We start from the raw sequence: 57671 nt of genomic DNA on the forward strand, positions 1-57671 counted from the left end.
CGGAGGCGGACCGGGCGTTTCACGGGGCGGTGCTCGGCCTCTCGGGCAACCAGCAGTTGGTGCAGGTGGCGGATGACTTGCACCGCCGGTCGCAGTGGCCCCTCGTGAGCGGCCCCGTCCATGCCCGCCGCGCGGATCTCGTCGCCGACGCGGCGGAGCACATGGCGCTCCTGGAGGCGTTGGTCGCCCAGGACCTGGGGGTCGTGCAGTCCTTGGTGCGGGAGCACTTCGCGGGGGCCGAGGGCTGAGGTTCGGCTGCGCCGAAGCCTTGCGCGCCGTCATCACCGGCTTCGCCGAGTTCGTCCTCCATCGCCGGACGGGCTCGAACATCCGGCCCGTCCGGCGATCGAGGACAGTGCCCCTGCCTCAAGCCGCCGGTGCCGGCGGCGACAACTGCTGCGCCAGCCACGACGGCACCCCGCCCATCAACCGGAACAGCCGCGCGGCCTCGGCCCGCAGGCGCCCCGCCTCAGGCTCCGGCTCGGCATCGGCCAGAGCCGCGAGCGCGGGCGCCGTACCCACCAGATACCCCAGCTCCTCCCGGATCCGCAGCGACTCCGCGAACCCGTGCCGCGCCTCCGCCAACTCGCCCTCCCTCAGGGCGAGTCCGGCCAAGTGGCGCCAGGTGAACGAGAGCAGCAGAGGATCCGAGTGCGCCGTCGCCCCCGCATGCGCCCGCCGGTAGGCGGCCCGCGCCGCCTGGGGTGAATCCGCGATGTGCTCGGCGATGAGACCCCGCCGGAAGTCGAGGAGCGGTCGCCCCGAAGCGTTCGGGGCAAGGAGCGCCGCGGCCCGTCCAAGCGCCGTACGCGCCTCGTCCGCCCGGTCCCGCACGGCGAGCACCGTGGACGCGTACGCCAGCTGACCGCGCTCGCACGCCGCGGCCCCGCGGTCGTCGTCCTCCACGGCCTGCGCCTCCGCCGTACGCAGTCCGTCCTCGGCCTCGGCCCAGCCCTCCCCCGTGAACAGGCACCGCTCCACCAGGAGTGAGGTTCGCTGGAGCGCTGCCGCGGGCCCCTCCCGTGAGGCGAGCAGTGCGGCCGCGTCGGTCCAACAGCCGCGCGAGCGCAGCCGCCATACCGCGGTCTGGAGTGGATCGTCCCCTGCAGTCGTTCCGGAACCAGACATGGCGGTATGCGCCACGTTGCCCTCCCCGAGCACGCCATTGAGCTGTTGAGTCGTGGGCGCATCTCAGCATGGATCGGCTCATGCGGCCAAGAGGCTGGGTGAAAGAATTCACAAAGGGCGGACCATGAAAGGGGTTTGACCGAGGCCGCTCGCGTCAGCTCATCCGCAGTGCCAGGAAGAAATCGAGCTTGTCCTCGAGCCGCGAAAGGTCACGACCCGTCAACTGCTCGATACGGCCCACCCGGTAGCGCAACGTGTTGACGTGCAGGTGGAGACGGGCCGCGCACCGCGTCCACGAACCGTCGCAGTCGAGGAACGCCTCAAGGGTCGGAATGAGCTCCGCCCGGTGGCGCCGGTCGTAGTCCCGCAGCGGGTCCAGGAGCCGGGCCGTGAACGCCCGGCGCACGTCGTCCGGGACGAAGGGCAGCAGCAGGACGTGCGAGGCCAGCTCCTGGTGGCCCGCCGCGCAGACCCGACCCGGACGCGCAGCCGCCACCCGGCGGGCGTGCCGCGCCTCCTCCAGGGCGCCGCGAAGACCCTCCGCCGAGTGCACGGACGCGCTGACGCCGAGCGTGAGGCGCCCGTCGCCGTCGAGGCCCGCCGAGAGCGGGTCGCGGACGGACTCCAGGAGCGAATCGGCGAGGAGGCCCGTTTCCGAGCCGTCGTGCTCCGAGGAGACCGCGGGCAGCGGCACGAGCGCGATGGCCTCGTCACCCGTATGGGCCACCGCGATGCGGTCGGACGGTTCGGGGCCCGCCGAGAGGGGATCGACGAGGATCTCCTCCAGGAGGGACTGGGCCACGGGGCCGCCCTCGATCTCGCCGCCGTCCCACTCGACGCGGGCCACCACGACCTGCCAGTGCGGTGCCGCGCCCAGGCCCGGAAGCAGCACGGGGGCCGCGACCCGCAGGCGCGCCGCGATCTCCGCCGGGGCCGCGCCCGTCTGGACCAGTTCGAGGACCTCCTGCGCCAGCCTGCGCCGCACCGTGCGGGCGGCATCGCGCCGGTCCCGCTCCACCGCGATCAGCTGGGTGACGCCCTGCAGCAGGTCGAGCCGCTCCTCGGGCCAGTCGCCCGCGTCCGCCTCGACCGCGAGGAGCCAGTCCGAGAGGACCGTCTCGCGCACGTCACGCAGGGCAGCCGTGCTCGCCGCCGTCGCGGCGGAAGCCGAACCGCGCCCGCTGCTCCGGATGGGGAACAGGGAGTACGCCGTGCCGTCCACCTGGACCCGGTGCGGGCCGCGGCGCCCTGTGCGGGCGGCGGCCAGGTGCTCGGCCGCCAGGCGCGCGCACACCGCCGTGGAGAGGGCGGGGCCCGCCGCGCTCGACCCCGCGATGGCGCGGCCCGCGGGGGACAGGACCCAGGCCCGCAGATCCAGGTCGGTGCCGAGCAGGTCGAGGACGACGTCGGGGCCGCCGCCCGTCGGGCCCGAGGTCATCAGGCGGCGGTGCCGGTCGACGACGGCAGCCAGATCACCGGCCCGCTCGCCGGAGACCTGGCGGACGACGTGCTCGGTGATCGTCGCGAAGGCGACCCGCTCGTTCACCGCGAACAGGGGCAGGCGGTGCCGCGCGCAGGCCTCGACGATGTCGTCGGGGATGTCGCCCAGCTCGGCCTCGCCCGCGGCGAGGGCCGCCACCCCGGCGCTCGCGAGGAGGCGTACGAAGGGTTCCGTGTCCGATGCGTCGCGGCGCCAGGCGAGGCCCGTCAGGACCAGCTCGCCGCCCGCGAGGTAGCGGCTGGGGTCGCGCAGGTCCGTGGTCATCACGCCACGCACGGTGCGGTCGAGCTCTTCCTCACCGCCGAGCAGCCGCAGGCCCAGCGCGTCGGTGTCAAGGAGTGCGCGCAGCCGCATGGTGGTCGCCGCCGATCTTGTCTCGAATGGGATGTACAGACAGTCCAGGTCTGTCGACTCTCCGTCGACCCGGGCCCCCGTGTCCTGGGGTGCCTCCGGTTTCCAGGGGGATTCCGCGAGGTTGCTGAGGCCCGTTCTTCATACGAATCTACAAGACGCGCGCCTTGGCCAGCCAACTCCTTCATGGTTTCGGTGACTGACCGCAGCGGACGGCGGGGCGGTGTACTTGCCCCACTCCGCGTTAACAGCACATGAACGAGCAGTCGAGGGACGAATGGCCCGAGTGGCCGGAACGAAGTCCCCCGAAGCGAACGACCCACGAAGAAGAAGAGAGCCTCATGGACTTCCTTCGCCCCGCCAGCTGGGAGGAGGCGCTCGCCGCTAAGGCCGAGCACCCCACCGCTGTGCCGATTGCGGGTGGCACCGATGTGATGGTCGAGATCAACTTCGACCACCGTCGTCCCGAGTACCTGCTCGACCTCAACCGCGTCGCCGAGCTGCGCGAGTGGTCGGTGGGCGAGGAGACGGTCCAGCTGGGCGCCTCGGTTCCGTACACCCAGATCATGGAGGAGCTGCGCACGGAGCTCCCCGGTCTGGCGCTCGCCTCGCACACGGTCGCATCCCCGCAGATCCGCAACCGCGGCGGCGTCGGCGGCAACCTCGGCACCGCGTCCCCGGCCGGAGACGCCCACCCGGCTCTCCTCGCCGCCGACTGCGAGGTCGAGGTGGAGTCCGTACGCGGCTCCCGCCTCATCCCGATCGACGACTTCTACACTGGTGTCAAGCGCAACGCGCTCGCCGCCGACGAGCTGATCAAGTCCGTCCACATCAAGAAGGCGGACGGCCCGCAGCAGTACTCGAAGGTCGGCACCCGCAACGCGATGGTCATCGCCGTGTGCGCCTTCGGCATCGCCCTGCACCCCGAGACCCGGACCGTACGGACCGGCATCGGTTCCGCCGCCCCGACCCCGATCCGGGCGAAGGCCGCCGAGGAGTTCCTCAACGCGGCGCTCGAAGAAGGCGGCTTCTGGGACAGCAAAAAGATCATCACCCCCTCGATCGCCAAGCAGTTCGCGGAGCTCGCCTCCGGTGCCGCCAACCCGATCGACGACGTCCGCGGCACGGCGAACTACCGCCGGCACGCCGTCGGCATCATGGCCCGCCGCACGCTCGGCTGGACCTGGGAGTCGTACCGCGGCAACGGCCGCAGCACTGAGGGAGTCGCATAATGCGCGTGAACTTCACGGTCAACGGCCGTCAGCAGGAAGCCGACGACGTCTGGGAGGGCGAGTCCCTTCTCTACGTCCTGCGTGAGCGCATGGGGCTCCCGGGCTCCAAGAACGCCTGTGAGCAGGGCGAGTGCGGTTCGTGCACCGTCCGTCTCGACGGCGTGCCGGTGTGCTCGTGCCTGGTCGCCGCCGGTCAGGTACAGGACCGAGAGGTCGTCACCGTCGAGGGCCTTGCGGACTACGCCAAGCACCGCGAGGACTCCCACCCGGGCGGCGCCTGCGGCTCCGTCTGCGGCGGTACCAGCCTCCAAGAGGCCCGCCAGTGGCAGGCCAAGGGAACGGACGGCCAGACCGGTGAGGGCGGCGAACTCTCCCCGATCCAGCAGGCGTTCATCGACGCCGGCGCCGTCCAGTGCGGTTTCTGCACCCCCGGTCTCCTCGTCGCGGCCGACGAGCTGCTCGAGCGCAACGCCTCGCCGTCGGACGCCGACATCCGTGAGGCGCTCTCCGGCAACCTCTGCCGCTGCACCGGTTACGAGAAGATCCTGGACGCGGTCCGCCTGGCGGCCGCCCGTCAGGAAGAGACGGTCTGATCATGGCTGGAACCAAGACCACCACGGGCGCGCCCACCGAAGTCACCCAGAAGCACAACAAGGGCGGCATCGGCGAGTCCACGCTCCGCCCGGACGGCACCCTGAAGGTCACCGGCGAGTTCGCCTACTCCTCGGACATGTGGCACGAGGACATGCTGTGGGGCCAGACGCTCCGCAGCACCGTGGCGCACGCCGAGATCGTGTCGATCGACACCGTCGAGGCGCTCAAGACGCCGGGCGTCTACGCCGTTTTGACGTACGACGACCTGCCGGCCGAGATGAAGAACTACGGCCTGGAGATCCAGGACACCCCGGTGCTCGCCCACGGCAAGGTCCGTCACCACGGTGAGCCGGTCGCCCTCGTGGCCGCCGACCACCCGGAGACCGCCCGCCGTGCCGCCGCGAAGATCGTCATCGAGTACAAGGAACTGCCCGTCATCACCGACGAGGCATCGGCGACCGCTCCGGACGCCGTCCTCGTCCACGAGGGCCGCAGCGACGAGTACATCGAGCACGTCCCGCACCCCAACATCGTGCACAACCAGCCGATCATCCGGGGCAACGCCGAAGAGGCGGCCAAGAAGGCCGACTTCATCGTCAAGGGCGAGTACACCTTCGGCATGCAGGACCAGGCCTTCCTCGGCCCGGAGTCCGGCCTCGCCGTACCGGCCGAGGACGGCGGCGTCGACCTGTACGTCGCCACGCAGTGGCTGCACTCCGACCTCGAACAGATCGCCCCGGTCCTCGGTCTTCCCGAGGACAAGGTGCGCATGACGCTCTCCGGCGTCGGCGGCGCGTTCGGCGGCCGTGAAGACATCTCGATGCAGATCCACGCCTGCCTCCTTGCGCTGCGCACCGGCAAGCCGGTCAAGATCGTCTACAACCGCTTCGAGTCCTTCTTCGGCCACGTGCACCGCCACCCGGCGAAGCTCTACTACGAGCACGGCGCCACCAAGGACGGCAAGCTCACGCACATGAAGTGCAAGATCGTCCTGGACGGCGGCGCCTACGCGTCGGCATCCCCGGCGGTCGTGGGCAACGCCTCGTCCCTGTCGGTCGGTCCGTACGTGATCGAGGACGTCGACATCGAGGCGATCGCCCTCTACTCCAACAACCCGCCCTGCGGCGCGATGCGCGGCTTCGGCGCCGTCCAGGCCTGCTTCGCCTACGAGGCCCAGATGGACAAGCTCGCCGACAAGGTGGGCATGGACCGGGTCGAGTTCCGCCAGCTCAACGCCATGTCGCAGGGCACGCTCCTGCCGACAGGACAGCCGGTCGACTCGCCGGCCCCGGTCGCCGAGATCCTGCGCCGCGTCAAGGCCCGCCCGCTGCCGCCCGAGCGCCAGTGGGAGTCCAGCGAGGGCGCCGACGTCCGCGCGCTGCCCGGCGGACTCTCCAACACCACGCACGGCGAAGGCGTCGTCCGCGGCGTCGGCTACGCGGTCGGCATCAAGAACGTCGGCTTCTCCGAGGGCTTCGACGACTACTCCACCGCCAAGGTGCGCATGGAGGTCATCAATGGCGAGCCGGTCGCGACCGTGCACACCGCGATGGCGGAGGTCGGCCAGGGCGGCATCACCGTCCACGCGCAGATCGCCCGCACCGAGCTCGGCGTCCAGCAGGTGACCATCAACCCCGCCGACACCCAGGTGGGCAGCGCCGGTTCGACGTCCGCGTCCCGTCAGACGTACGTCACCGGTGGCGCGGTCAAGAACTCCTGCGAGCTCGTCCGCGAGAAGGTCCTGGAGATCGGCCGCCGCAAGTTCGGCTCGTACCACCCCGCGTGGGCCACCGCCGAACTCCTCCTTGAGGGCGGCAAGGTCGTCACCGACGGCGGCGAGGCCCTCGCGGACCTGGCCGAGCTGCTCGAAGGCGAGAGCGTCGAGGTCGAGGCCGAGTGGCGGCACCGTCCGACCGTGGCCTTCGACAAGAAGACCGGTCAGGGCAACGGCCACGTCCAGTACTCGTTCGCCGCGCACCGCGCGGTCGTCGAGGTGGACACCGAGCTCGGCCTGGTCAAGGTCATCGAGCTCGCCACCGCCCAGGACGTCGGCAAGGCGCTGAACCCGCTCTCCGTGGTCGGCCAGATCCAGGGTGGTACCACCCAGGGCCTGGGCGTCGCGGTGATGGAGGAGATCATCGTCGACCCGAAGACCGCGAAGGTGCGCAACCCCTCCTTCACGGACTACCTCATCCCGACCATCCTCGACACGCCGACCATCCCTGTCGACGTGCTCGAACTGGCCGACCCGAACGCGCCCTACGGCCTTCGCGGCATGGGCGAGGCCCCGACCCTCTCGTCCACCCCGGCCGTCCTCGCGGCGATCCGGAACGCGACGGGTCTGGAGCTGAACAGGACGCCGGTACGACCCGAACACCTCACCGGCACCTGATCCCACGATCTCTCCGGGCGGTGCGTGCCTCCCAGGAACGTCACACTTCCGTCAGCCCGCGCCGCCCGGAGAACACCAGTACCGCACCGCTCGCGGTCTCGCAGCACCCACAGCAGTACCCAGCAGCACCCACGCTCTTCGGAGCCCCAGTTCGTCTCGGGCCGTCCCCCGGGTCGTGCGCCCAACGCAGCATCCCAAATCCCGCAGTCTCCACAGGCCCGACCCTTTATGAACAGCCTGTTGCGGGTGCCCCTTTGAACCTTGGGAGTTAGGCACCATGACCCAGCAGTCAACGGAGCCGAAGACCACGGCAGAGGACGCGGGCAACGGCTCGCGCGTCCCGGCCGGCAGGTCCTGGCTCGACCGGTATTTCCACATAACCCACAGAGGATCGACGGTCGGCAGGGAGGTGCGTGGCGGCATCACCACCTTCATGGCGATGGCCTACATCATCCTTCTGAACCCCGTGATCCTCTCGGTGCCCGATGCCACGGGACACCGGCTCGACGGTGATCAGCTGACCACCGCCACCGTCTTCGCGGCGGCCGCCACCACCATCGTCATGGGCATCCTCGGCAATGTGCCGCTGGCCCTCGCGGCGGGACTCGGTGTCTCCGCCGTCATGGCCTTCCAGGTCGCCCCGGAGATGACCTGGGGCAACGCGATGGCGATGTGCATCATCTATGGCGTCATCATCATCCTGCTGGTCCTGACCGGTCTGCGGACCCTGATCATGGACGCGATTCCCCTGGCGTTGAAGCACGCCATCACCATGGGCATCGGCATGTTCGTCACGCTGATCGGCCTGGTCCAGGCGGGCTTCGTCACCTCCATGCCGTCCAAGTACGGCGACATGGGCGCGAAGCCGATCCAGATGGGCATCGACGACAAGCTCATCGGCTGGCCCGTCCTCTGCTTCGCCGTCACCGTCCTGCTGATCTTCGTGCTCCAGGTCCGCAAGGTTCCGGGCGCGATCCTCATCGGCATCGTCGGCGGCACCGTGTTCGCCGCGATCGTCAACCAGGTCGCGGGCATGAGCGAGAAGGACTGGGGCCTGAACGCCCCGGAGCTGAACGGCTCCATCGCTTCCACCCCTGACTTCGGCCTCTTCGGCGAGGTGTCCTTCAGCGGGATCGGCGACATCGGCGGCATCACCGTGGGTGTCATCGTCTTCACCCTGGTCCTCGCGGGCTTCTTCGACGCCATGGGCACCATCATCGGCATCGGCCAGCAGGCCAACCTCGCCGACAAGGACGGCAAGATGCCGGGTCTGAACAAGGCCCTGGCGATCGACGGTGCGGGTGGCGTCGTCGGCGGTTTCGCCGGTGCCTCCGGCCAGACCGTCTTCGTCGAGTCCACCGCGGGCGTCGGCGACGGCGCGCGCACCGGCTTCGCGAGCGTGGTCACCGGCCTCGCCTTCGCGCTGTGCCTCTTCTTCACCCCGCTCGCGCAGCTCATCCCGACGCAGGTCGCCGCCGCCGCGCTCGTCGTCATCGGCGCGATGATGCTGAGCAACGCCCGGCACATCGACTGGACCGACCAGGCCACCGCCATTCCGGTGTTCCTGACCACCGTCCTGATGCCGTTCACGTACTCCATCACGGTGGGTATCGCGGCCGGTGTCATCGCCCACGTCCTGATCAAGGCCGCCCAGGGCAAGGTCCGTGAGATCGGCTGGCTGATGTGGGTGCTCGCGCTCGTGTTCCTGGCCTTCTTCGCGCTCCATCCGATCGAGAACTGGATGGGCGTCAAGTAGCCGCCCATCCTGTAACCACACACCCGTAAGGAGACGGACATGCTGGACATCGCCGAAGAGTTGAACCGGTGGGTCGAGCAGGGACGCGCCTTCGCCGTCGCCACCGTGGTGGCGGTCGGCGGCAGCGCGCCCCGGCAGCCCGGTGCGGCCCTGGCCGTCGACTCCGACGGCACGGCGATCGGCTCCGTCTCCGGCGGGTGTGTGGAAGGCGCCGTCTACGACCTGTGCCAGCAGGCGCTCGAAGACGGCGAGAGCGTCCTTGAACGCTTCGGATACAGCGACGAGGATGCCTTCGCCGTGGGTCTGACCTGCGGCGGGGTCATCGACATCCTCGTCACCCCGGTCCGCGCGGACTCCACCGCGCGGCCGGTTCTCGCGTCCGCGCTCGCCGCGGCCGCGTCGGGCGAGGCCGCGGCCGTCGCCCGCGTCACCGCCGGACCCGCGGAACTCGTGGGCCGTGCTCTTCTCGTACGTTCCGACGCCGAGGCCGCTCATGAGGGCGGGCTCGGCGGACATCCCGAGCTCGACCGCACCGTGGCGGGCGAGGCGCGCGCCATGCTGGACGCGGGCCGCACCGGCACGGTGGAGATCGGCGAGGACGGCTCGCGCTGCGGGCAGCCGCTCACGGTCCTCGTCGAGTCCAGCGTCCCGCCGCCCCGCATGATCGTGTTCGGCGCGATCGACTTCGCGTCGGCGCTCGTCAAGGTCGGCACGTTCCTCGGCTACCGCGTGACCGTCTGCGACGCCCGGCCCGTGTTCGCGACGGCGGCGCGCTTCCCCGACGCCGACGAGATCGTCGTCGAGTGGCCGCACAAGTATCTGGAGCGGACCGAGGTCGACGGGCGCACCGTGCTCTGCGTGCTCACCCACGACGCCAAGTTCGACGTGCCGCTGCTCGAACTGGCCCTGCGTCTGCCGGTCGCCTACGTGGGCGCGATGGGATCGCGCCGCACCCATCTGGAGCGCAACGAACGGCTCCGTGAAGTCGGAGTCAGCGAACTGGAGTTGACCCGCCTGCGCTCGCCCATCGGACTCGACCTGGGTGCGCGCACTCCGGAGGAGACGGCCCTTTCGATCGCCGCGGAGATCGTCGCGAACCGCCGGGGCGGCAGCGGCGTATCGCTGACCGGTGCGCACACGCCGATCCACCACGACGGCTCGCGGCGCCCCGCGGGTCGTATCGGGTCCGTGGCCTGAGACCCGTCCGCATCCCAGGGATCCGCCGCCCGAGGTCCACGGGCTCGCCCCTCATTCCTGCTACGTTGCGTCACAAATTGGCCACTTTATGACGCAATGGGAGCATGTGTGAAGGTCGCCTGCGTCGGCGGCGGTCCCGCCGCCCTGTATCTCTCCATCCTGCTCAAGCGGCAGGACCCGTCCCACGACATCACCGTCCATGAGCGGAACCCGGCCGGGTCGACGTACGGCTGGGGGGTCACCTACTGGGGCGGCCTGCTCGAGAAACTCCGCGCCGGCGACCCCGAGTCCGCGCGCGCCATCAGCGAGCACTCGGTGCGCTGGAGCGACGGCGTCGCGTACGTCGGCGACCGCACGACCGTCAACCACGGCGACGAGGGTCACGGCATCGGGCGCCACCGCCTGCTCGACATCCTCGCCACGCGGGCCCGCTCCCTGGGCGTACGCGTCGAGTTCGAGAGCGAGATCACGGACGCGGCCCAGCTGCCCGACGCCGATCTGGTCGTCGCGGGCGACGGTGTGAGGAGCGTGCTGCGCGAGCGCCACGCGGACCACTACGGCGCGGAGGTCGCGCTCGGCCGGAACAAGTACATCTGGCTCGGCACCACCAAGGTCTTCGACTCCTTCACCTTCGCCTTCGTGGAGACCGCGCACGGCTGGATCTGGTGCTACGGCTACCGCTTCAGCGACGAGCAGAGCACTTGCGTCATCGAGTGCTCTCCGGAGACCTGGACGGGCCTCGGCCTGCACGAGGCGAGCGAGGCCGACGGCCTCGCCCTCCTGGAGCGGCTCTTCGCGGGACCGCTTGACGGGCACCGCCTGATCGGCCGCGCGCAGTCCGACGGCAGCGCGCAGTGGCTCAACTTCCGGACGCTGACCAACCGGACCTGGCACCGCGGCAACGTCGTCCTGCTCGGCGACGCCGCGCACACCACGCACTACTCCATCGGCGCGGGCACGACGCTCGCCCTGGAGGACGCGATGGCACTGGCGGGCGCGCTGCGGGGGAGCCCGGAGCTCGGCACCGCCCTCGCGCGCTACGAGCGGGAGCGCAGGTCCGCCCTCCTGTCCGTCCAGAGCGCGGCCCGCTACAGCGCCCAGTGGTACGAGAACCTGCCGCGCTACATCGGCCTCGAACCGGCGCAGATGTTCGCGCTCCTCGGCCAGCGCCACTCGCCGCTGCTTCCGCACATCCCGCCGCAGCTGTACTACCGAATCGACCGCGCGGCCGAGCAGTTGGAGCCGCTGCGGAGGATGAAGCGGTGGCTGGGGCCGCGGGTCGCGCGGACGCTGCACGGGCGGGCGCAGGCTTCGCGGGACTGAGTCGCGGGACCGTCGCGGGACTGAGCCGCGGGACCGAGCCGCAGGTTCCGCGGGGCTCACTCGGGGCTCACGCGGGGGAGGGGGCGACCCCTAGGATGATCTTGATCTTGAACTTGACGTCCGTCCCCTCCCCCCATGGCAGGTGCCCCTCCATGTCGCAGTCATCTGTGCCGCAACAGGCCATAACGATCGACCCCGCAGGCCGCGACCTCCACGGGGAGGCGGACCGGCTGCGGCAGCACGGTTGCGCCGCCCTGGTCGAACTCCCCGACGGCATAAGGGCCTGGGCCCCGACGCAGTACGACGTACTGAAGCAACTCCTGGCCGACGAGCGGGTGTCGAAGGATCCGCACCAGCACTGGCCCGCCTGGATCGACGGCCGGTTCCGCGAGACCTGGGTCAACTCCTGGGTGGGCGTGACGAACATGTTCACCGCGTACGGCTCGAACCACCGCCGGCTGCGGAAACTGGTGTCGCCCGCGTTCACCAAACGGCGTACGGACGCGCTGCGTCCGCGCATCGAGGAGCTGACGGCGGGGCTGCTCGACGCGATGGAGAAATCCGCGGACGGGGCGGTGGACCTGCGGGCCGCCTACGCCCATCCGCTGCCGATGCAGGTCATCTGCGAGCTGTTCGGTCTTCCGGAGGACCGGCAGGCGGACACGGCCCGCCTCGTCGAGTCGATCATGGACACCACCTCAACTCCCGAGCAGGCCGCGGCCACTTGGCAGGAAGTGCATCTGCTGCTCGCCGGTCTGGTGGCCCACAAGCGGGCCGAGCCCGGGGACGACATGACGAGCGTCCTGATCGCGACCCGGGACGAGGAGGGCTCGGCGCTCACCGAGGCCGAGTTGATCGACACGCTGCTCCTGGTCATCGGGGCGGGGCACGAGACGACGGTCAACCTCATCGGCAACGCGGTGCACGCGCTCCTGAGCCACCCCGATCAGCTGGCGCGGGTGCGCGGCGGTGAGGTGCCGTGGAGCGATGTCATCGAGGAGACGCTGCGCTACGCGCCGTCGATCGCCAACCTGCCGCTGCGGTACGCCGTTTCGGACATCGAGCTGCCCGACGGGACCGTCATCGCGCGGGGCGACGCGATCCTCGCCGCGTACGGGGCCGCGGGCCGCGACCCGCTGCGGCACGGCGCCACCGCGGGGCAGTTCGACGTCGGCCGCGTCGACAAGGAGCACCTCGCCTTCGGTCACGGGGTGCACTACTGCGTGGGGGCGCCGCTGGCCCGCCTGGAGGCGGGGGTGGCACTGCCCGCGTTGTTCGAACGGTTCCCGGAGCTGCGCCTGGACGCCGATGCGGGGAGCGCGTCACCGGTGGGCTCGTTCATCGGGGACGGCTTCGCCTCGATTCCCGTGCTCCTGAGGTGAGTTGGCTGCGGCCCCGCCCTGCCGGACGGGCAGGTCGGGCCCCCTGACATCCGCGGTCATGGCCGTCGTCAGCCCCCGTCACGCGAAGGGGCGGGGCGGGGGAGAGGAGAGCAGCCCGTCCACCGCCCGCCCGAACATCCACCGGGCGGCAGCCACGAGCACCCCGTCGAAGACCCGCGGCAGCCACCGCACGCGCAGGTCCTCACGCCAGGCGACCGCCGAACCGGTCCCCGCCCGGGGTGACACCTCGATCTCCGCCCACCCGGTGACGAAGGACCCCCGCTTCTCGAGCCGGCACAGGCCCCCGCCGTCGGCGGCCGGGCGCCACGTCACGACCTCCATCACGTCGTCGAAGCCGACGGGACCGAGCGCGCTGCGGGCGACGAACACCGTCCCCTCGCCACTGGGCGGCGGCGTCCGGACGGTCACCCGCGTCAGCGGGACCACGTCGGCGTGCCGCTCCCACGCGGTGAGCCGGCGCCAGACCTCGCCGGCGGGCAGGGACGATTCCCGGTCGATACGGAAGAGAGCCACACGGCGATCCTGCCAGGCCCCGGAGGCGAAACGCGCCTGCTACGGGCGGTAGATCTTGCCGGGCTCGGCCTTGCCGGGCGCGAGCAGCTGGGGCACGGTCACGAAGACGTAGCCGCGCTTCTTCAGCTCGTCGATGATGCCGGGCACCGCGGGCACCGTCCCCTTGTAGATGTCGTGCAGCAGGATGATGCCGTCCCGCTGGGTCTGATCGATGACGCGCTTTTGGATCAGGGCGGAGTCGTTGGTCGTGTAGTCCTTGGCCGTCACGCTCCACAGGACCTCCGAGAGGCCCTCCTCGCGCGAGATCTCGTTCACGTCGGGGTTGGTGCGTCCCTGCGGCGGGCGCATCAGCGTCGGCTTGTGGCCGATCAGCTTCTCTATCGCCTCGTTGGGCTTGCGCAGCTCCTCGCGTGCCTCGTCCGGCGTGATGTCGGTGAGGATCTTGTGCGACCAGGTGTGGCTCGCGACCTCGTGCCCCTCGGCCGCCATGCGCTTCACGAGCTCGGGGTGCTTGGCTATGTGGTTCTTGCCGAGCAGGAAGAAGGTGGCGGGCACCTTCTCCTCCTTGAGGATGTCGAGCAGCCGCGGCGAGTTCTCGCTCGGCCCCGCGTCGAACGTCAGGGCCACGCACTTCGCCTTGCGGCAGTCGACCGTGCCGAGCTGCGCCTGGCTCTTGAGGCTCACGGCCGCCGCGTCCTTGCGGGCGGAACTGGGTGACGTGGTGTCCACCTTCGTGCATCCGGTCAGTGCGACGGCCATGACCACGGAGGTCATGACCGTCATCACAGAGGCGCGACGGAACCCTTGGGCGGATCGCTTCATCTTGCTTTTCACGGCGAGCATGTTGTTTTTCGCAGCAGGCATGCCCGCACTATACATAGCGTGTATACGCGGTGTGTATAGAGGGGTCGCCGCAGCGCGCCCGGGTCCGTGACCAGGAGTAGGTCTGTGTGCTCTAGCGGCCGCCTGCCAGACCGCTCATCCAGGCCTCGACCGCCGCGGCACCGCGCGGCAGCCCCGCAGAGAGGTTTTCGTTGCCGTCGGCCGTGACGAGGATGTCGTCCTCGATGCGGACCCCGATGCCCCGGTACTCCTCGGGCACGGTGAGGTCGTCCGGCTGGAAGTACAGGCCGGGTTCGACGGTGAGCACCATGCCTTCTTCGAGTATGCCGCCGACGTACTCCTCGGTGCGGGCCTGGGCGCAGTCGTGGACGTCGAGGCCGAGCATGTGGCCCGTGCCCGCCATGGTGAAGCGACGCTGCAGGGCGAGCTCGAAGACCCGCTCCGGGTCGCCTTCGAGGAGGCCCCACTCGACGAGCTTGTGCGCGAGGTACCGCTGCGCGGCGTCGTGGAAGTCGCGGTACGCGGCGCCCGGCTTCACCGAGGCGATGCCCGCCTCCTGTGCCTCGAACACCGCGTCGTAGATCTTGCGCTGCAGCGGGGTGAAGGTGCCGTCGATGGGGAGCGTGCGGGTCACGTCGGCGGTGTAGAGGGTGTGGGTCTCCACGCCCGCGTCCAGGAGGAGGAGTTCGCCGGGGCGCACGGGCCCGTCGTTCTGCTCCCAGTGCATGATCGTGGCGTGCTCGCCCGCCGCGCAGATCGAGCCGTAGCCGATGTGGTTGCCCTCCAGGCGGGCGCGGCGGAAGAAGGTGCCCTCGATCCAGCGCTCCGACGTGGCGACGGCGGTGGCCAACTCCCTTACGACATCGGTGAATCCACTGACCGTCGAGTCGACCGCCTTGCGCAGCTCGCCGATCTCCCAGTCGTCCTTGACCAGGCGCAGGCCCGAGAGCGCCTCCACCAGTTCGGCGTCGCGCTCCTCGTCGGTCGTCACGGCCGCTTCGAGCGCCGCGTCGTGGCCGCGCACGATGCGGGTCGGCACGTCGGGCGATGCGGCGAGCTCGGCGGGGGCGTCGCGGACGTCACGGCAGGGCAGGCCGAGGAGCAGCTCGGACTCGGCGAGGCTGCGCCTGCGGCCCATCCACAGCTCGGCCGTCATGCCGATCCAGAACTCGTTGCTGTCCCGGCTGTCGCGGGGGAGTTGGTAGAGGTGCGCGTCGTGGCCGCCGTCCTGCCCGGTGCGCGGTTCGAGGACCAGGGCGCAGTCCCTCGCCTGGTCGCCGGTCATGTGGACGTACGCGGAGTAGGGGCGGAAGGGGTAATGGCTGTCGTTCGAGCGGGTCTTGAGCTTCCCCGAGGGAATCACCAGGCGCTCGCCCGGGAACAGCGCGGACAGGGCGGCGCGGCGGCGTGCCGCGTGCGGGGCCTGCTCGGCCGGGCGCAGGTCGCGCTGCTCGGTGTCGGCCCAGCCGGTCCTCATCAGGGCGGACAGCTCGTCGGAGATCTCGGAGTAGAGGCCGTTCTTGCGCACGTTGGGCCTGCTGGGCTTCTCGGATGCCTGGGGCTTCTCGGACTTGGTCATGGGGTTCACCCTTCCCTCCCCGTTCCGGGGCTCGTGACGGAGTGCTCGGTCGCGGTTCCGTCAGCGTAGAGACCCTTGGCCCGTAAGGGAACATGTGACATAGTACTGGCGTGACAAAGCGGCTGACCTGCGATGTTGTGGTAGTCGGCGCCGGGATGGTGGGCGCCGCCTGTGCCCTGTACGCGGCGCGGGCCGGGCTGTCCGTCGTCCTGGTGGACCGCGGTCCCGTGGCCGGCGGCACGACCGGATCCGGCGAGGGGAACATCCTCGTCTCCGACAAGGAACCGGGCCCCGAGCTCGAACTGGCCCTGCTCTCCGCCCGGTTGTGGACGGAACTGACGGCCGATCAGGATGTGCGCACGAGCGTCGAGTTCGAGGCCAAGGGCGGCGTCGTCGTGGCGTCGTCCGGTGAAGGGCTCGCGGCGCTGGAGGAGTTCGCATCCGGGCAGCGCGAAGCCGGTGTCGACGCGCGGGCCGTCGGGGCGGACGAACTGTACGAGCTGGAGCCGCACCTCGCCCCCGGCACGGCGGGTGGCGTCCACTACCCGCAGGACTGTCAGGTGATGCCGTCCCTGGCCGCTGCCCAACTGGTGCGCATGGCGCGGTCGTTGGGTGCGGGACTGCGTACGGGCTGTACCGTCACGGCCGTGCTGCGGACCGCGGGCGGCGAGGTGCGCGGGGTCCGCACGGACCAGGGGGAGATCCACGCCCCGTACGTCGTGAACGCCGCGGGCACCTGGGGCGGCGATCTCGCCGCCCTCGCCGGAGCCGACCTGCCCGTGCTGCCGAGGCGCGGCTTCGTCCTCGTCACGGAACCGCTGCCGCGCATGGTCCGCCACAAGGTGTACGCCGCCGACTACGTGGCCGACGTGGCCAGCGGATCCGCCGCGCTCCAGAAGTCGCCGGTGGTCGAGGGCACGGCCGCGGGGCCGATCCTGATCGGCGCGAGCCGCGAACGGGTCGGCTTCGACCGCTCCTTCTCGCTGCCGGTCATGCGGGCCCTCGCGGCCGGGGCGACCCGGCTCTTCCCGTTCCTGGAGGGCGTCCGCGCGATGCGTGCGTACGTGGGCTTCCGCCCCTACATGCCGGACCACCTCCCCGCCGTCGGCCCTGACGCCCGGGTGCCGGGGCTCATCCACGCCTGCGGGCACGAGGGGGCGGGGATCGGTCTGGCCGCGGGGACGGGCCACTTGATCGCCCAGGTCCTGAGCGAAGCCACCCCGGACCTCGACCTCACCCCATTCCGCCCCGACCGTTTCGCCGACCGCACGCCCGAGGAGGCGTCATGAGCAAACGCACCCCCCTGAACCTGGTCCGCGCCCACCCGGGTCCGCCGCACACGGTCACGTTCGACGGCCGCGAGATCCCGGCCCTGCCGGGCCAGACGGTGGCCGCCGCGCTCTGGTCGTCGGGCATCACCGCCTGGCGGACCACGCGACGCGAGGGCGAGCCGAGGGGAGTCTTCTGCGGGATCGGGGTCTGCTTCGACTGCCTGGTGGAGGTCAACGGGCGGCCGAATCAACGGGCTTGCCTGATCCCGGCGGCACCCGGAGACGAGATCCGGACGCAGCACGGCAGCGGTCACGGCAGCGGTCACGGCGTCGATCACGGCGGGGAGGCGGGGGAGTGGCGATGAGTGCTTCTCCGGTGCTTGCGGTGATCGGCGCGGGCCCCGCGGGCCTCGCGGCGGCGCTCGCCGCGGCTCGGCGCGGTGTGCGGGTGACGGTGCTCGACTCGGCCGCGCAGGCGGGCGGCCAGTTCTACCGTCAGCCCGCCGGGGCGCTCGGGGCGCGACGCCCGAAGGCGCTGCATCATCAGTGGCGCACGTGGGAGCGGCTGCGGGACGGGCTCGCGGAAGAGGTCGCCGCGGGCCGCATCATGCACTTGACGGAGCATCATGTCTGGTTCGTGGAACGCCACTTCGAGGGCGGGCAGCCTCGGCGGCGGTCGGCATCGGGGTCCGGACACCGGAGCTCCGGTGCGTCGGGCGGTGATGCGGCGCGTGTGTCCGAGGGGCAGTGGTCTGACGCGGGGGCGGACGAGGGAGCCTGGGCGGCGGCTCCCACCCTGGCTTCGGCTGCCGGGTCTGCTGAGGCCGCTGGGGCCACTGAGTCCGCCGGGTCCGCCCCGTCGGGCGGTGCCGCTACGCGCCCGTCCGGTCGGGGGTCGCCCGGAGCGGGGACCGGTCGGGCCGCGGGCTCAGCCCCCGACTCGGCTTCGTCCACCGCACCCGATGGCGGCGGGCGCCGCTTCACCGTGCACGCGCTTCTCGGGCCCGGCCAAGAGCAGTCCGTGGCCGTGCACGCCGATGCCGTGCTGCTCGCGACCGGGGGGTACGAGAAGGTCCTGCCGTTCCCCGGCTGGACCCTGCCCGGTGTGGTCACCGCCGGGGGTGCGCAGGCCATGCTCAAGGGAGGTCTCGTGCTTCCGGGGCGCATCGCCGTCGTGGCCGGGACCGGGCCGCTGCTCATGCCCGTCGCCGCCGGGCTCGCGGCTGCCGGGGCCGAAGTGGCCGCCCTGGTCGAGTCCGCCGACCCGAAGGCTTTCGTGCGGCACGCGGCCACCCTCGCCGCCCATCCGGACAAGGTGGTCGAGGGGGCGCGGTATGCCGGTCAACTGCTGTGCCACCGCGTTCCGTTGCTCTCGCGCCACACCGTCGTCGAAGCGCACGGCAAGGACGCGCTCGAAGCGGTGACCATCGCCGCGCTCGACCCGGCGGGGCGCGTCAGGCCCGGCACCGAGCGGCACATCCCCTGCGACACCCTCGCCGTCGGGCACGGCATGCTGCCGCACACCGATCTCGCCGAGGGGCTCGGCTGCCGCGTCGAGGGCCTGAACGTCGCCGTCGACGCCGAGCAGCGCACCGACGTCCCCGGCGTCTGGGCCGCGGGCGAGACCACCGGCATCGGCGGAGCCGCACTCTCGCTCGCCGAGGGACACATCGCCGGACGCTCGGCCGCCGCCCGGCTCCGGGGCACCACGCCCGACCCGCGCGCTTGGGTCGCCGCCGCCAAGTCACGTACGAACATGCGGGAGTTCGGGGCCGCCATCGCCGCCGTGTACGTGCCGCCCGCGCACTGGGGCGAGCAGCTCCGCGACGACACCCTCGTCTGCCGCTGCGAGGAGGTCCCGGCGTCGGCGGTGCGCGAGGCCGTCGACGAGCTCGGGGCCACGGACGCGCGGTCCGTGAAACTCCTGACCCGGGCCGGCATGGGCTGGTGCCAGGGCCGGATGTGCTCGGCCGCCGTCGCCGGGCTCGCCGGATGCGAGGAGGGTTCCGCGCGGCGGCCCTTCGCCCGACCGGTCCCCCTCGGCGTGCTCGCAGGGACCGTTGACGATGACGCCCGAGCTGATGTCGATGCCGACGTGGACGCCGAGGGCCCCTCCTAGCCACACCTCCGTACCGCACGTGAACCGCACCGCACCGCAACGAAGGGACCCGCCCATGACCACCCCCGCCGACCGTCCCCGCCCCTGGCACGGCGTCCTCGTCGCCACCGCGCTCCCGCTGAACGACGATCTCTCCGTCAACCACGGCAAGTTCGCCGAGCACTGCACCTGGCTCGTCGAGCACGGCTGCGACGGCGTTGTGCCCAACGGATCACTCGGTGAGTACCAGGTGCTGACCCCGGAGGAGCGCGCCAAGGTCGTGGAGACCGCCGTCTCGGCCGTCGGCGGGGAGCGCGTCATGCCCGGCGTCGCCGCGTACGGCTCCGCCGAGGCCCGCCGCTGGGCCGAGCAGGCCAAGGACGCGGGCTGCGCCTCCGTGATGCTCCTTCCGCCGAACGCCTACCGCGCCGACGACCGCTCCGTCCTCGCGCACTACGAGGAAGTGGTCAAGGCGGGTGTTCCGGTCGTCGCGTACAACAACCCCATCGACACCAAGGTCGACCTGGTGCCCGAACTCCTCGCCAAGCTGCACGCCGAGGGGTACGTGCACGCGGTCAAGGAGTTCTCCGGAGACGTACGGCGTGCCTACCGCATCGCCGAACTCGCCCCGGACCTCGACCTGTTGATCGGCGCCGACGACGTCCTGCTCGAACTCGCCGTCGCGGGCGCCAAGGGCTGGATCGCGGGCTACCCGAACATGCTGCCCGCCGCGTGCGTCGCGCTCTACCGCGCCGCCGTGGCCGGCGACCTGGGTACGGCGGGCCAGCTCTACCGGCAGCTCCACCCGCTGCTCCGCTGGGACTCCAGGCCCGAGTTCGTCCAGGCCATCAAGCTGTCCATGGACATCGCCGGGCGCCATGGCGGCCCCTGCCGCCCGCCCCGAGTGCCGCTGCTGCCCGAGCAGGAGAAGGCGGTGCGCACCGCCACCGAACGAGCCATCGCCGCCGGGCTCGCCTGAACCTCCTCCTCCCCTCCCGCGTTGGACTCGTACGAAAGGCACCGCACATGCGCAGCAAACTCGTCCTGCACGCGGTCGACTCGCACACCGAAGGCATGCCGACGCGGGTGATCACCGGCGGCATCGGCACCGTCCCCGGCGCGACGATGAACGAGCGCAGGCTCCACTTCCGTGAGCACCGCGACGACATCAAGCAGCTCCTGATGAACGAACCGCGCGGCCACGCGGCGATGAGCGGCGCGATCCTGCAGCCGCCCACCCGGCCCGACTGCGACTACGGCGTGATCTACATCGAGGTCTCCGGCTATCTGCCGATGTGCGGGCACGGCACGATCGGCGTCGCCACCGTCCTCGTCGAGACCGGAATGGTCGAGGTCGTCGAGCCGGTGACCACCATTCGTCTCGACACCCCGGCGGGCCTCGTCGTCGCCGAGGTCGCCGTCGAGGGCGGTGCGGCGAAGTCCGTCACGCTGAAGAACGTGCCGTCCTTCGCCGTCGCCCTGGACCGCAAGATCACCCTGCCGGACGGCCGTTCGGTGACGTACGACCTGGCCTACGGCGGCAACTTCTACGCGATCCTGCCCCTGGAGGAGTTCGGCCTGCCCTTCGAGCGCGGGCGCAAGGACGAGATCCTCGCGGCGGGCCTCTCGCTCATGGAGGCGATCAACGCCGAGGGCGAGCCCGTGCACCCCGAGGACCCGTCCATCCACGGCTGCCACCACGTCCACCTCTACGCGCCCGGCGCCACCGCCCGCCACTCCCGGCACGCGATGGCCATCCACCCAGGCTGGTTCGACCGCTCGCCGTGCGGCACCGGGACGAGCGCGCGCATGGCCCAACTGCACGCGCGCGGCGCGCTGCCGCTGGACACCGAGTTCGTCAACGAGTCCTTCATCGGCACCCAGTTCAGCGGGCGTCTCCTAGGCACCACCGAGGTCGCGGGCACGCCCGCAGTGCTGCCCAGCTTCACCGGACGCGCCTGGGTGACCGGCACCGCGCAGTACCTCCTCGACCCGGACGACCCCTTCCCCGCGGGGTTCGTCCTCTAGGACCTGCTGGGATACTCATGGCACGTGACATTGCACCCAGGTGACATTGCACCCACGTGCCATCGCACCCACGTGACCTAGCACCCACGTGCCATCGCACCAAGGAGGAACCGCCCCCATGTCCGCCAAGGGCAACCGCGCTCCGTCCGCAGCCCCTGCCGCGCTGCCCAGCCTCGGCGGGACGCGCAGCAGCTACCGCGAGCGGGTCGCGGACGCGCTCCGCGCCGCGCTCATCGCGGGCGAGCTGCGGGCAGGCGAGGTCTACTCGGCGCCCACCCTCGCCGTGCGCTTCGGCGTCTCCGCCACCCCGGTGCGCGAGGCCATGCTCGACCTCGCCAAGGAAGGGCTCGTCGACACGGTCCCGAACAAGGGCTTCCGGGTCACCGCGGTCTCCGAGAAGCAGCTCGACGAGTACAAGCACATCCGCGCGCTGATCGAGATCCCGACCACGGCGGAGCTCGCCACGTCGGCGGACCCCGCCGCACTCGAAGCGCTGCGGCCCGCCGCGCAGGCGATCGTCACCGCGGCGGCGGACGGCGACCTCATCGCGTACGTGGAGGCCGACATCCGCTTCCACCTCGGTCTGCTCGCCCTCTGCGGCAACGACCACCTGGTCGAGGTGGTCGGCGACCTGCGCAAGCGCTCCCGTCTGTACGGGCTGCAGGCACTGGTCGACGCCGGTCGTCTGGAGGCGTCGGCCGAGGAGCACCTGGAGATCCTCGACGTGCTGCTCGCCCGTGACGAGGAGGCGGTGCGCGCGGTGATGACCCGCCACCTCGGTCACGTGCGCGGCCTGTGGGCGGCCGACTAGATCAGTGGTTGTTGCCCGGGATCAGGAACAGATGGATCGACTGGTCCTTCTCGCGGAACCGCTCGTTGTCCGCGCCCTTCTTCGCCCGGTCGGACACGATGACCACGTAGTCGGCCGAGACCCAGGACACGCCCTCGGGGTTGCCGTAGAGCGGGCGGCCCTTGCTGTCGGTGGGCAGGCGGTGGACCGTGCCCTCGTCGACCTCCCACTTCTTGGTGGAGATGCGGCCCACCCAGAGCGCGGACGACGCCTGCGAAAGGACGGCGATCCGGCCGTCGCGCACGGACACGCTGCTGTAGTCCTCGAAGGGAAGTGACTTGGGCAGCCGGATCGTGGCCGTGTTGATCCAGCGCTTGCCGCCGCGCCGGAAGACCTGGATGCGGCCGCCCCCCGGTGTCCTGCCTTTCTTGCCGCCCTCGCACCGGTTTCCCTCGCACAGCGCGAGGAGGTGGCCCGTGCCCGAGCGCTCGACCCACTCCAGGCCCTCCATGCCCTTGTTGGCGTCCGCCAGGTCGAACTCCAGCTGCGCCGATCCGACGGGGCGCAGCTTCCCGTCGTACTCCTGGACGCGGGCGCGGAAGCCCTTGGACTTGACCGGCTCGGCCTCGCTCAGCGTGTAGTAGTGGTCCCGCCGCTCGTCGTGGGCGAGATCCTCGTACCCCTCGTTCGCCTTCGCGCCGCCGGACTTCTTCCCCTTGGCGCGGGTCAGGACGCCGTTCTCCGGGGCCTTGGGCGACAGCTCGCTGCTGACCCGGATCAGGGAGGGCAGGTTGTCGCAGACGATCAGGAAGGCACCGTCACGGTAGATGACGCCGCTCGCCTCCAGGCGGGTGCCCGCGCCGTCGCCGATCAGGTCCTGGATCTTCGCTTCCTTGACCAGGCGGAGCTCACGCGCCGCCGACTTCTTCGTCGATGTCATGAGGGCAGTACCTCCATCGCGCCAGGGAACGTCGCCCCGCTGGCTCCGTTCGGGTAGGTCTTGCGCAGCTCGGCGAGCTGCTGGCGTGCGTGGTCGTAGCGCATGCGCGTGTAGTGGAAGATCCCGTACGTGAACTGCGAGCCCCGGCTCATCTCCCACTGCCGGTACGCGGCGCGGTACACCTCGTCGTTGGTGAACTGCCGTCCGGTGAAGGGCTGTCCGTGCGGGCTGGTGGACTCTCCGTACGCGGCGGACGAGATGAGCTGCCACAGGCCGTCGGTCCGCCCCGAGCCCTCCGCGCCCAGCAGCGCGGCGACCCGCTCCGGGCCGAACTCCGTGTCCAGGAGGAACTCGAGGTGATCGAGGTAGTACTGGCAGAAGTCGTGGTGCCGCAGCAGGTTGGTGAACAGCGGCAGGTGGGACACCTCGTGCGGCGCGTGGGTGATCCGGCAGTAGTTGCGGCTCATCGCGGGCCAGTCGAGCAGGTCCGTGTACTGCCACTGCGTCGAGAAGAAGTCGATGCCCGAGCTGTTGTCGTAGTCCCACGGGATGAACGTGAAGTACGGGCGCGCCATGAAGCCCGTCGGGTCGCCGAGCCGGCCCGAGTTGTAGAGGTAGTAGTTCGACGGTGTCGCGAAGTAGTTGTCCCAGCTTCCCAGGAGGACGTTGGCGCCCGCCCAGCGCAGGAAGGCCGGGACGTTCAGGACCTGCTCGACCGCGTCACGGAAGGCGTCGGTCGCGAACCGGCCCTCACCGCCCGTCAGTTGGACGCCGTTGACGGTCCTCACGAGTGTGGCGAGGTCGTCGTAGGTGTTGGCGGACGGGTTGTCCTCGTTCGTCTTCAGGCGGTACGTGCGGTCGTCCTCCAGGCTGCCCGCCGTGAAGTACTGCCGTCCGCCGTCGGCGCCGTCCGTGCCGGTGCGGTGCTCCAGGGTCGCGCAGCCGACGTCGCCGCAGTAGGCCTTGTAGAGGTTGCCCTCGGAGTTCTTGCCGAAGTGGTCCTTCAGGAACTTCTTGTCGACCTGCTCGATGACCGAGAAGAGGCCCATGTAGCGGTCGTTGATCGAGAACGTCGCGTACGTGTGCTGCGCCGCCGGGATGCCCGCGCGCTCCAGGAGCCGCCAGGCGACGGCCTCCCGCATCTGCGACGGGTCGTTGTACATCGCCTTGAGGTTGATCCGCTCCATGCCATAAAGCCGGTCCTCGCTCTCGCCGACCTCGAAGTCGACCTTCCAGGAGCGCTTGGGCGCGTGGGCCGTCATGTTGCCGCTGTTGACCATCGAGAACGACGGTGTCGCGAGCATCGTGTCGTTAGGCGTGCTGCTCCTGGCGAGGGTCAGCCGGGCGCCCTGCGGAGCCTGGATCACCTCGTCGGCCGTCAGGACGCCGGGCGGCCAGCCGGTGACCTTGACCTGATACATGTCCTGAGCGAAGAACTCCGCTTTGTTCTCCGCCGAGTTGAGGAAGTCGTCGACGATCCGCCCGATCGCGGTGAGCTGTCCGTCCGCGTCGAGAAGGACCAGGCTGCCGTCCGCCGACGTGGCACCCTGCTCGGCGAGCAGCAGGTCGTACAACGTGCTGAACTCGGCCTTCGTCCGCAACGCGGCATCGGCCGGGCCCGCTGTCGCGTTGGCCCGCTCGGCGAGCCGCCGCCCCGTGCCCGGAGCCAGCGCGGAGAGTGCGATGACCTGGTTCTTGAACGCGTCCCGGAACGTTCCCTTGCCGATGGTCCTGTCCACGAGGCCTCCCTGGCCTTCCTGGGGTGAACCTTTCTCTCTACGCCCGGTGCCGCGTGACCGCCAGACCGATATCCGGCCTGGCGGTCACGTGGTCCGTCAGACCCCGAGGATCCTGATCGAGGGGTGAATGGCCGTGTTCAGATACAGCTTTTCCTTCTTGTGCTCCTGCTCGAGCTCCATCACGAGCCGGTACCTGTGCACGCCCGGCTTGGCGGTGCTCAGGACTGTGCCGGCCCAGTAGTAGTAGACGGGCGTGAACTTGTCCCGCATGCGGTCGGGCATCCCGTAGATCTTCAGCTCGGTGAAGATCTTCCGCTCGGCCACGTCCTCCTCGTCACCCAGTTCGGTGTCGAGGAAGGTGATGTTGTTGATCTTCGGCATGGGGGGCCAGGTGCCGTCCCTGCGCTTCTCCATGTCGAGCGGGCGCACGATCCAGTTCAGGACCTGGCCCTGCTTGCAGACCGTCTCCAGGGACGACGTGCCCTGTCCCTTGCCGCCGATGCTGTTGTCCATCATGTAGATCGAGTCGCTCAGGGAACCCGTCTCCACCGCTCGCTCCATGTTGATGAGCGTCACGATGTTCAGCTGGACCGAGTTCAGCTGTCCGGGATTCTGCTTGTGGTGCACGCCGCTTGCCGACTTCTCCTGCACGCTGCTGCTCAACGCTCCTCCTTCGCGTACGCCGTCATGCCCGGACCTAGCCGATGAGGGACGACGACAGGGTGGTGGCGATCGGTTCGTCCCTCGTGCCCAGCTTGAACTTGATCTGGTACGTGACGTTGGGCGCGTCCTTCTTCACCGTGCCGATCCAGTAGGCGACGTCGGTGCCCGGATAGACCTTCCGCTCCGGTACGCAGATGGAGCTGTCGATCACGATGCCGTCGATGGCGACATACGCCTCGCACTCCAACGCGAGCGCGTTCCACAGGAGTTGGTCGCCCTTCCGGGCGCGCGTCTGCAGCTCCTCGGTGCCGAATCCGGTGGATCCCGCGGACTTGTTCGTGTCGTACATGTACAGGTGGCCCTGCATGTTGCCGGCTGCCAGGGCACCCACACAGTCCACTACGGCGGTGATGGAGATGGGCCGCTTCGCGGCGCCGGTCTCGCGCCGCCTGGGCGTGGTGGTCATCTGCTCCTCCTTCTGGCTGAAGTCCTTGCGGGATCAGTGGCTGCCGGGACGCGTTCCCGCGTCCGGGGGGATGGGCAGCAGGCCCATGCCCGCCTTGGTGAAGGCGTTGCGCCGGGGCTCCGAGGTGATCTTGAGCGTGGAGGGACAGATCAGGTTGACCGCCTCCCACCGCAGTTCGCCGTTGAGGCCCACCAGCTTGTGCAGTTGGATGCGCATCACGTACGAGTAGGTGCCCGGCCGCGAGGTGTCGACCGTCGCGGACCAGTACCAGCCGTCGGTGACCAGGTCCGGGGAGCCGTACTCCGCCGGGTACATGATCTTCGAGTCGACGGCCTCGCCGTAGATGTCGGTGATCACCGGGGCGGGGTAGGTGTACGCCGCCGTGTTGTCCTCGGTGACGACCTTGCCGGTCACGTCCAGGATCTTCTGCCCGGACATGCGGCCGCGCGTGCGCCGCGTGGTCTTGACGCGGGCACCGACGGTCTTGCGGATCTGGCTCAGCTGCTCGGCCTGGTCGACGCCTGCGACCGAGGACTTGGTCGCGAGGTCCTGGAGGTCTTCGAGCGCCTTCTCGTCGCTCCGCCGCGCCCGCTCGAACTCATAGCCGCGGGGGACGGTCGGCGGGATGGAACCCAGGCTGTACGGAAGCCAGTTGAGCACCTGCTCACTGGCCTGGGACCCGTCACTCCAGTAGGAGCCGTTGATCGCCGTCACGAGATCGCCGGTTCCCTGGTTCGTGGAACCCTGCAGCTTCATGTTGTCGAACAGGTAGGTGTTGCCTTCGAGTGACTCGGACTCCAGCGCACTGCCGACGTCCACGAGCACGATGATCGCCAATTGTTGGGGCATGATTCCGCCTTTGTCGCCGCTACTTGATTCCCGGCCCTTGCCGTCGAGCTCCGGCTGCTACTCGCACATCAACGCGGGGGTGTCGATGTGCATGACGCTGTTCTCGCCCTCGTACATCTGGAGTTCCAGGCGGTACTGGTAGGCGACCCCGGGCGTCAGCCAGTTGGGCACCACGCCCGTCCAGACGTCGAGGTCGAGCTTGTCGCCCTCGGAGTGGTTGCCGCCGCCCTGGGCGCCCTGCGCGTGGCCCTGGGACTGGCCTTGGGACTGGCCCTGGGACTGGCCGTGTGGCTGACCCTGGGGCTGTCCGTAGGGCTGGCCCGGCATCTGGCCTTGCGTTTGGCCCGGCGCCTGGCCTTGCGTCTGGCCCGGCGCCTGGCCTTGCGTCTGGCCCGAGGTCTGGCCGGACGTGTGGCCGTTCTGGTCCGCGGGCACGAACGAGATGTTCTTGATCTCGACCGGCGTCTGCAGGTCGACGGCCAGGGCGGACCACGAGACGACCTGGCCGGGCTTGACCACGGTGCACAGGTTCGGCGTCCCCTGGTGGGCACTGTTGTGACCGCCGTCGTCCATCATGCAGAGGTTGCCGTCGAGCAGCGTGCTGCCCGAGAGCGCTCCGATGACGTCGACGACAGCGATGATGTTGACTTGGTGCTTCATCCTCACTCCTCCTGTAGGCGCTCTGTCGGCGCTAGCCCCGGTCCCGCACCAGCGGGACCTTGCCGACGGCCGTCCGCTCGATCTCGGCCGAGAGCCGGGGCACGAACTTGAGCTGGAAGCTGTAGCCGGTCTTCTCGATCGACGCGGGGTTCGCTTCCCCGTGGTTGAACAGCGAGAGGGAACGCGGCAGGGCGTTCACGAACACCTGCTGGATGCCGTAGGGACCGAGGGTCGTGTCCGTCCGGTACGTCATGCCGAGCACGTCGTCCACCGAGACGAACAGGGTGATGGTCCGGCCCTCGCGGTGGTTCACGAACTGGACGTCGTGCGCCACCGCGTCCAGGTCCACCGCCTCGGCGGCCTTCAGCTCGTCGCGCAGCGCGGCGAAGGCGCGGGCGGCGGAGTACTGGCTGTCGTTGATGTGGAGCACGTCGCCGGTGCGGCCGGCGAACTCGAACCGCTGGGTCTTCAGGCCGGGGCCATCGGTCCGTGGCCGCCGGATCATCCGGTCGCCCAGCTTGAGCCGCAGCAGCGGTGCCTCGTGGGCGTGCAGGCGGGTGACGACGAGCTCGCCCTCCTCGCCCTCGGGAACCCACTGCCCGTTCTCGTCGACGATCTCGATGAGGTGCAGGCCGGGCACCGCCGACAGGTCGGGCGACGCGGGGTCGAGCTGCAGGCCGATGGTCTCCGCCTGGGTGGCGGCGAAGTAGCTGAGGATCGCCAGGTTCGGGTACAGCGCCTTGAGCTCCACGCGCTTGCGCTGCGAGAGCACCCCGCTGCCGTACAGGGCGACGCGGAAGCTCTCCCTCGACTCCTTGCGCATGCCCACGCCGAGCTCGCTGAGGATCCCGATGCCCGCGGAGATCCCCATCAGGGCCTTGGGGCCCTTGTACGAGAACATGTGCTCCAGGACGGGGGCCGTGACGGGGCCCGCGCCGACGTAGTTGACGCCGGGCACGTGCTGCAGCACGCCGCCCACCATCGTGCCGCTGCTCCACATCTGGTAGTCGGCCAGCGTGGTGAACAGCCACTTGGGGTCGGCGCCCGCGAGGTGGCTCGCGAGCTGATAGGCGCCCATGAAGCGGCCCGCGATCTCGTACGTGTCCTTCAACTCCCGCAGGGAGTACACGACTTCGAGAGGACGGCCGCCGCTGGTGCCGCCGCTCGCCACGATCTCGAACTCGCCGCGGGTGAGGGGCACCACCATGCCGGGCCGCGAATCCATGAAGAAGTCGCGCTGGATGTCCTTGTCCGACAGCGGGATCCGCTGCCACTCCTCGTACGTCTCGGGGGCCTGCACGGTCCCCGCGTTGCGCAGGCGGTCGCGCCACAGTGGATTGAGCATCGCCGTGTTCACCATTTGCTGGAGACGACGCAGTACGACGGCTTCCTGAACGTCGTGCGACACCTCGCTGTACGGCGCCTGGCAGACCCGTTCGCATTCACGTAACTTCTCGGCGAACGAAGGAAGTGCGGTTACGGCTTCAACTGATTCCGGCAGCAGCTCACCGTCCGGGATGAGCCAGTCGGCCAGTTCACGGGCGCCGCCAGGCGTCAGTGCGGTCGGCGGAACGTGCGTGGCCTGTGGAACATGAGATGTACTCAACATCCGTCCCCTCTAAGCTGTTTCTGTTGCCGCTTCGCTGCTGAGCAGGTCCTGACCTGTCCTGCGGATTTCGGAGATGAGCATCCGGAAGTGTTCGCCGGTGATCTGATGGTTCATCATGACCACGCGCAGTGCGGCCACACCGTCGACGTTCACTTTCGAGATGAAGAAATTTCCCCGGAGCTTCACGCTGTTACGGATGGCGATCTGGAGGCGATGGACATCCTCCTTCCTGATTCCGTCCGGGTGATATCGGAAGCACAGGATGTTCGCTTCCGGGCGGTGCAGTGCCTCGAAGTCGGGCTCGGCCCGCACGATGCCGTGGGCCTCCTCCGTCAATTGGCAGAGATACTCGATCTTCTCCGCGAACAGGGCAGGTCCGTACATGGCCCAGAGCGACCACAGGGTCATGATCATGGGCCGTTTCGTGCACTCGAAGTTCTTGCCCCCGCTGTCGTACGCGGTATATATGTCCGGCTCCTCGTCGAACACATAACTGGCCTTCTGCCGGAACGCGGTGAGACTCGCCTCCTTGTCCCGGTAGAAGAGCATCGTGCACGGCGCGGGCACGAACATCATTTTGTGCGCGTCCCAGGTCAGGGAATCCGCCTTGTCGATTCCGCGCAGCCTCTCGCGGAGCGTGTCCGACACCAGGAGACTCGCTCCGTGGGCGCCGTCGACGTGCAGCCAGAGGTCCCTTTCCCGTGCCAGGTCGGCCAGTTCGTCGATGGGGTCGAAGGCGCCCACCGATGTGCTGCCGGCCGAGGCGACGAGGCAGAACACCTTCAGGTTCTGCCGCTCGGCCGCCTCCAGGGCGGGCCGTGCGTCCGCCACGGAGATCTGCCCCCGGTCGTTCAGCGGAAGCCGTACGAGCTGTGCGTCGCCGATGCCCATCACGCCGGCTGCCCGCGCGACGCTGTAGTGCACGTCCGAGCCCACCGCGATGGCGGGCCGCGGCTGGCCCCGAAAGGAGGAGCCGCCCTCGGACCAGTAGCCCGGCAGCTTCTGGTTGCGGGCCGCCAGGAGCGCGGTGAGGTTCGCAAGGGACCCGCCTGATGTGGTCACCATGGTGAACCGCGCCGGATCCCAGCCGATGAACCGGTTCAGTTCATCGGCCATGATCCGTTCCACCGCGTTGGGCAGCTGGGCCGCCTCGTAGAACGAGGCCGGCTGGTTGACCACCGAGCTGACGAAGTCGATGACGCCGGCGAGCGGTACGACGCCCGAGAACTGGCGGCCCATGTACCCGGGCGAGTGCACCTGGATGCCGGTCCTGATGTACAGGTCGATGATCCCGGCCAGCTTCTCCTCGTCGAACGTCGCGACCCTCTCGCGCTCCGTCGTCATCAGGGCCTTCGCCGCCTCCGACAGCGTCGTGGGATCGATCAGTTCGAGACCCCTGATGGAGAGATCGGAAAGGTGCTTCTCCAGCTTCGCAAGAGCGGTTTCGGAAGTTTCCCGGAACAGTTGAGCATCGAACGCATCGAGCAGTAATCCGCTCCCGTCGGAAGCGGGATTGTGCGGTCGAGATTCCGTCACGGGGGTCTCCTTCGGAAAGTCCCTGTGTTGCCCGACATGTAGGTGTGGGGCGGACGCGGACTGCGCAGAGTCCAGCGTTTTGAGCATGCCGATGGGCAGAAGGACTTCGAATACCGATTCGATTCCGATGGGGCGGCCCGGCTGGTCAAGCCGGGCAGCACCATCTGCTCCGGCGGCACCCGGTCAGTGGCAGCCGCGCAGAGCCCCCTAGAAAGAACAGCCTTTGGTGTTACAGGGCGGCACGGACCCCCCGGTTCTCGCGCCACACCCACACGATCGGCTTTCCCCCCTCGTGCCCCTCGTGTTTCCCCCCACTTGGAGCAACCGTAGAGCCATCTGTTTCGAAGAGGTGGTTATTTCAATGGTCTGTCCAAAAAGAAGCGCGGGCCGCCTGACGGGCCGTCAATGGCTCCTTGCCTCATCTGTATTCACTGGTACCTCGGTCGGCGGACGGCGTCCTCGGCTTTAGGACAGCGACCGGTCGTTCCCGCTCCAGGTGATGTAAGGAGTCAAGGGGGTATTCATCGACGAAATCCGGTCATGGGTAAAAGCTGCTTGCCGTTGTCATGTGCCTGTCGAGACTGTGATGTTTTCGGCAGGGGGAGCGTCTCATTCTGGGCGGGTGAAATTCTGGCCATGGTCGGCAGTCGCGTTGATCGCCATTTCACTTGAATACGAAAAGAAAGAGGGTGGCGGCCCGTGGGGCCGCCACCGGATGTGGCATCAGTGGTGTGCAGTGCAGTGCAGTGCAGTGCAGTGCAGTGGCGCAGTGGTGTCAGTCGTCCACGGCGTCGAGCACGTCGCCCAGATCCACGAACTTGAAGTTGGTGGAGGGGCGTTCGGGGTCACCCGGTGCGTCGTGACCGTCCTGCACGACGAGCAGGCCGTGCGGATACCTGGCGCCGAGCGGCTTGTTGAGGACCGCGGCACCGTCGCATTCCTCGGACCCGTCGAGCGCGGATGAGGCCGCGGTGATGCGGAAGCCGCCCTCGTACTCGTTGTGGTCGGACAGCTCGCGGTCGTAGGCCGCGAAGGTGTTGTCACCCTGGCTGGAGGCCAGCAGTCGGCCGTCGCCGCTCCCGTCGCCTTCGTCCAGGAGCGTCAGGCCCTCGACGTCGGCCTTGAGGTGCTTGCCGCCGTAGCCGGGGTCGGTGCCCGCCTCGCACTCCTCGGTCGAAGGGTCGTACGTCCCTGGTACGCCGAACTCACGTACCTTGTCGACCAGTTGGGGCTTTCCGGTCAGGTCGGCGCGGAGCCGCCAGATGCCGACGTCCTCCTGTCCCGCGTAGAGCGTGCCGTTGGCCGGATCCACGACCATGCCCTCCACCTGCGGCAGTTCGCCCGGCTCGCCGCACGGCGACCACGAAGTGCCGTTCGGCAGCCGGAAGTCGGCGGGCAGGTCGAGTGTGCGGACCTTGCGGTAGCCGACCGTGCCGTCGCTCTTCGGGGTCAGTTCGAGGAGCGCGATGCTGGTCCGCTCCCGCCGGCTGACCAGGGCGTAGGACCGGCCCGTCGACGGGTTCGTCCAGGTCGCGAGTCCGTATGCGGTGCGCTGCTCGTTGATCTGCTCCTGCGAGGACGAGAAGACGGGCGCGGCGGACGGGTCGGTGACGTCGGTGAGCGGGCCGCCGGCGCGGTCGCGGTCGATGCGGTAGACCCGCAGCCGGTCGCTGCCGCGGTCGCTCGTCACGGCGAGGTCGGCGCGGCCCGACGGCAGGCGAAGGCCGTGCACCAGGTCGACGTTGTTGAAGCGGCCGGGTGCGTCGTCAGGTCCGGGCGCGGCGGGCGCGGGAACGGACTGCACCTCGCGCGCGGCGAGGTCGTACACGCGAAGACCGCCCTGCTTGGCGGTGGCGACGACCAGGCTGCGGTCCGGGTCGGCGTCGTTGCGCCAGATCGCCGGGTCGTCGGCGTCGGCGTCGCCGCCCGCTTCGTCGTCGTGCAGGGCGGGGGTCTCGGCGCGCGGCTCGACGGCGGGCAGGGGCGTGGCCGCGAGGGCGTCGGCGTTCAGGGGCACGGCGGCGGCGATCGCGGCGAGGACCGTGACGAGGGCGAGCCGACCGTAAGTGGACTGTTGTCTGAGGGAGTTGGCCATGAAGGAGATCCTCTCTGTCATGGGCATTCCATGACAGAGAGCACTCTGTGATCTTGCCGTGAAGCCTTTCCGGCAGATACGGCGTCGGGCGGAGGGCCATGGGGTGAACGGACGGTGCCGCCTTCGGCCGCCCGTTGATACCTTTCACTTGTCGAGTCACTCGTCGAGTGAAAGCAAACGATTTCACTCGCGGCGAGCAGCGAGAGAGGGGCACGCGGGTGCTGACGGAAGAGCGGCGTGAAGCGATCCTGCGCATGGTGGAGCGCCGGGGGACCATCAAGGTCAAGGAGGCGGCCGCCGAGATGGGTGTCTCCGCCGTCACCTTGCGCCAGGACGTGCGGGACCTGGCCGCCCGCGGGCTCGTCGTCCGTGTGCACGGTGGCGCGATGTCCCCGTCCGCGGCCCGGCAGGCCACGTCCTCAGGCCCCGCGGCGCCCAGGCCTGCGGTGCGTCAGGGACACGTACTGGGCCTCGTCGTGCCCCCGGGGAGCTACTACTACCCCGAGATCATCCGAGGTGTGCAGGACGCGGCGCGCACGCACGGCGTCCGCGTCGTGCTCACGGTCTCCGGCGAGACGCTGGCGGACAACAAGGAGCAGGTGCGGCGGCTCGTCGCGACGGGCGCCGACGGTCTGCTGCTGATGCCGCGCGCGGGCCTCGAACCCGCCGAGGAGGCCGAGGAGTGGCTGAGCGGCCTCGATGTGCCGGTCGTCCTCGTGGACCGGCGGGCCGGTGCGCAGGCCGGACGTCTTGAGCAGGTCGCGTCCGACCACGCCTTCGGCGCGGGCCTCGCGGTCCGGCATCTCGCGGCTCTGGGGCACGAGCGGATCGCGCTGGTGGCCAGGGTCGAGAGCCCGAACACGCCCCTGATCCGCGAGGGTTACGCCGCGGCGTGCGCCGCCCTGGGGCTGCCGACGGGCCCGGAGCACCACATCGGTTCCGCCGACGAGCCCGCCCCGTTCGAGGAGCAGTTGGCGGATCTCGTACGGGCCGTCGAGGCGGGCGAGGTCCGGGCGGCGCTGGTCCACAACGATCTGGACGCCGTCACCCTCGTCGGTCTCCTGCAGGCCCGCGGCCTCGGCGTTCCGGAGGATCTGGCCATCGTCACGTACGACGACGAGGTCGCCGAGTTGAGTGATGTCCCGCTCACGGCCGTGGCGCCGCCCAAGCGGGCGGTGGGGGAGTGGGCGGTCGACCTGATGATGCGCAGGCTCGCCGACGCGGGCCCGCCGCTCGCCGAGCTGCTGCTCCGCCCCGAGCTGCGGGTCCGGGCGTCCAGCGGGGCGCTCCTGGAGGCCGCCGGGCGCAAGTAGGGGGTGATCCGCCCGCATTGTTTGCTTTCGTTTGGCGTTGAATGAAAGCGAAAGCATTGACGAAGCCTTGGTGCTGGCTAATGATTTCGTTCGACATCCCAGCGAACGATCGGCGAACATCATGCTTCGCAGAACCACGGCCGCCCTGGCCGGCCCTGTCGTGGCCCTCGCCCTGCTTGCCACGGCGTGCGGAGGGGCAGACCAGGGGTCCGCCTCCGCGGCCAAGAAAACCGGAAAGGTCACCTTCTGGTCCTTCGTCAAGGGTTCCGACGAGGTGGCCGCGGCTTTCAACCGAAGCCACCCGGACATCAAGGTGACCTTCGAAACGGTCCCGTCGGGGCAGGAGTACTACTCCAAGCTCACCAACGCGGTGAAGGCCGGCACCGCCCCGGACGTCGCGGTCGTCGAGTACCCGAACCTGCCGGAGTTCGCGGCCCAGGGCAAGATCGAGGACCTGAGCGCAACGCTCGGACCCGTAGTGAAGGACCAATTCCCGCAAGCTGTACGCCAGTTGGTCGACCTCGGCGGCAGAACCTGGGCGGTCCCCCGTGACGCGGCGCCCCTGATGATGATGTACCGCAAGGACTTCTTCGCCCGGCACAAGATCGGCGTACCCAAGACATGGGACGCCTACCGCACCATGACCGAGCAGGTGAAGAAGGCCGACCCCGACGCCCGCGGCGGGGTCCTCTACACCGACAACCCCGGTCTCCTGAGCGCGCTCACCTGGCAGGCGGGCGGCAAGTGGTTCACCGCAGGGAAGGACTCCTGGAAGGTGACGGTCGACGACGGCCCGTCCAAGAAGGCCGCGGGCTACTGGGGCGACCTCGCCCGCAAGGACCTCGTCCGCTCGCTGAGTTCACTGGACCCGTTCTGGACGAGCGTCCAGAAGAACCAGACCGTCGCCTACGTCTGCGCCAGCTGGTGCGCCGGAGCGCACCAGGCCACCGTCCCCGACCAGAAGGGCAAATGGGCCGTGGCCCCCGTGCCCACCTGGGACGGCGAGCCGGCCTCGGGCATGTACGGAGGCTCGTCCTTCGTGATCCCGAAGGGGTCCGACAACAGCGGCGCCGCCGCCGAGTTCATCAAGTGGATCACCACGGACCCCGAGGGCATGAAGGCATGGGTGTCCTCCGGCACCAGCAGCATGTTCCCCGCCGACCCGAAGCTCGTGCCGGTCACCAAGAAGGCCTTCGGCACGGAGTACTTCGGCGGACAGGACGTCTATGCCATCGGCGCGGAGTCGTACCGGGCGATCCGGCGCGGCTGGACCTGGGGCCCCGCCATGGGCACCACCAACACCGCGATCGTGGACGAACTCCCCAAGGTCGCCGAGGGCAAGGCAGACCTGCCCGGGGTGCTCTCGGACGCCGAGAGGACCACCGTCAAGCACATGAGGCAGCGCGGCATGAAGGTCGCCGCCCCGTAAGGACCCGGCTCCTTGCCGCGCACCCCTGGGTGGGCCGCGCGCCCGCTGAATCCCGCGCCCGCTGAGCGGGCCGCGCGGCCCACTCGCCCCACGCGTCACCCAGAAAGGCCGTCATGGCATCCCCATCCACGCGCGGACAGAGCCGCGCCGCCACGCTGCTTCTGTCACCGTTCTTCGTCCTGTTCACGGTCGTCACGCTTGCCCCGCTGGCGTACGCGGCCTGGCTGAGCCTGTTCACCACTCGCACATCCGGCCTCGGGTTCGGCGGTACGGAGAACGTCTTCTCCGGCCTGGACAACTACGCGGAGGCGTTGACCGACCCGCAGTTCCTGGACGGCTTCCTCGTCATCGCCGCGTACTGCGCCCTCTACATTCCGGTGATGATCGGCGGGGCACTGGTACTCGCCCTGCTGCTCGACAGCGGCCTGGCCAAGGCCCGGTCCTTCTTCCAGGTGGCGCTGTTCCTGCCGCACGCGGTGCCGGGTCTCATCGCCGCGCTGATCTGGGTGTACCTCTACACGCCGGGCCTGAGCCCGGTGATCGACCTCCTGAAGTCCGGCGGCATCGACATCAGCTTCCTGTCGGCCGACGTCGCGGTGTTCTCCGCGGCCAACATCGCCGTGTGGGAGTGGATGGGCTACAACATGGTCATCTTCTACGCCGCCCTGCAGGCCGTGCCCCGCGAGACGCTGGACGCGGCGAAGGTCGACGGCGCGGGTGCCATCCGCACGGCGCTGGCCATCAAGGTCCCGATGATCCGCCCGTCGATCGCGCTGGCCGTCCTGTTCACCGTCATCGGATCGATCCAGCTCTTCACCGAGCCGAAGGTCATCTACAGCGCCTCCAGCGCGATCGGCAGCACCTGGACACCCAATATGTACGTCCAGACGGCCGCCTTCCAGAACAACGACTTCGGCCTCGCGGCAGCCGCTTCGCTGCTGATCGCCGTGTTCGCCGCCGTGCTGTCGTTCGTCGTCACCCGTATCTCACGCCGTGGGAGCAAGCCGTGACCAAGTCACCGTCCGTCCTGCTGTCCAAGGCAGGGGTCACCGCGATGCTGGGGCTCGCCACCCTCTACACCCTGCTGCCGCTCACCTGGCTGCTGCTGTCCTCCACCAAGAGCCGCGAGGACCTGTTCGGAACGAACGGCTTCTCCCTGGGCGACGAGATCCACCTCGCCGAGAACCTGGAGCAGCTGTTCGCCGCCGACGACGGCGTCTACCTGCGCTGGGTGCTCAACACCGTGGGGTACGCCGGTGTCGGCGCCCTGCTGGCATCGCTGTTCAGCGTCGCCGCCGGGTACGCCTTCGACAAGCTCGTGTTCCCCGGAAAGGAGCGGCTGTTCTCGCTGGTCCTGCTCGGCGTGATGGTGCCCGGCACGGCGATGGCGATCCCGCTCTACCTGCTCGCCGCCGAAGCCGGCGTGGTGAACACGTTCTGGAGCGTGTTCGTGCCCGGCCTCGTCTTCCCCTTCGGCGTGTATCTGGCCCGCGTCTTCAGCGCCGCCTACGTGCCGGACGAAGTCCTGGAAGCGGCCCGGATGGACGGGGCTGGGGAGTTCAGGTCCTTCTGCCGCGTCGCCCTCCCGATGATGGCACCCGGCTTCGTGACCATCTTCCTCTTCCAGTTCACGCAGATCTGGAACAGCTTCTTCCTGCCCCTGGTGATGCTCTCCGACCAGGACCTCTACCCGGTCAACCTCGGTCTTTACGTGTGGTATTCCTCCGCGCTCTCCCAAGGGCACCCCGAGGACTACCTGCTGGCCGTCGTCGGTTCGCTGGTGTCCGTCGTACCGCTGATCATCGTCTTCCTGATGCTCCAGCGGTTCTGGAAGTCCGGCATGACCGCCGGCGCCGTCAAGTAGGCCACGAGCGATCCACCACCGTGAGGAATCCCCGTATGCACCCGACCGTGGCCTCCCGGCCCCGCGCCCTGTTCGCCATGGGGCGCCGGCACCGGGACGCGATGTTCCCGTCTGCCGAGAGGCAGCGTCTGACGGCGTACGTCGACATCGATCCGGACCATGTGACCGAGAACTTCGACGACGAACCGGCCCTGAAAGACGTGGAAATCCTGATCACCTCCTGGGGCTGCCCGGTCCTCGACGAGGACCTACTGGCCCGCGCACCGGCCCTGAAGGCGATCGTGCACGCGGCAGGGAGCGTCAAGCACCATGTGACGCAGGCCTGTTGGGACCGCGGGATCGCGGTCTCCTCGGCCGCCGCGGCCAACGCCGTACCCGTCGCCGAGTACACCGTCGCCGCGATCCTCTTCGCCAACAAGCGGGTCCTGGAGATCGGCGGCATTTACCGCGAGCACCGTGACGTGTCCGACTGGTCGCAGCGTTTCCCGGGGTTCGGCAACTACCGCAGGACCGTGGGTGTGGTCGGTGCCTCGCTCATCGGCCGCAAGGTGCTCGAACTGCTGCGGCCCTACGAACTGGATCTGCTGCTCGCCGACCCGTACGTCGACGCGGAACAGGCGGCGGCACTCGGCGCCCGGCACGTCGGCCTCGACGAACTCGTCGCGGACTCGGACGTCGTCTCGCTGCACGCCCCCGCCCTGACGGAGACCCACCACATGCTGGACGCCCGCAGGCTGGCGTCGATGCGGGACGGCGCCACTCTCATCAACACGGCCCGCGGTTCCCTCGTCGACACCGCCGCGCTCACCGCCGAAGCCGCGAGCGGGCGCATCCACGCGGTCATCGACGTCACCGAGCCGGAGGTGCTGCCCGCGGCATCACCGCTCTACTCCCTGCCCAACGTCCTGCTCACCCCGCACATCGCGGGCTCGCTCGGCGGCGAGCTCCGGCGTATCACCAGCAGTGCCATCGACGAAGTCGTGCGCTACTGCTCACACAGACCGTTCGCCCACGCCGTCCACCGGGCGGCCTTGGCGACGTCGGCCTGACGGGCGGGGCGGCGGCCCCCACGCACCGCCCTCACCACAGGCCACCAGCGCTCTCCCGTGAGCTCCGCTCACCCACTTGTGCGCTGTCCCCCCCCACATGTCCCGCACTGACAAAGGAGTTCACGTGCGACAACACACATCGATGAGCAGGCGCAGACTGCTCCGGGCAGGCGGAGGCATCGGGCTCGCCGCGGCAGCGGCACCGCTGCTCAACGCGAAGGCCCAGGCCGCGCCGGAAGGATTCCGTACCAGGGTCACCGATCTCGGCCCCGGCATCGTCCAGTTCGCGCTGATGAGCGGGATCCAGGTCGGCGACACCGTCTACATCGGATCACGCAATCTCACTCCCACCCGGGTGATCGGGTTCCATCTGCCGACCCGCAAGGTGGTTTCGCAGACCGAACTCGGCTACGGGCACTCGATCCAGGCGCTCGCCGCCGACAAGGACGGCAAGTACCTGTACGCCGGCATCCTGACCAAGGGTGACGAGGGCAGGCCCAACCTCTTCCGGTGGGACCTGAGCACCCCGGACAAGCCCGCCGTGGGCGTCGGCCGGACCGAGGACCGTGACATCCGCGAGCTGGCCGTCGCCCCGGACGGCACTGTGTACGCCGTGGGCGGCATACCCGGCAAGGCCCCAGCGCTGTGGATGTACGACCCGGCCGACGGCAAGATGACCAACCTCGGCATCCCCGACCCGAAGGCCACTCTGGCCAGGGCCGTCGCGGCCACGGACAAGACTGTCTTCTTCGGAGCAGGCAGCATCCTGTCCGGCGGCGGCGAGGCCGCCAAGGCGTCGCTGTACGCGTACGACCGGGCGACGGGCAGGTTCAGTAACGTCACACCGTCGGAACTGGAGAAGGACCCCAGCCTGCGTGAGCTCGCTGTCGTCGGCGACCGCCTCATCGTCGGCACATCGGGTTCGACCCAACCCGCCAAGCTGGCCGTGCTGGACCTGGCCGACCTCTCCTCGTACGAGGTGAAGACCACCGAGGGCACGGTGGTCAAGAACCTGACCGCCAGGGGCGACGTGATCTACTTCGCCTCCGACGCCGGTCTGTACTCCTACTCGGCGGTGACCCAGGCGCTCGCCGCCGTCACGTTCGAGGGTCCCGACCTCGGTGAGATCTGGGGCCTCGACCACGCCGACGGCACACTGACCGTCGTCTCGGGTTACGGCTTCGTCGGCGAGATCGACACGGCCGCCGGTACGTCCGTCATCACGGAACTCGGCAAGGCGGGTGCACCCCTCAGCCCGCAGACCGCGATGGGCATCGCCGCCGACGACCAGTACGTCTTCGTCGGTGGCAACAACGTCATCGCACGCCATGAGGTGGGCACCGGCAAGGTGGTCAACCTCCGTGCGCCCGGCGAGGCGAAGGACGCCGAGCTGCTTTCCGGTGTGCTCTACACCGGCCAGTACAGCTCGCAGGGCATATGGGCGTACGACCCGTCGGACGACGAGCAGCCCCACCAGATCGCCTCGTTCCCGAGCGAGCAGAACCGGCCGCTCGACATCTGCCACGACCCGGTCAACCGGCTGATGCTCGTCGGTGCGGAGTCCGACACCGAGGGCGGTGGCTCGCTGTGGACCTACTCCCCGAGGACGGGCAAGAAGCGCGTCTTCATCAACCCGGTCGACGACGTCCAGCTGGTGCGCGCGGTCGCCACCCGGAAGGGCGTCGCGTACCTCGGCGGTGACAACCCCACCACGAAGGGGCCGCGCGGCACGGTCGTCGCCTTCGACCCGGTCGTTGGGAAGGAGCTGTGGCGCGTCGACCTCCCTGATTCCCTGACCACGGGAGTGGCCGCACTGGCGGTTCAGGGCGGCAACCTTTACGGACTCACCAGGAAGGGCGGCTTCTTCGTCATCGGCCTGCGGGCCCGCAAGGTGGTCTACACCGCCGACCACGGTGACATCTGTCCCGGATTCGCGGCCATGGTCACCAGCCGGGGAAGGGTCTACGGCGTCTCCGACACGACCCTCTTCCGCTTCGACCCGAAGACCTTCGCCGTCAGCGAGGTCGTACCCGAGATCAACGGTGCGTGGTACAGCGGTCCCCACGTCAACGCCGACAGCGACGGCAGGCTCTACACGTTGCGAGGCCACGACCTCGTCCGGATCGACGACAAGATCGACGACAAGAAGGCGGGCTGAGCATGGTGAACGAGCAGCGCAGGACGACGCACCGGTCGACGCGGAAGGCACGGACGAGGGTGCGGACCGCTGCCGCCGCGGGGCTTGCAGGGACGTTGACGATCGTTGGCCTGGCCACCGCCCAGGCGGGGCAGGAGGAGAAGCCCCGGCCCGCGAAGAGTGAGGCCAAGGGCGCGTCGTCCCTGCTGAACGTCGACTACAAGGACGGCAGCCTGAACTCCGGCATCCCCGAGCTGACGACGACGCACGCCAAGGCGAAGGACGCGTCGTACACCGTCAAGTCCGGGGACGACCACGCCATCGCGCACAAGGTGACACTCGGCGACTCCGACTACGTCTCCGACGGAGCCCCGCGCAGCGAGAGCGCCACGAACGATGTCCCCGCGGGGAAGATCCACGTGGGCGACGAGCACCGGTACGAGTTCAGCGTGCTCCTGAAGGACTGGAAGCTCTACGAACCGGGTGACTCGGACAGCGGCGACATCATCTTCCAGGGGAAGCACGCGGGCGGAAACCTGCCGTCCTTCTACCTCATGACGAAGCGGAACAGCATCGCCTTCCGGTCGCCGACCCTAGACCTGCAGTCCACCGTGGTCGATGACTTCCGTGCGCACGTCGGCAAGTGGATGACCTTCCGGGTCGACGTGAGCTGGACCGACGACAAGACCGGCTACTACAAGATCTCCACCCGGATGCCGGGCGAATCGGACTTCACCCCGCGCAAGACGTACGAGAACGTGCAGACCTTCCACCCCAAGAACGCGACCGACTTCGGCTACGTCAAGTGGGGCCTCTACCGCCCCGACGAGTCGATCGAGGAGGGCGACGTGCCGACGCGCGTCATCTATCACGACAACATTCGCATCGAGGATCTCTCGTGACGTAGCGCCCACTCGGGTCAGGGCCGCGGCTTCCCGCGCCCCCGCAACAGCCGCCGCTGCGGGGGCGCGGGAGCAGACCTCCCGCCTGCACTTCCGTTCCGCACCGTCATCACGTCATCCACACACCGCCCCGTGTTGAGTCCGTGCTGCCGGGAAAGGCGCATGGGGTCCTTCGTGATCCCAGACCGACGAATCGGAGTGCTCGACCCTTGGCAACCATCGACCCCACGACGCCCCAGGTCCTTGGCGTCGGCCGTCCGCCGACGCTTGCGGCCCCGGAGTTCCTGACCGACCACCTCGGCACCGTGATCGGCATTCCGCTGCGCATCGCGATCATCGTCATCGGGGCCATGATCTTCCGGGCGGTCGCCAAGAAGGCCATCACCCGTGTCGTGCAGCGCATCCTGGAGCCGGCCGATTCGGCTGAGTCGGCCGGATCAGCCGGATCGAGCGGATCGGCCGAGGGAGGGAACGAGCCGCGGCGCAGCAGCCGCGGCCCCGCCGTGCTGCACCGTGACCGCGCGCGGGCGAACGAACGGCGTCAGCAGCGTGCCCGCACCATCGGTTCGGTGCTCAGCAGCATCGTCACCATCGTGATCGCGGTCATCACCACGGCCATGATCCTCGATCAGGTCGGCATAGCCCTCGGCCCGCTGCTCGCCAGTGCGGGTGTGGTCGGCCTCGCCATCGGCTTCGGCGCCCAGAGCCTCGTGGCCGACTACCTGGCCGGAATGCTGATCATGCTTGAGGACCAGTACGGCGTCGGCGACTCCGTCGACCTCGGTGAGGCCGTCGGCGAGGTCGAGCACGTCGGCCTGCGGCTCACCCAGATCCGCGACCTCAACGGCGGTCTGTGGCACATCCGCAACGGAGAGATCCTGCGCGTCCGCAACGACAGCCAGGAATGGGCGCGCGCCGTCCTGGACATCTCCGTCGCGTACGAATCCAACCTCGACACCGTGTACGGGGTCCTGGAGCGGACCGGTCACGAGATGCGCCAGGACCCGCGGTTCAAGGGAGTCTTTCTCGAAGACCCGTCGGTCTGGGGAGTGCAGTCCCTCGACGCGGACGGAGTCGTCGTCCGCATGGCCGTCAAGACCGTCCCCCTCCAGCAGTGGAGCGTGACCCGCGAACTGCGCCGCCGCGCCAAGGAGGCGCTCGACGCCGCGGGCATCGACATCCCCTACCCGCAGCGCACCGTATGGCTCCGCAGCGAGGGCGACGCGACGACTCCCGCACCGCGCTGACGGGGAGTCCGAGCTCACCCCTGTCCGGGGGTGCCCGGCACCGTCCTCCCTAGTAGGGTCGGGGGCCGCGTGATGCCTGAGGGTCACTCCTGGCCTCCCGGCCCTTGAGAGGGCCGTGCGTACGTGGCCTTCCCGGCCCCACCCGGGGAGGGCGCACCGCACGCGCGCGTACGGCACCTCCGTGCGCGCCGGATACCGGGATGCGGCTCCTGACGTCGCGCGGGCAGTGCAGTGGACCCCCGGGTCCGTACCCCCCACACAAAGAGTCGCGCGTGCGCGGCCGCAGATCAGGAGCACCAGTGCAGGGCATCCCCCACATAGCCAGCACACCCCACGACGGGCGATGGTCGTCGTCCGTACCCTCCGCCCTCAGGGCGCAGCAGCACACGGCGCAGTACGTTGCGCAGTACGCGGCGGAGTACACGTCGCAGTACACGTCGCAGTACGCGGCGCAGTACACGTCGCCGCACACGGAGCGGGACATGCCGCAGCGCATGCCCCACCGCACGCCGCAGGGCATGCCGCACCGGGCGGCGGCGCCCCGCGTGCCCCCGGTGGCGCGGCTTCCCCAGGCCGTCGACCCCCAACCCCCCATCTTCATCGACCAGTCGGGCTGGCGCAGGCGGTCGCTGCAAGGCCTGGCGCTGGCCGTCGGCTGCGCCTGCCTCGGGTATCTGCTGTTCGTCGGCACGGTGGTCAGCGGCCTCTGGCAGTCCGTCGGCACGCAGCCGCCGAGCACGAACGGACCGGCCTCATCCCGCGGGGACGCGGACACGGGCGCGGGCGCCGGCGCGGAAACGGGCGCGGACACGGGCGAGGGCGCGGGCCGTGAGGACCACCGTCCCCCGGCAGCCGACAGAGCCGCCCCGCCGGCCGGAGGCCTCAAGCAGTGACCCGGCGCACCGCTGTCCGTCGCCCTCCGCGCGGACACTGGTTCGTCCTCCTCCTCGTCCTCCTGGTGGTCGCCGTCGCCCTCCTCTTCGAGGGCTGGACGACCCACCAGGTCGACGCCGCGCGCACCAAACCGCCGTGCACGCGGCCGATCCCGCGCGAGGCGGACGACGGGAAGCCGCTGCTGCGGTTCGGCCCGAAGGGGGTCACCACCGCGGGCATGCCGCCGGGGACCGTCGCGCTCACCTTCGACGGCGGGCCCGACCCGGAGTGGACGCCGCGCCTGCTCGACCTGTTGCGCAGACACCACGCGCACGCGACGTTCTTCGTCTACGGGAAGGACGCGGCCCGGCACCCGGAGCTGATGCGGCGGATGCTGCGCGAGGGCCACGAGATCGGCTCGTACACCTACAGCGGCGGCGACCTCGGTGTCGCATCTCCGCTGCGCGCGCGCCTCGAACTGTCCCTCACCCAGAGCGCCCTCGCGGGCGCGTCCGGCATCAGCACCACCCTGCTGCGGCTGCCGCACACCACGGCCTCGGACACGCTCTGCGGACCGCAGTGGCCGGCCGCTCGGCGCGCGGCGGGACAGGGGTATCTGGTGGTTGCGTCGGACCACAAGGACCGCAAGCCGTGGCGCGGCGTGGTGACGCAGCACAGCCAGACCGATCTCGGCTTCCGCGAGGCGGAGGAGCTCCTGCGGGACCGCCGCGTGAAGTCGTTCACCACCGTCAGCGGCGGCCTCGGACGCCCCTCCTTCGTCGAAAAGGTCCCGGTCGCCCAGGAGATCAAGGGCGAGGGCCTGCTCTGGTCGCAGCGGCTCGGGCACGCGTTCCTCACCCTGATGGTGTGGACGCTGACCCTCACCGGCGTGCTCGGCGTCCTGCGGATGCTCCTGTTCATGGTGTTCGCCCGGCTCCACGTGCGCAGGCTGCACCGGTACCAGCCGGGTGCGCCACGGCTGCGCGAGGTGCGGGACCCGGTGACGGTCCTGGTGCCCGCGTACAACGAAGAGGCCGGCATCGCCTCCACCGTGTACTCGCTGCTCGCCTCCACCCACCCGCATCTGCAGATCATCGTCATCGACGACGGCTCGACCGATGCCACCGCCGACATCGCCGAGGACATCGACGACCCGCGGGTGACGGTGATCCGCCAGCCCAACGGCGGCAAGCCGAGCGCCCTCAACACCGGTCTGGCGCACGCCCGTCACGACATCGTCGTGATGGTCGACGCGGACACCATCTTCGAACCCGAGGCCCTCGCCCGGCTGATCCAGCCGCTGGCCCACCCGGCGGTCGGCGCGGTCAGCGGCAACACCAAGGTCGGCAACCGGCGCCGCCTGCTCGGCAAATGGCAGCACCTGGAGTACGTACTCGGATTCAACCTCGACCGGCGGATGTTCGAGGTCCTGGAGTGCATGCCGACGGTGCCGGGGGCGATCGGCGCCTTCCGCAGGGACGCGCTGATGGGCGTCGGCGGCGTGAGCGACGAGACCCTGGCCGAGGACACCGACCTCACGATGGCGCTCTGGCGGGCGGGCTGGCGCGTCGTGTACGAGGAGTCCGCGGTCGCATGGACCGAAGTGCCCAGTACCGTGCGGCAGTTGTGGCGCCAGCGCTACCGCTGGTGCTACGGCACCCTCCAGTCGATGTGGAAGCACCGTCAGGCGGTGGTGGGGGTCGGTCCCGCCGGACGCTTCGGCCGTCGGGTGCTGCTCTACGTCACGCTGTTCCAGATCGTGCTGCCGCTGTGCGCACCGGTCGTGGACATGTTCGCCCTGTTCGGGGCGTTGTTCCGAGACCCGATGGAGGCCGCCCTCGTCTGGTTCGGGTTCCTCGCCATCCAGTTGGTCACCGCCGCGTACGCGCTGCGGCTCGACCGCGAACGGCTGCGCGTGCTGTGGGTGCTTCCGCTCCAGCAGTTCGTCTACCGGCAGTTGATGTACTTGGTGGTCATCCACTCGGTGATCACGGCGCTGCTCGGCACCCGCCTGAAGTGGCACAGCATGAAGCGCACCGGAACCGCCGACCCGTACCTGCTCGAACCACCGACAGGAGAGGTGTCCGGCGGGTCTCCCCGCGGGACTTCGGGAGACCCGCTCGACGAGCTGCCGCGCCCGCGCGAGCTGGACCCGGCACGTGACCAAGGGAGCCGACCATGACAGACCCGGTGCGGGTGACGGGCGAGCTGTGGCGCCCGGAGCCGGACGCGGTCCAGGACGCGTACGCCGACCAGGGCTGCCTGGAACCGGACGCCGACCAGAGCGCAGCGTACGTGGCGACCCCGGAAGGCTCGGGCTCCGCCACCCGTGACCGGTTCGCCGAACGCCCCAGCTCCCGCTACGGACCCCGGCGCGCCCACGCCCGGCAGCCCAAGAAGCGCAGGAGGCTGCGGCGGACGGTGCTCGTCCTGCTGGGCGCCGTGATGGTCGCGGCGGGCGGTACGTACGGCTACGCCGAGACACGCCTGCAGCGAGAGGTCGACCTCGGCGCGTACGGGGACCGCCCGCCGCCCGGCAAGGGCACCAACTACCTGATCGTGGGCTCGGACAGCCGCGACGGACTCTCCCAGGGCGATGTGAAGGACCTGCGGGCCGGCGGGGGCGGCGGGCGGCGCACCGACTCGATGATGCTGCTGCACACCGGGGCCAACGGAACCAGCATGGTCAGCCTGCCCCGCGACTCCTGGGTCACCGTGCCCGGCCGCCTGGACACACTGACGGGCAAGACCAAGCGCCCCGAGGGGGACAAACTCAACGCCGCCTTCGCCTACGGCGGCCCCGAACTGCTCGTGCACACCGTCGAGAAGAACACCGGGCTGCGCATCGACCACTATGCGGAGATCGGCTTCGCGGGGTTCGTGAACATCGTCGACGCCATCGGCGGCGTACGGATGTGCCTCGACCGGGACATCAAGGACAAGAAGTCGGGCGCGGACCTGCGCAAGGGCTGTCACACCCTGAACGGCAAGCAGGCGCTCGCCTTCGTCCGCCAGCGGCACCAGGAGCGGGAGGGCGACCTGGGCCGCTCCAAGAACCAGCAGAAGTTCCTGTCGACCCTCGCCCACCAGGCCGCCCGCCCCGACACCCTCTTCGACCCACGGGAGATCGGTCCCGCCATGCAGGCCGGGCTCGACACACTCATCGTCGACAAGGACATGAGCCTGCGCGATCTCAGCGGGATGTTCCGCGCGGTGCAGGGCGTCGCGGGCGGCAAGGGCAAGCAGATCAACGTGCCGGTGTCCGGCATCGGCGTCCCCACGTCGAAGGGCAACGTACTGAAGTGGGACGCGAAGAGGTCGGCCGGACTCTTCGACGACTTGCGGCACGATCGGCGGGTTACGGAGACGGGGGAGACGGGCCGGTAGAGCGGCCGGGGCGGATTGAGGAGGGGGAGGAGGTGACGATCACCCCGCTGATCCGGTGCTCTTGCGCTGGTTGGCGTTGAAGCGCGCCTTCTTCTCCCGATTCCCGCACGTGTTCATGTCGCACCATCTGCGGGTGCGGCTTCGGCTGGTGTCGAAGAAGGCGGCTTGGCAGGTCGGCGATGCGCACAAGGCCAGTTTTCCGTCCCGTTCGCCCGAGATGACGCTGATCGCGTCGGCGGCGATCACGCCGAGGGCGTCTTCCACGCACGAAGCCGAGCTGAGCTGCCATCGCCGCTCGCCCTCGGGCGTCAGGACGGCCGCGGCCCGGCCCTGAGCGCTGCGGTCATTGATGACTTGGACGGCAGACGCAGGGAGCGCGTCCTGGGTCGCGGTCGCGGTCGCGGCGGCGTGAATCGCCTCTCTCAGTTCCCGGGCGAGGTCGAGTTGGGCGCTGGTGCAGGAGTCCACGTCGAGGCCGTTCACCGCCAGCCAGTCGACGAGTCGCTGCGGCACAGGAATGCGCTCCACGGCGTCGCCATGCCGCTCCGACAGGGTCCCCGTGAAGCTGGTCGCCAGCACGCTGCCGAGGCGGAAGTCGGGGAACCCAGTACGCATGGAACCACCTTAGCTGGTTGCACGTCGGCATGAAGGAGTAGTAGAACCGTCTTAGCCGGTTCACGAAAGGTCACGGCCGGTTCCGCGATGGCCAGGAGGTCTCATGCCCCGTCCGACCAGCGACGTCCAAGCATTTGAAGCCCACGCGACTGACGCCGACCTCGACGATCTGCGCGCGCGACTGGCCGCGGCGCGGCTGCCGGAGGCCGAGACGGTCGATCGCGCCGCGGCCGGCCCTCGTCGATGGGGCCAGGGTGTTCCTCTCGCCGACCTCATCGATGTCGTGAACTACTGGCGAACCGGGTACAACTGGCGGTCATTTGAAGAGCGCCTCAACCGGATCGGCCAGTTCCGCACGACCATTGATGGTCTGGGAATCCACTTCCTGCACCGCCGATCCGCGCGCGCAGATGCCACCCCTCTGCTCCTGACGCACGGCTGGCCGGGCAGCATTGCCGAGTTCATCGATGTCGTCGACGAGCTGGCGGATCCGAAGGAAGCGGACGCGCCGGCGTTCCACGTCGTGGTCCCGTCGCTGCCGGGCTTCGGCTACAGCGACAAGCCGGCCACCACCGGCTGGGGAACCGAAAAGATCGCGGCCGCATGGGTGGAGCTGATGGGACGGCTCGGCTACGGCAAGTTCGCAGCCCACGGCGGCGACTGGGGAGGCAATATCACCACGGTTCTCGGCGGCAGGTTCCCGGCGCATGTTCTCGGCATCCACACCTTGTTCGCGGAGGCGCCGCCCGGGTTGACGACGGACGGGCTGACGGCGGTCGAGCGCAAATGGACCGAGGAGACCCGCGACTTCTGGAGCCGACGCGCGGCGTACGCGAAGCAGCAGGCGACCCGACCGCAGACCATCGGCTACTCGCTCGTCGACTCACCGGTCGGGCTGCTCGCCTGGATCCTCGACAAGTTCGCCGAGTGGTCGGACACCGAGGACAGCCCGTTCGAGACGATCTCCATGGACCGGGTTCTCGACGACGTCACCCTGTACTGGCTGACGCGGACCGGCGCATCGGCGGCCCGCATCTACTACGAGAGCCACAACTCCCTGGACCCCGAACTCCGGGTCGATGTCCCGTCGGCAGTGACCATGTACCCCCGCGACATCGAGAAGTGCCCGCGGCCCTGGGCGCAGGAGCGGTACCGGAACATCGTCCGATGGAGGTCGCCCGAAAGCGGGGGACACTTCCCGTCGCTGGAGGTTCGCGACTACTTCGTCAAGGATCTGCAAGAGGGCCTCGCGGCAGTGCTGGCCGCTCGCGCGGTGCCTACAGCCAATCCCTCCGCTTGAAGATGAAGTACAGGCTCACGCAGACCACCGCCATCAGCAGGATCGCGAAGGGATACCCCGCCGCCCACTTCAGCTCGGGCATCGTCTCGAAGTTCATCCCGTAGATCGTCCCCACCAATGTGGGAGCAAACAGGATCGCCGCCCACGACGAAATCTTCTTGAAGGTGTCGCCCTCAGCGCGCTGACCTGCGTCAATGGACTACTTTCCGTGCCTGACGTGGGACGATGCCCTTTTCTCGTGCTTTCAATGCGCTACAGATTTGCGCGGCCGATTCTCCCCACGCCCTCCCCAAGGGCTGTTGCTTCTCCCCAAATTCTCCCCAGGGCGGCTCGCTGTCGTAGGCGGTGAGCCCATATGTCCGCGTTGCGGAGCAGCCTGCGGTGGCGCCGGGGCATCCGCCGCACCGGCCGGCCGACTATGCGGATTGGTGGGTGGCCCTGCTCGGCCGGCACCGCCACACCGCACGCGACTTCCAGCAGTACGTTCCCGAGCTCGTCCGCGTCGAACGGCGCCGACATCCGGGTCTTCCTCGGCTCCCTGGCCGCAGCGACCTCCCCGGTTCGCAGCTTCCCTCCTGCTCGGCGCCGAACTCCTCCTTGCCCCGCGCGCGAGCGTCACTCTCGACACGCGCGAGCGTCACTCTCGACATGCGGAGCGACTTCGAACACGGGGGCCTCGCGGACCAGGGGAACGGTCACACTGTCGGGCACGTCGCTGGAGCGGGCCGAACTGGGCTATCTCGCACCGGCAACGCCACGCTCACCCCCACCAACGAGACCGATGCCACGGCACGCGTGATCCTGCTGGGCGGGCCGCCGTTCGGAGAGGAGATCGTCATGTGGTGGCATTTCATCGGGCGCAGCGGATGAGATCGTAAAGGGCGCGTCGTGATTGGACGGAAGGGGACAGGCTCGGTGAGGTGAGGGGGTGCCGCTGCCCGCTCCAGAGTTGCCGAACGTACCCTTGAAGCCGCGCAGGAACAGTCACTGACCTGCTTGGGTGTCCCCGCCTGCCTAACCCCTTACGCGCGACTCGTTCGCCGAGACTCCACAGGTCATCGCACCTGTCCGGAGTGTGCGGTGTCTCGTACGCGTTGTACCGTACGGCGACCTACTGTTAGTCCGGGGTGCGTGAACCGGGGGGGCGAGGCGAATATGTCGGGTATGGGGCTGGCCGCGGCCATTGAGGAACTGCGGCAGGAGCTGTACGAGGTGCAGCGGCTCGGTGCGCATCAGCAGTTCGGCTTCGGTGTCGAAGAGGCACAGCTGGAGCTGCAGCTCGAACTGCGCGAGACCGCCAAGGCGGACGGCAAGCTCGCCTTCGGGGTGGTCGCGGTGGGCGCGGGGGGCGAGCAGTCCAACGTCCGTACGCACAAGCTGGTGTTGAAGCTGTCGGTCAACGACCGGGCCCGCGGCGGTGCGCGCCCGCAGATCGGCGATGACGAGTTCGGGTCGCTGGACGAGGAGTGACGTGGATCGCCGCAGACTGGCGTTTATCCGCAGCGGACGTGGCGGTGAGAGGCGCGCCACTGTCGGCTCCGGCTACCTGGTCGCCCCCCAGCTCGTGCTGACCGCCCGTCATGTGCTGGAGGACCGCGAGGCCGAGGAGCTGTGGCCGGACATCACCGTGTGGGTGGGTCACCACCGCGACGGTGCGACGACGCGCGCGCTCGCGGAAGTTGTATGGACCCACTCGGGCGGACTGGACGTCGCGCTCCTGCGGATCGACGGTGAGATCGATCCGCCCGGCTCCGTCCGCTGGGGTCGCCCGACGGGCAGCGTGCCGCTGCCGTACGAGGGCCTCGGTTACCCCTTGGCCGCCAAGGATGAGACCCGGGCCCCGGAGCATTTGCGCGGTGTTCTGCCGGTCCTCTCCGGGGGCAAGGACCGCTACGTCCTCGATCAGGGCTCGGCCCCCACCGCCCGTACCGACGGCCGGAACGCCTGGGGCGGGGCTTCGGGGGCGGCGGTCTTCTGCGACGGTCACCTCGTCGGTGTCGTGACCCAGGAGCCGCACGCCTACGGTGCCCGGCGGCTGATCGCCGTGCCGGTGGCCTCCTTCGCGGGGGACAGTGGCTTCGTGACCCTTGTCGAGGAGCACACCGGCCGGGCTCCCGCGCTCAGTGCGATTGGTGCGCGCCCGCCCGAGGCCCCGCCCGCCGCCGAGCGTCGGCCTGACGGGCGTGAACTGGAGGCGTGGCTGGCGCCGCTGTTCCCGCGGCCTGACGTCCGTGTCGATCACGCCCGGACCCTAGCGCGCGAACTGGGTTACGAGACGCTGGGGTATGAGCCCACCGTCGCCGACCTCGTGGCGCTGCTCATGGCGCATCCCCGGGCGCTCGCGTCGCTCGGCGAAGCCGTCGCGGCCGGCGCGCAAACGGCGACCAGGGCCGACCTGACTCGACTGTTCGCATGGGCCACGGCGTTCGACAGCGCGTCGCTGCTCTCCCTGCACGAGTACGACTCCTTGACCGGTCTGCTGGGGCGTGTCTGCGAGAAACAGCCGGCGCTGCTGCCCCGAATGGCCAGGGAGGCGCTGCCGTTCGCCGCTCTCCCGGAGATCCTCACCCGCCCCCGGCTCGTCGAGGACGACATCGGCGCAATGGTCGAGAGCCTGGAAAACCTGTCCGACACGGTGAGCGGCGCCGACGGCGCCTTCCCGGTACCGGCTCTCCTGCGGGTCGTCGAGTACGCGGCGGCGGCCGTGGGCGGCGGCCTTGGCGACGACCTGCGTGCGTGGTCGGAGAAGACCGTCCAACGGCTCGGTGTCGACATGGGGGCTCTGCGCGAGCGACGTGCGGACGCCGCCCAGTGGGCCAAGCGCGCGCCATCGCCGGTGTCGCGGATCGTGATGGAGCTGGCGCACGACCCCGCCGCGGGGGAGGAGAGGTACCGGGTCCAAATCCTGCACGTCCGGCACGACGGTTCGCACCGCGTGCTCAAGGAGGCGGAGGCGAGTCCCAAAACCCCGCAGGAGGTTGCTATCTGCCTCGAAGCGGCGGTGTCCGCCGCCTCCCAGGAGCCGGGACAGGACGACCAAGCGGTGTGGGTGACCGTAGTGGTCGACCGGGAGGGGCTCGGCCTGGCCGTCGACGAGTGGGAGCCCGCGGCGCTCGATGGCCTCATTCTGCCGTGGCCGATCGGAGGACGTTACCGCCTGTCTCTGAGCTGCCCGGAACTCAACGACCTGATGGCGGCGCGCGAAGGCGACCAGGCACGCCGGTGGAGGAATGGCCGCGCGTCGGTGCTCGACACAAGCCGGGCGGTCGACGACGCCTTGCAGCTCCAGGATCTGCTGACGACCAAGCATCGGGACACCGCGCGGGTGGTCCTCCGCGGGCCCGCCCACGAGCGCAGGTCCTGGGCGATCCTGTGCCTCGCCCTGGGAGTCCCGGTCGTGCTGTGGGACCGGGACTCCCAGGGCTACGAGGACGCAGAGAGACTGGGGGCCCTTGCTCCCGCAGACGATCTGGACGGACTCGCCGAGCGGGTCCGGCACTTCCGGAGCGGTTCGGCGGCCCGCCCGACGGAGCGGCGGGCACGGCCCGCCCTCGTATGGGAACCGGAAGGCAGTCTCCCGCGGACCGAGCGGCTTCGACTGAGTGACCCGCGGAGAGGATCGTACGTGTCATGACCACCCCAGAACCCCTGGCCGGTACAGGCCCCCGGCTCTCGTCTTCCCACAGTGAAGGCGACGCGTGGTGGCTGTTCCGCGGTGACGGCGAGTGCCGTGAGGTGCCGTTCCCCGTCGCGCCCCCGTGGCGCCGGTTCGACCGGACGGAGACGGCGACCGGCGACGGGGCCCCGTTCCCGCGGCCCTACCTCATCGGCCCCGACGAGGTGCAGGTGGTGAACGCGGCGCTCCACCTGCGCCGTCCCCTCCTGGTGACCGGCCAGCCCGGCACGGGCAAATCCTCGCTGGCCCACGCCATCGCGCACGAGATGACGCTCGGCCGCGTCCTGCACTGGCCTGTGAACAGCCGCTCGACTCTTCAGGACGGTCTCTACCACTACGACGCCGTCGGCCGACTGCGCGAGGCGAGCCTGCGGCGCGACGTCGACGGCCGCGACGCGGACGGCACGGAACCGGACATCGGCCAGTACATCCGCCTTGGCCCCCTGGGCAACGCGCTCGTGCCCAGGGAGCGCCCCCGCGTTCTGCTCATCGACGAGCTGGACAAGGGCGACGTCGACCTGCCCAACGACCTGCTGACCGTCTTCGAGGAGGGCGAGTTCATCATCCCCGAACTCGCCCGGCTGCCCGCGAGCCAGGCACCGGTGCACGTGCGGACCGACGATCTGGACGAGACCGCCCCGGTCCCGCGGGGCCGCGTCCGCTGCGCCGAGTTCCCGGTCGTGGTCATCACCAGCAACGGCGAACGCGAGTTCCCGCCTGCCTTCCTGCGGCGCTGCGTCCGCCTCGACCTCCCCGAGCCCGACGAGCGGCGCCTCCGGGAGATTGTCGCCGCGCACCTCGGCCCCGACGCCCTGGACGACATGGACGACCTGCTCCGGGAGTTCCTCGCACGCCGCGCCGAGGGGGAACTGGCCACCGATCAGCTGCTCAACGCTGTATTTCTACGCAAGGGCGGCGTGAACCTCGACGCGAGCTCCCTCCTCCAAGGCGTGCTGCACCGGCTCGGCGGAGGCATGTGACGCCGTGATCTCGCGCGTGACGAAGCTTCTGGCGGAGAGCGGCGCGGACCTCTCCCACGAGGAACTCCTCGACGCCCTCTGGCTCGCCGGAAAGCTGCCCCGAGGCTCCGAACCCCTGGCGCGCTCCGCTGACGTGGCCGCCGCCTCTTCGGAGCGGCACGACGAGCCGCACCACGATGGGCTGGCGGTGCCATCGGGCGGGACCGCGGATCCCACGTCGGAGCCGGACAGTGCGGAGGCGGAGTCCGCGGAAGAGCAGTCCGCGCGCCCACTCCTGGCCTCGGGGCGACCCGGCCACGACGACGCACAGGGGCCCGCGAGCCTCTCGCCGGCGGTTGCTCTCCGGGTTCCGGACAGCAGCGCCCTCGGCGCCGGTCAGGTCGGGCTAGGCAGGTCTCTGCGGCCGCTGCGGCAGCGCTTCCCGGACCGACGCCGACAGGAACTCGACGTCCCGCGGACCATTGCCACCATCGCCGAGACAGGTGTGCCCGAGACCGTCACCCGTGCGGTGCGCGGCCGCTGGCTGTCCCTGGCCCTCGTGGTCGACGACGGCGTCTCCATGGTCCTGTGGCAGCGGCTCGCCGCCGACGTCCGGACCCTGATGGAACGGGCCGGGGCCTTCCGTGACGTGCGCGTGTACGGACTCGACGCGCGCAGCGTCACTCCGTCGCTTCGCACCAGCCCGTACCGCCACCGCGGCCGGCCTCTGACGCCGGAAGCCCTGTGCGACCCGAGCGGCAACACCCTCGTCCTCGTCGTCAGCGACGGCGTGGGTGAGGCGTGGCGGGACGGCGGCATGCGCCAGGTGATGAATTGTTGGGGACGCCGTGGTCCCACGGCGATCGTCCAGACACTGCCGTCCAGGCTCTGGGCGAGCACCGGCATCGGCGCGCGACGCTGGCAGGTGACCACCCAGCGCCGCGGCGGCCCCACGCACGCCTGGCACGTGACCGACCCGGACCTGCCGCCGGACCTTGTCCGCTACGACTCCGTGCCCGTCCCCGTCCTCACGCCGACCCCCGCGGCCGTGGCCGACTGGGCCGGGCTCGTCGCCTCACCGGGCGGCACCGCGCTCCTCCCGCTGTGGGACGAGGCCCGGCCCGGTTCCGGCAGGATCGTGGACGACGACCCGAACCACGCCCCGGACGACGCTGCCGCAGCAGTACTCCGCTTCAAAGATGCCGCGTCCGCCGAGGCGTACCGGCTCGCGGCTCACATAGCAGCCGTCACCCCGGTCACGCCGCCGGTCATGCGCTTGGTGCAAGCGGCCCTCGGACCGCCGACGGACCTCGGTCACCTCGTGGAAGTGTTCCTCGGGGGTTTGATGCACGAATCCGGCGCCGACGGAACTGATCCAGCGGACGGGACGGATGGAACCGGCGGAACGGAACGGCTGCCGCATCACCGGCGTTACGACTTCACGGACGACGCCCGGCGCGTCCTCCTCAGCGCCGTCTCCCCGAGGGAACTGCTGCACACCGCCGAGGTAGTGACGCAACGCATTGAGACCGCGGTCGGCCGCGCTCCGGTCTTCCCGGCATGGGTCGGCCACCCGGACGGCGCGGCTGTCATCGAGAAACCCGCACGCTCCTTCGGCTGGCTACGGGAGCAGGTGCTCACGCGGCTCGGTATCCCGTTCCCCGCTGATGCCGTGCCGGTGGCGAAGTTGGCACCGGTGCTGCGTGTGCAGCGCGCTCCGAGTGCTCTGCTCGCTGAAGGCGAAGAGGCGTACAACGACACGCGCGACCCGTTCCTGCCCCCAGGCTGGGTGGCGCTGCTCCCGGAGGATCCGGCGCGGCTCGGCCGGTTCCGGCTTCGTGCGCGAAGTGCGAACGGCTGGTCCCACCTGACGATGTATCTGGCCGAGGCCGAGGACGGCACGGTCTCCATGGTCCGCGCACCGATCAGTCTGTACGCCCGCGAGCCGGAAACCGCGCGGGATCTTGTCCGGACGGAAGCCGGGTGTCTGTCGCGCATGCGGGGCACGCACGCCCCCGCCCTCCTCGGCGCGGCGGCGCCTACCGGGGAAGAGCTGCCATGGGTCGCCGCGAGCTGCGTTCACCGCAGCGCAGGCGATCCGTCCTCACCGCCCGCACCCAATCTGCGCGTCTTGCTCGCAGAACACGGAGGGATCGTCCCGGAAGAACTCTTCCTACGCATCGGCCTCGGCCTGGCGGAGGCCGTCGCCCTCGCGCACTCCCGGGGGCTCGTGCACGGCTCGCTCTCCCCTCGGGCCGTACTCGTGACCGACCGCGACGTACGGCTGGTCGGCTGGGCCACAGCGACGGTCGACGGCGTCGACAGCGCTCACCGCGGCGTGCTGCCCCTCAGCGACACCTATCTGACGGCGGACGACGACGGGCGTTCGCTCACGCCGCAAAGCGACATGTACGCCGTCGGGGCGCTGCTGCTGGCCTTCCTCTCGGGGCGGTGGGGCGGCCCGAGGACCGACCACCCGGAACAAGGTTTCCTGGCCGGCCCCGGAATCGGTGGCCCGGTGCTCCTGCGAACGCTTCGGCGGTGTCTGGAGCGGGACTCCGCCCTCAGACCCTCCGCCACTGAACTGGCCGAGGCGTTCGCGCTTGCGGCGCCCGAACGCGCGGCCCTGGACTCCGAGGAAACCGCACGGAGGGCAAACCGTGGGCCGGCCGACCCAACCGCTTCTTCCGAGTCCGAGAGGGAAGGAGCGCTGGTCGGGGGACGTTACCGGTTGGTGCGGCTGCACCGCGTCGCAGCGATCTCGATGACGTGGCGGGCAACGGACGAACTGCGGGACAGTGATGTCACTCTCAAAATCTTCACCGGGCCACGGGACGGCGAGGCGTCTTCACAAAGGAACTTCCTTGCCGACGCGAGGCAGCTGGCCGTACTGGACGCGGAGGGGTTGGTGCGTGTCAGCGATTACGGACTGCACGATCATCGTCCGTACCTTGTGACGGATGCCGTCGACGGCGAAGAACTGCACAACCTGCTGGATGGGTCTTCCAGCGCCCTCCCGTTGGAGAGAATCAAGGACATCGGTCGCCAGACCGCGCGGATCCTCGCCGAATACCACCGTCACGGGCTGCTACACCTGGACATCAGCACCGCGGCCTTGGTGGTGCGCCCTGACGGCCGGGTGCTGCTGACAGATCCCGGTTCGGGCATCCGTGGTCTAACGGAATCCACGGGCGTCGCCTTCGACCACCGCAGTGACCTGTACGCATTGGGTTGTCTGCTCTACGCGATGGCCACGGGCGCCTCGCCCGACATGACCGCGCTCACCCCACGTGAAGCAGGAGACCACCGCCCCCCGCACCCTCCACCGAAACTGCCCCCCGGCTTTCCTCCCGAGTTCGCGGCGCTGGTCACGGAACTCATGACCGTCGAGCCCGTGGGCCGGTCGACCACTGCGGTCGAGGTGATGAAGCGGCTCACGAGCGCGGGCACGGACGATGCGGAGCTGATCGCGGTCTACGAGGCGGTGCGCGATGCGGACCCGGGTGGTACGCGTGCCGGGCGCGTCCTGCGGGATGTCATCGACGCAGTCCTGGCCGGTGAGGTGACGGGTCGATACGACGTGGAGCAGCTGACCAAGGCGGAGAAGGGGAGCCTCGGCACTTCGGTGACCATCGCGTTCCAGCGCGCGTTCGTCTTCGGGGACGGCCGAGCGACGGACTTCCGTGTCGCCGGTGTCGATGTGGACATCCGTTACAGCCACAGACTCGGCAGCTGGATGTTCGCTCCTGAGATGCTGGACCACGTCTGTCTGCTGGTCTGGGCCGACGACCACCAGAGCCGGTGGAGCGTCGGTTTGCTGCGCGTCAGGCAGGAGTGGCTCACCGCGGGGCGCAACCGGGACATGAAGGCCACGCTGGCTGCCGAGCACCGCGACAAGATCGTCTGGCTCTGGCGGGACGCCGAGCTTGCGGAGAACGTCCTGCTACACATGTCCGACACCGACCGCGAGGCGGTCTTCAGAAGCAGTTCGGGCCAGCTCCGGCTCAACGAACTCTTCCGGCGTGTCCAAGGGCGCCGAATCGGGCGTACGGCGGTCCGCACGGTGGCTCAGCAGAGGGACTACATGAAGAGGATCCGCGGAAACGGTGGATCCCGCACGGCGCTCAGCGGCTCAGGAATCATCATCCTGGGCGACTACAGCGCGCACCGGCGCATCGCCGACCAGCTCGGTCTCCCCGTCCCAGGAGAAGGCGAGTTCGTCAGCGCCCGAGTTGTCCCAGCCGTGTCCGCGTCGGGCAAGCCTGTTGCGGAGGTGGACGGCCGTCAGTGGTCCCTGGCCTCTCCGGAAGACCCTGAGCACCCCGCCCCGGCGTTGCCCTCGCGATAGTCGGCGCGCAGTTCGT

At 69.7% G+C, this 57671-nt stretch carries 46 protein-coding genes and 1 pseudogene (1 of these 47 cut by a window edge); 31 read left to right on the forward strand and 16 right to left on the reverse strand.

What is annotated here, in order from left to right:
- On the forward strand, nt 1-248 hold the final stretch of the coding sequence (locus tag AC07AG_RS06960; RefSeq protein ID WP_478753905.1) for a GntR family transcriptional regulator. The gene continues 496 nt to the left of window position 1, outside the view; only the last 248 of its 744 coding nucleotides appear in the window; its start codon lies beyond the left edge, outside the window; its stop codon occupies nt 246-248.
- Nucleotides 249-366: 118 nt separating this feature from the next.
- Here the strand turns inward: AC07AG_RS06960 and AC07AG_RS06965 are convergent, their stop codons facing one another.
- On the reverse strand, nt 367-1128 hold the full coding sequence (locus AC07AG_RS06965; RefSeq protein ID WP_361054499.1) for a hypothetical protein: 762 nt from the start codon (nt 1126-1128) through the stop codon (nt 367-369).
- A 154-nt stretch (nt 1129-1282) separates the two neighbouring features.
- Nucleotides 1283-2983, reverse strand: coding sequence for a PucR family transcriptional regulator (locus AC07AG_RS06970; protein ID WP_478752662.1), 1701 nt, complete (start codon nt 2981-2983; stop codon nt 1283-1285).
- Nucleotides 2984-3321: 338 nt separating this feature from the next.
- On the opposite strand from AC07AG_RS06970, the gene AC07AG_RS06975 reads away from it, so the two are divergent.
- The 7 genes from AC07AG_RS06975 to AC07AG_RS07005 all read left to right on the forward strand — a co-directional run bounded on the left by AC07AG_RS06975 (nt 3322) and on the right by AC07AG_RS07005 (nt 12856).
- A complete protein-coding gene (locus AC07AG_RS06975) occupies nt 3322-4212 on the forward strand; it encodes an FAD binding domain-containing protein (protein WP_478752664.1) in 891 nt (296 codons plus the stop codon).
- The gene (locus AC07AG_RS06980) at nt 4212-4805 is read left to right on the forward strand and encodes a (2Fe-2S)-binding protein (RefSeq protein WP_453446676.1); all 594 of its coding nucleotides are present in this window, start codon (nt 4212-4214) and stop codon (nt 4803-4805) included. The genes AC07AG_RS06975 and AC07AG_RS06980 overlap by 1 nt, the downstream gene beginning before the upstream one ends.
- Nucleotides 4806-4807: 2 nt before the next feature.
- The gene (locus tag AC07AG_RS06985; protein ID WP_478752666.1) at nt 4808-7198 is read left to right on the forward strand and encodes a xanthine dehydrogenase family protein molybdopterin-binding subunit; all 2391 of its coding nucleotides are present in this window, start codon (nt 4808-4810) and stop codon (nt 7196-7198) included.
- A 277-nt stretch (nt 7199-7475) separates the two neighbouring features.
- Complete coding sequence (locus AC07AG_RS06990) at nt 7476-8954, forward strand: NCS2 family permease (RefSeq protein WP_478752668.1); 1479 nt, start codon at nt 7476-7478, stop codon at nt 8952-8954.
- Nucleotides 8955-8993: 39 nt separating this feature from the next.
- A complete protein-coding gene (locus AC07AG_RS06995; RefSeq protein ID WP_478752670.1) occupies nt 8994-10151 on the forward strand; it encodes an XdhC family protein in 1158 nt (385 codons plus the stop codon).
- Between the two features lie 108 nt (nt 10152-10259).
- A complete protein-coding gene (locus AC07AG_RS07000; RefSeq protein WP_478752672.1) occupies nt 10260-11474 on the forward strand; it encodes an FAD-dependent monooxygenase in 1215 nt (404 codons plus the stop codon).
- Nucleotides 11475-11626: 152 nt separating this feature from the next.
- Complete coding sequence (locus AC07AG_RS07005) at nt 11627-12856, forward strand: cytochrome P450 family protein (protein ID WP_478752674.1); 1230 nt, start codon at nt 11627-11629, stop codon at nt 12854-12856.
- A gap of 78 nt (nt 12857-12934) precedes the next feature.
- Here AC07AG_RS07005 and AC07AG_RS07010 read toward each other — a convergent pair whose 3' ends face one another.
- The 3 genes from AC07AG_RS07010 to AC07AG_RS07020 form a co-directional block, all read right to left on the reverse strand.
- A complete protein-coding gene (locus AC07AG_RS07010) occupies nt 12935-13390 on the reverse strand; it encodes an SRPBCC family protein (protein WP_478752676.1) in 456 nt (151 codons plus the stop codon).
- 39 nt (nt 13391-13429) lie between these two features.
- Nucleotides 13430-14173 carry a polysaccharide deacetylase family protein gene (locus AC07AG_RS07015; RefSeq protein ID WP_478753907.1) on the reverse strand — a complete coding sequence of 248 codons (744 nt, stop codon included), beginning with the start codon at nt 14171-14173 and terminating at the stop codon, nt 13430-13432.
- Between the two features lie 172 nt (nt 14174-14345).
- Nucleotides 14346-15812 carry an aminopeptidase P family protein gene (locus AC07AG_RS07020; protein ID WP_478752678.1) on the reverse strand — a complete coding sequence of 489 codons (1467 nt, stop codon included), beginning with the start codon at nt 15810-15812 and terminating at the stop codon, nt 14346-14348.
- A gap of 110 nt (nt 15813-15922) precedes the next feature.
- Here AC07AG_RS07020 and AC07AG_RS07025 point away from each other — a divergent pair, with 110 nt between their 5' ends.
- From AC07AG_RS07025 to AC07AG_RS07050, 6 genes are all read left to right on the forward strand, one after another.
- Nucleotides 15923-17101, forward strand: a complete 1179-nt coding sequence (locus AC07AG_RS07025; protein WP_478752680.1) for an NAD(P)/FAD-dependent oxidoreductase — start codon at nt 15923-15925, stop codon at nt 17099-17101.
- Nucleotides 17098-17448, forward strand: a complete 351-nt coding sequence (locus AC07AG_RS07030) for a (2Fe-2S)-binding protein (RefSeq protein ID WP_478752682.1) — start codon at nt 17098-17100, stop codon at nt 17446-17448. Before AC07AG_RS07025 ends, AC07AG_RS07030 begins: the two co-directional genes overlap by 4 nt.
- Nucleotides 17445-19202 carry an FAD-dependent oxidoreductase gene (locus tag AC07AG_RS07035; protein WP_478752684.1) on the forward strand — a complete coding sequence of 586 codons (1758 nt, stop codon included), beginning with the start codon at nt 17445-17447 and terminating at the stop codon, nt 19200-19202. The genes AC07AG_RS07030 and AC07AG_RS07035 overlap by 4 nt, the downstream gene beginning before the upstream one ends.
- Nucleotides 19203-19257: 55 nt before the next feature.
- Complete coding sequence (locus AC07AG_RS07040) at nt 19258-20160, forward strand: dihydrodipicolinate synthase family protein (RefSeq protein ID WP_478752686.1); 903 nt, start codon at nt 19258-19260, stop codon at nt 20158-20160.
- A 47-nt stretch (nt 20161-20207) separates the two neighbouring features.
- Nucleotides 20208-21209: a proline racemase family protein gene (locus AC07AG_RS07045; RefSeq protein WP_478752688.1), complete on the forward strand. Its 1002-nt coding sequence runs from the start codon at nt 20208-20210 to the stop codon at nt 21207-21209.
- A gap of 118 nt (nt 21210-21327) precedes the next feature.
- Entirely contained in the window at nt 21328-22020 is a 693-nt protein-coding gene (locus tag AC07AG_RS07050) for a GntR family transcriptional regulator (protein ID WP_478752690.1), read from the forward strand.
- Between the two features lies 1 nt (nt 22021).
- Here the strand turns inward: AC07AG_RS07050 and AC07AG_RS07055 are convergent, their stop codons facing one another.
- From AC07AG_RS07055 to AC07AG_RS07095, 9 genes are all read right to left on the reverse strand, one after another.
- Nucleotides 22022-22939: a hypothetical protein gene (locus AC07AG_RS07055; RefSeq protein WP_478752692.1), complete on the reverse strand. Its 918-nt coding sequence runs from the start codon at nt 22937-22939 to the stop codon at nt 22022-22024.
- The gene (locus tag AC07AG_RS07060; protein WP_478752694.1) at nt 22936-24678 is read right to left on the reverse strand and encodes a CotH kinase family protein; all 1743 of its coding nucleotides are present in this window, start codon (nt 24676-24678) and stop codon (nt 22936-22938) included. The genes AC07AG_RS07055 and AC07AG_RS07060 overlap by 4 nt, the downstream gene beginning before the upstream one ends.
- Before the next feature lie 96 nt (nt 24679-24774).
- The gene (locus tag AC07AG_RS07065) at nt 24775-25341 is read right to left on the reverse strand and encodes a hypothetical protein (protein WP_478752696.1); all 567 of its coding nucleotides are present in this window, start codon (nt 25339-25341) and stop codon (nt 24775-24777) included.
- A gap of 34 nt (nt 25342-25375) precedes the next feature.
- On the reverse strand, nt 25376-25807 hold the full coding sequence (locus AC07AG_RS07070) for a hypothetical protein (protein WP_249586961.1): 432 nt from the start codon (nt 25805-25807) through the stop codon (nt 25376-25378).
- 33 nt (nt 25808-25840) lie between these two features.
- Nucleotides 25841-26656, reverse strand: a complete 816-nt coding sequence (locus AC07AG_RS07075) for a hypothetical protein (protein ID WP_478752698.1) — start codon at nt 26654-26656, stop codon at nt 25841-25843.
- 57 nt (nt 26657-26713) lie between these two features.
- On the reverse strand, nt 26714-27316 hold the full coding sequence (locus tag AC07AG_RS07080; RefSeq protein ID WP_478752700.1) for a hypothetical protein: 603 nt from the start codon (nt 27314-27316) through the stop codon (nt 26714-26716).
- Between the two features lie 31 nt (nt 27317-27347).
- The gene (locus AC07AG_RS07085; protein WP_478752702.1) at nt 27348-28925 is read right to left on the reverse strand and encodes a phenylacetate--CoA ligase family protein; all 1578 of its coding nucleotides are present in this window, start codon (nt 28923-28925) and stop codon (nt 27348-27350) included.
- A 9-nt stretch (nt 28926-28934) separates the two neighbouring features.
- Nucleotides 28935-30461, reverse strand: a complete 1527-nt coding sequence (locus AC07AG_RS07090; protein WP_478752704.1) for a pyridoxal phosphate-dependent decarboxylase family protein — start codon at nt 30459-30461, stop codon at nt 28935-28937.
- 775 nt (nt 30462-31236) lie between these two features.
- Nucleotides 31237-32556, reverse strand: coding sequence for a phytase (locus tag AC07AG_RS07095; RefSeq protein ID WP_478753909.1), 1320 nt, complete (start codon nt 32554-32556; stop codon nt 31237-31239).
- A gap of 218 nt (nt 32557-32774) precedes the next feature.
- Between AC07AG_RS07095 and AC07AG_RS07100 the strand changes: the two genes are divergently transcribed.
- The 11 genes from AC07AG_RS07100 (at nt 32775) to AC07AG_RS07150 (ending at nt 46757) form a co-directional block, all read left to right on the forward strand.
- The gene (locus AC07AG_RS07100) at nt 32775-33869 is read left to right on the forward strand and encodes a LacI family DNA-binding transcriptional regulator (protein ID WP_478752706.1); all 1095 of its coding nucleotides are present in this window, start codon (nt 32775-32777) and stop codon (nt 33867-33869) included.
- A gap of 121 nt (nt 33870-33990) precedes the next feature.
- On the forward strand, nt 33991-35298 hold the full coding sequence (locus AC07AG_RS07105; protein ID WP_478752708.1) for an ABC transporter substrate-binding protein: 1308 nt from the start codon (nt 33991-33993) through the stop codon (nt 35296-35298).
- A 113-nt stretch (nt 35299-35411) separates the two neighbouring features.
- Nucleotides 35412-36308, forward strand: coding sequence for a carbohydrate ABC transporter permease (locus AC07AG_RS07110; RefSeq protein ID WP_478752710.1), 897 nt, complete (start codon nt 35412-35414; stop codon nt 36306-36308).
- 44 nt (nt 36309-36352) lie between these two features.
- Complete coding sequence (locus AC07AG_RS07115; RefSeq protein WP_478753911.1) at nt 36353-37162, forward strand: carbohydrate ABC transporter permease; 810 nt, start codon at nt 36353-36355, stop codon at nt 37160-37162.
- 35 nt (nt 37163-37197) lie between these two features.
- Nucleotides 37198-38211, forward strand: coding sequence for a hydroxyacid dehydrogenase (locus AC07AG_RS07120; RefSeq protein WP_478752712.1), 1014 nt, complete (start codon nt 37198-37200; stop codon nt 38209-38211).
- A 124-nt stretch (nt 38212-38335) separates the two neighbouring features.
- Nucleotides 38336-40369 carry an outer membrane protein assembly factor BamB family protein gene (locus tag AC07AG_RS07125; protein ID WP_478752714.1) on the forward strand — a complete coding sequence of 678 codons (2034 nt, stop codon included), beginning with the start codon at nt 38336-38338 and terminating at the stop codon, nt 40367-40369.
- Between the two features lie 2 nt (nt 40370-40371).
- Nucleotides 40372-41250, forward strand: coding sequence for a heparin lyase I family protein (locus AC07AG_RS07130; protein WP_478752716.1), 879 nt, complete (start codon nt 40372-40374; stop codon nt 41248-41250).
- 209 nt (nt 41251-41459) lie between these two features.
- Nucleotides 41460-42497, forward strand: coding sequence for a mechanosensitive ion channel family protein (locus AC07AG_RS07135; protein WP_478752718.1), 1038 nt, complete (start codon nt 41460-41462; stop codon nt 42495-42497).
- 299 nt (nt 42498-42796) lie between these two features.
- Nucleotides 42797-43390 (forward strand): hypothetical protein, encoded by a 594-nt coding sequence (locus AC07AG_RS07140; RefSeq protein WP_478752720.1) that lies wholly within the window; start codon nt 42797-42799, stop codon nt 43388-43390.
- Nucleotides 43387-45552: a bifunctional polysaccharide deacetylase/glycosyltransferase family 2 protein gene (locus tag AC07AG_RS07145; RefSeq protein ID WP_478752722.1), complete on the forward strand. Its 2166-nt coding sequence runs from the start codon at nt 43387-43389 to the stop codon at nt 45550-45552. Before AC07AG_RS07140 ends, AC07AG_RS07145 begins: the two co-directional genes overlap by 4 nt.
- A complete protein-coding gene (locus tag AC07AG_RS07150) occupies nt 45549-46757 on the forward strand; it encodes an LCP family protein (protein WP_478752724.1) in 1209 nt (402 codons plus the stop codon). The genes AC07AG_RS07145 and AC07AG_RS07150 overlap by 4 nt, the downstream gene beginning before the upstream one ends.
- A gap of 39 nt (nt 46758-46796) precedes the next feature.
- On the opposite strand, the gene AC07AG_RS07155 is transcribed toward AC07AG_RS07150, so the two are convergent.
- Nucleotides 46797-47372, reverse strand: a complete 576-nt coding sequence (locus AC07AG_RS07155) for a CGNR zinc finger domain-containing protein (protein ID WP_478752726.1) — start codon at nt 47370-47372, stop codon at nt 46797-46799.
- Between the two features lie 103 nt (nt 47373-47475).
- Here AC07AG_RS07155 and AC07AG_RS07160 point away from each other — a divergent pair, with 103 nt between their 5' ends.
- A complete protein-coding gene (locus tag AC07AG_RS07160) occupies nt 47476-48672 on the forward strand; it encodes an epoxide hydrolase family protein (RefSeq protein WP_478752728.1) in 1197 nt (398 codons plus the stop codon).
- On the opposite strand, the pseudogene AC07AG_RS07165 reads toward AC07AG_RS07160, so the two are convergent.
- Nucleotides 48650-48835 (reverse strand): annotated as a pseudogene (locus AC07AG_RS07165) (CorA family divalent cation transporter); the annotation flags it as partial. The gene AC07AG_RS07160 and the pseudogene AC07AG_RS07165 sit on opposite strands and share 23 nt — an antisense overlap.
- Nucleotides 48836-49320: 485 nt before the next feature.
- Here AC07AG_RS07165 and AC07AG_RS07170 point away from each other — a divergent pair.
- The 5 genes from AC07AG_RS07170 (at nt 49321) to AC07AG_RS07190 (ending at nt 57655) form a co-directional block, all read left to right on the forward strand.
- Nucleotides 49321-49542 carry a pirin-like C-terminal cupin domain-containing protein gene (locus AC07AG_RS07170; protein WP_478752730.1) on the forward strand — a complete coding sequence of 74 codons (222 nt, stop codon included), beginning with the start codon at nt 49321-49323 and terminating at the stop codon, nt 49540-49542.
- A 294-nt stretch (nt 49543-49836) separates the two neighbouring features.
- The gene (locus AC07AG_RS07175) at nt 49837-50142 is read left to right on the forward strand and encodes a trypco2 family protein (RefSeq protein ID WP_478752732.1); all 306 of its coding nucleotides are present in this window, start codon (nt 49837-49839) and stop codon (nt 50140-50142) included.
- A gap of 1 nt (nt 50143) precedes the next feature.
- On the forward strand, nt 50144-52306 hold the full coding sequence (locus tag AC07AG_RS07180) for a VMAP-C domain-containing protein (protein ID WP_478752734.1): 2163 nt from the start codon (nt 50144-50146) through the stop codon (nt 52304-52306).
- Nucleotides 52303-53328 (forward strand): AAA family ATPase, encoded by a 1026-nt coding sequence (locus AC07AG_RS07185; protein WP_478752736.1) that lies wholly within the window; start codon nt 52303-52305, stop codon nt 53326-53328. The genes AC07AG_RS07180 and AC07AG_RS07185 overlap by 4 nt, the downstream gene beginning before the upstream one ends.
- 16 nt (nt 53329-53344) lie before the next feature.
- Nucleotides 53345-57655 carry a NaeI family type II restriction endonuclease gene (locus tag AC07AG_RS07190; protein ID WP_478752738.1) on the forward strand — a complete coding sequence of 1437 codons (4311 nt, stop codon included), beginning with the start codon at nt 53345-53347 and terminating at the stop codon, nt 57653-57655.
- Nucleotides 57656-57671: the final 16 nt, after the last annotated feature.

Source organism: Streptomyces sp. NPDC044044 (assembly GCF_056434405.1).

Bases quoted from the DNA above. Each gene is read 5' to 3' on its own strand.
- AC07AG_RS06965 (WP_361054499.1), bottom strand. From the start codon at position 1,128: ATGTCTGGTTCCGGAACGACTGCAGGGGACGATCCACTCCAGACCGCG.
- AC07AG_RS06970 (WP_478752662.1), bottom strand. From the start codon at position 2,983: ATGCGGCTGCGCGCACTCCTTGACACCGACGCGCTGGGCCTGCGGCTG.
- AC07AG_RS06975 (WP_478752664.1), top strand. From the start codon at position 3,322: ATGGACTTCCTTCGCCCCGCCAGCTGGGAGGAGGCGCTCGCCGCTAAG.
- AC07AG_RS06980 (WP_453446676.1), top strand. From the start codon at position 4,212: ATGCGCGTGAACTTCACGGTCAACGGCCGTCAGCAGGAAGCCGACGAC.
- AC07AG_RS06985 (WP_478752666.1), top strand. From the start codon at position 4,808: ATGGCTGGAACCAAGACCACCACGGGCGCGCCCACCGAAGTCACCCAG.
- AC07AG_RS06990 (WP_478752668.1), top strand. From the start codon at position 7,476: ATGACCCAGCAGTCAACGGAGCCGAAGACCACGGCAGAGGACGCGGGC.
- AC07AG_RS06995 (WP_478752670.1), top strand. From the start codon at position 8,994: ATGCTGGACATCGCCGAAGAGTTGAACCGGTGGGTCGAGCAGGGACGC.
- AC07AG_RS07005 (WP_478752674.1), top strand. From the start codon at position 11,627: ATGTCGCAGTCATCTGTGCCGCAACAGGCCATAACGATCGACCCCGCA.
- AC07AG_RS07015 (WP_478753907.1), bottom strand. From the start codon at position 14,173: ATGACGGTCATGACCTCCGTGGTCATGGCCGTCGCACTGACCGGATGC.
- AC07AG_RS07020 (WP_478752678.1), bottom strand. From the start codon at position 15,812: ATGACCAAGTCCGAGAAGCCCCAGGCATCCGAGAAGCCCAGCAGGCCC.
- AC07AG_RS07030 (WP_478752682.1), top strand. From the start codon at position 17,098: ATGAGCAAACGCACCCCCCTGAACCTGGTCCGCGCCCACCCGGGTCCG.
- AC07AG_RS07035 (WP_478752684.1), top strand. From the start codon at position 17,445: ATGAGTGCTTCTCCGGTGCTTGCGGTGATCGGCGCGGGCCCCGCGGGC.
- AC07AG_RS07040 (WP_478752686.1), top strand. From the start codon at position 19,258: ATGACCACCCCCGCCGACCGTCCCCGCCCCTGGCACGGCGTCCTCGTC.
- AC07AG_RS07045 (WP_478752688.1), top strand. From the start codon at position 20,208: ATGCGCAGCAAACTCGTCCTGCACGCGGTCGACTCGCACACCGAAGGC.
- AC07AG_RS07050 (WP_478752690.1), top strand. From the start codon at position 21,328: ATGTCCGCCAAGGGCAACCGCGCTCCGTCCGCAGCCCCTGCCGCGCTG.
- AC07AG_RS07055 (WP_478752692.1), bottom strand. From the start codon at position 22,939: ATGACATCGACGAAGAAGTCGGCGGCGCGTGAGCTCCGCCTGGTCAAG.
- AC07AG_RS07070 (WP_249586961.1), bottom strand. From the start codon at position 25,807: ATGACCACCACGCCCAGGCGGCGCGAGACCGGCGCCGCGAAGCGGCCC.
- AC07AG_RS07075 (WP_478752698.1), bottom strand. From the start codon at position 26,656: ATGCCCCAACAATTGGCGATCATCGTGCTCGTGGACGTCGGCAGTGCG.
- AC07AG_RS07080 (WP_478752700.1), bottom strand. From the start codon at position 27,316: ATGAAGCACCAAGTCAACATCATCGCTGTCGTCGACGTCATCGGAGCG.
- AC07AG_RS07085 (WP_478752702.1), bottom strand. From the start codon at position 28,925: ATGTTGAGTACATCTCATGTTCCACAGGCCACGCACGTTCCGCCGACC.
- AC07AG_RS07095 (WP_478753909.1), bottom strand. From the start codon at position 32,556: ATGGCCAACTCCCTCAGACAACAGTCCACTTACGGTCGGCTCGCCCTC.
- AC07AG_RS07105 (WP_478752708.1), top strand. From the start codon at position 33,991: ATGCTTCGCAGAACCACGGCCGCCCTGGCCGGCCCTGTCGTGGCCCTC.
- AC07AG_RS07110 (WP_478752710.1), top strand. From the start codon at position 35,412: ATGGCATCCCCATCCACGCGCGGACAGAGCCGCGCCGCCACGCTGCTT.
- AC07AG_RS07115 (WP_478753911.1), top strand. From the start codon at position 36,353: ATGCTGGGGCTCGCCACCCTCTACACCCTGCTGCCGCTCACCTGGCTG.
- AC07AG_RS07120 (WP_478752712.1), top strand. From the start codon at position 37,198: ATGCACCCGACCGTGGCCTCCCGGCCCCGCGCCCTGTTCGCCATGGGG.
- AC07AG_RS07130 (WP_478752716.1), top strand. From the start codon at position 40,372: ATGGTGAACGAGCAGCGCAGGACGACGCACCGGTCGACGCGGAAGGCA.
- AC07AG_RS07150 (WP_478752724.1), top strand. From the start codon at position 45,549: ATGACAGACCCGGTGCGGGTGACGGGCGAGCTGTGGCGCCCGGAGCCG.
- AC07AG_RS07155 (WP_478752726.1), bottom strand. From the start codon at position 47,372: ATGCGTACTGGGTTCCCCGACTTCCGCCTCGGCAGCGTGCTGGCGACC.
- AC07AG_RS07160 (WP_478752728.1), top strand. From the start codon at position 47,476: ATGCCCCGTCCGACCAGCGACGTCCAAGCATTTGAAGCCCACGCGACT.
- AC07AG_RS07170 (WP_478752730.1), top strand. From the start codon at position 49,321: ATGCGGAGCGACTTCGAACACGGGGGCCTCGCGGACCAGGGGAACGGT.
- AC07AG_RS07175 (WP_478752732.1), top strand. From the start codon at position 49,837: ATGGGGCTGGCCGCGGCCATTGAGGAACTGCGGCAGGAGCTGTACGAG.
- AC07AG_RS07185 (WP_478752736.1), top strand. From the start codon at position 52,303: ATGACCACCCCAGAACCCCTGGCCGGTACAGGCCCCCGGCTCTCGTCT.